General features: G+C 49.3%; 29 protein-coding genes and 2 pseudogenes (1 of these 31 only partly in view). All 31 read right to left on the reverse strand.

Annotated elements, in window-relative coordinates:
* Positions 1–23722, reverse strand: partial view of a non-ribosomal peptide synthase/polyketide synthase gene (locus tag ASL14_RS11720; RefSeq protein ID WP_134911708.1) — the 5' portion only. Its footprint begins 8 nt before the window's first position; the window shows 23722 of its 23730 coding nt (coding positions 1–23722); it begins with the start codon at positions 23720–23722; the stop codon falls past the left edge of the window.
* Between the two features lie 93 nt (positions 23723–23815).
* The gene (locus ASL14_RS11725; RefSeq protein WP_134911709.1) at positions 23816–24223 is read right to left on the reverse strand and encodes a 3-hydroxyacyl-ACP dehydratase FabZ family protein; all 408 of its coding nucleotides are present in this window, start codon (positions 24221–24223) and stop codon (positions 23816–23818) included.
* Positions 24224–24227: 4 nt separating this feature from the next.
* On the reverse strand, positions 24228–25469 hold the full coding sequence (gene fabF, locus ASL14_RS11730) for a beta-ketoacyl-ACP synthase II (protein ID WP_134911710.1): 1242 nt from the start codon (positions 25467–25469) through the stop codon (positions 24228–24230).
* A gap of 23 nt (positions 25470–25492) precedes the next feature.
* Positions 25493–27193: a thiamine pyrophosphate-binding protein gene (locus ASL14_RS11735; protein WP_134911711.1), complete on the reverse strand. Its 1701-nt coding sequence runs from the start codon at positions 27191–27193 to the stop codon at positions 25493–25495.
* Positions 27190–28413 (reverse strand): aldehyde dehydrogenase family protein, encoded by a 1224-nt coding sequence (locus ASL14_RS11740; protein WP_134911712.1) that lies wholly within the window; start codon positions 28411–28413, stop codon positions 27190–27192. The genes ASL14_RS11735 and ASL14_RS11740 overlap by 4 nt, the downstream gene beginning before the upstream one ends.
* 98 nt (positions 28414–28511) lie before the next feature.
* Positions 28512–29972 (reverse strand): class I adenylate-forming enzyme family protein, encoded by a 1461-nt coding sequence (locus ASL14_RS11745; protein ID WP_134911713.1) that lies wholly within the window; start codon positions 29970–29972, stop codon positions 28512–28514.
* A gap of 12 nt (positions 29973–29984) precedes the next feature.
* Positions 29985–30755 (reverse strand): enoyl-ACP reductase FabI, encoded by a 771-nt coding sequence (locus tag ASL14_RS11750; RefSeq protein WP_044646065.1) that lies wholly within the window; start codon positions 30753–30755, stop codon positions 29985–29987.
* A gap of 505 nt (positions 30756–31260) precedes the next feature.
* A complete protein-coding gene (locus ASL14_RS11755; protein ID WP_134911714.1) occupies positions 31261–31788 on the reverse strand; it encodes a hypothetical protein in 528 nt (175 codons plus the stop codon).
* A gap of 299 nt (positions 31789–32087) precedes the next feature.
* Complete coding sequence (locus ASL14_RS11760) at positions 32088–33425, reverse strand: TrkH family potassium uptake protein (protein ID WP_134911715.1); 1338 nt, start codon at positions 33423–33425, stop codon at positions 32088–32090.
* 85 nt (positions 33426–33510) lie between these two features.
* Positions 33511–35037 (reverse strand): lysine--tRNA ligase, encoded by a 1527-nt coding sequence (gene lysS, locus ASL14_RS11765; RefSeq protein ID WP_134911716.1) that lies wholly within the window; start codon positions 35035–35037, stop codon positions 33511–33513.
* A 109-nt stretch (positions 35038–35146) separates the two neighbouring features.
* The gene (greA, locus tag ASL14_RS11770) at positions 35147–35623 is read right to left on the reverse strand and encodes a transcription elongation factor GreA (RefSeq protein ID WP_134911717.1); all 477 of its coding nucleotides are present in this window, start codon (positions 35621–35623) and stop codon (positions 35147–35149) included.
* Between the two features lie 214 nt (positions 35624–35837).
* Positions 35838–36866: a tRNA dihydrouridine synthase DusB gene (gene dusB, locus ASL14_RS11775; RefSeq protein ID WP_134911718.1), complete on the reverse strand. Its 1029-nt coding sequence runs from the start codon at positions 36864–36866 to the stop codon at positions 35838–35840.
* A 46-nt stretch (positions 36867–36912) separates the two neighbouring features.
* A complete protein-coding gene (locus ASL14_RS11780; RefSeq protein WP_187644971.1) occupies positions 36913–37113 on the reverse strand; it encodes a helix-turn-helix domain-containing protein in 201 nt (66 codons plus the stop codon).
* Positions 37065–37613: a 2-amino-4-hydroxy-6-hydroxymethyldihydropteridine diphosphokinase gene (folK, locus tag ASL14_RS11785; RefSeq protein ID WP_134911719.1), complete on the reverse strand. Its 549-nt coding sequence runs from the start codon at positions 37611–37613 to the stop codon at positions 37065–37067. The genes ASL14_RS11780 and folK overlap by 49 nt, the downstream gene beginning before the upstream one ends.
* A 9-nt stretch (positions 37614–37622) precedes the next feature.
* Positions 37623–37985, reverse strand: coding sequence for a dihydroneopterin aldolase (folB, locus tag ASL14_RS11790; RefSeq protein ID WP_007428051.1), 363 nt, complete (start codon positions 37983–37985; stop codon positions 37623–37625).
* A 218-nt stretch (positions 37986–38203) separates the two neighbouring features.
* Complete coding sequence (gene folP, locus ASL14_RS11795; RefSeq protein WP_134911720.1) at positions 38204–39070, reverse strand: dihydropteroate synthase; 867 nt, start codon at positions 39068–39070, stop codon at positions 38204–38206.
* A complete protein-coding gene (locus tag ASL14_RS11800) occupies positions 39067–39963 on the reverse strand; it encodes an aminotransferase class IV (protein ID WP_134911721.1) in 897 nt (298 codons plus the stop codon). Before ASL14_RS11800 ends, folP begins: the two co-directional genes overlap by 4 nt.
* Before the next feature lie 3 nt (positions 39964–39966).
* Complete coding sequence (gene pabA / locus ASL14_RS11805; RefSeq protein WP_134911722.1) at positions 39967–40542, reverse strand: aminodeoxychorismate/anthranilate synthase component II; 576 nt, start codon at positions 40540–40542, stop codon at positions 39967–39969.
* Positions 40543–40547: 5 nt separating this feature from the next.
* Positions 40548–42170, reverse strand: a complete 1623-nt coding sequence (locus ASL14_RS11810) for an anthranilate synthase component I family protein (RefSeq protein WP_134911723.1) — start codon at positions 42168–42170, stop codon at positions 40548–40550.
* Between the two features lie 128 nt (positions 42171–42298).
* On the reverse strand, positions 42299–43237 hold the full coding sequence (gene cysK / locus ASL14_RS11815) for a cysteine synthase A (protein WP_134911724.1): 939 nt from the start codon (positions 43235–43237) through the stop codon (positions 42299–42301).
* Between the two features lie 217 nt (positions 43238–43454).
* On the reverse strand, positions 43455–44399 hold the full coding sequence (locus tag ASL14_RS11820) for a peptidyl-prolyl cis-trans isomerase (RefSeq protein ID WP_134911725.1): 945 nt from the start codon (positions 44397–44399) through the stop codon (positions 43455–43457).
* A 20-nt stretch (positions 44400–44419) separates the two neighbouring features.
* Positions 44420–45304 carry an Hsp33 family molecular chaperone HslO gene (gene hslO, locus ASL14_RS11825; RefSeq protein ID WP_134911726.1) on the reverse strand — a complete coding sequence of 295 codons (885 nt, stop codon included), beginning with the start codon at positions 45302–45304 and terminating at the stop codon, positions 44420–44422.
* A gap of 224 nt (positions 45305–45528) precedes the next feature.
* Positions 45529–46296, reverse strand: a complete 768-nt coding sequence (locus ASL14_RS11830; RefSeq protein WP_134911727.1) for a type III pantothenate kinase — start codon at positions 46294–46296, stop codon at positions 45529–45531.
* A 6-nt stretch (positions 46297–46302) separates the two neighbouring features.
* On the reverse strand, positions 46303–47193 hold the full coding sequence (nadC, locus tag ASL14_RS11835; RefSeq protein WP_134911728.1) for a carboxylating nicotinate-nucleotide diphosphorylase: 891 nt from the start codon (positions 47191–47193) through the stop codon (positions 46303–46305).
* The gene (gene nadB / locus ASL14_RS11840; RefSeq protein WP_134911729.1) at positions 47183–48796 is read right to left on the reverse strand and encodes an L-aspartate oxidase; all 1614 of its coding nucleotides are present in this window, start codon (positions 48794–48796) and stop codon (positions 47183–47185) included. The genes nadC and nadB overlap by 11 nt, the downstream gene beginning before the upstream one ends.
* A 277-nt stretch (positions 48797–49073) precedes the next feature.
* Positions 49074–51112: pseudogene (gene ftsH, locus ASL14_RS11845) on the reverse strand (ATP-dependent zinc metalloprotease FtsH).
* A 97-nt stretch (positions 51113–51209) separates the two neighbouring features.
* Positions 51210–51749, reverse strand: a complete 540-nt coding sequence (gene hpt, locus ASL14_RS11850; protein WP_014279057.1) for a hypoxanthine phosphoribosyltransferase — start codon at positions 51747–51749, stop codon at positions 51210–51212.
* A 47-nt stretch (positions 51750–51796) separates the two neighbouring features.
* Positions 51797–53243 (reverse strand): annotated as a pseudogene (tilS, locus tag ASL14_RS11855) (tRNA lysidine(34) synthetase TilS).
* Between the two features lie 66 nt (positions 53244–53309).
* The gene (locus ASL14_RS11860; RefSeq protein WP_134914524.1) at positions 53310–54251 is read right to left on the reverse strand and encodes a protein kinase domain-containing protein; all 942 of its coding nucleotides are present in this window, start codon (positions 54249–54251) and stop codon (positions 53310–53312) included.
* Positions 54235–54984 carry a vWA domain-containing protein gene (locus tag ASL14_RS11865; protein ID WP_134911730.1) on the reverse strand — a complete coding sequence of 250 codons (750 nt, stop codon included), beginning with the start codon at positions 54982–54984 and terminating at the stop codon, positions 54235–54237. Before ASL14_RS11865 ends, ASL14_RS11860 begins: the two co-directional genes overlap by 17 nt.
* Before the next feature lie 125 nt (positions 54985–55109).
* Positions 55110–57617, reverse strand: a complete 2508-nt coding sequence (spoIIE, locus tag ASL14_RS11870) for a stage II sporulation protein E (RefSeq protein ID WP_134911731.1) — start codon at positions 57615–57617, stop codon at positions 55110–55112.
* Positions 57618–57671 lie beyond the last annotated feature (54 nt).

Below are 57671 nucleotides of genomic sequence, written 5' to 3' on the forward strand. Positions count from 1 at the left end.
AAATGGGCTTGTTTTTAGATGAGGTCTCTGCGACCTTGCCAAGTATCTGTCTCAGCACTTTAGCATTTTCCCCGATATAACCGGAATCAAGCAGCACATCGTGCGTACCGATGACTCCATACTCTTCGTATTGACCAAGCGTTGCCTGTTGCCATAGCAGTTTATCTGATGATGTCACCGGACCAATACTATCGTCCTCTGCAACCAAGGCGTGGATATTCGCCTGAACTCCACCTGCGTTAATAAGCTCATTGCGGTAGATGGAGTAAATCAACATTTTGTCTTTGACTCGCGCTCTGTCAGCTGGATCGGCGAGGAATGATTTGTACTGGTCCCCAATGCTGTCCAGCACCGTCTCGACAATCTCCTCAAGCTGCTCTGGTGTCGATTCATCCTTGGACATCTTTCTCATAGCATCCACCATAATAAGGTCGCTAACATGGTGGCCTCGGCTTTCCATGGCTTTAGCTACCTCGAAGGCGAGATTTCCTCCAAGTGAGTATCCCAGGAATACATATGGGCCCTCTGCTTGAATATCCACGATGGCATCGATGTATCGATCCAGCATATCTTGACCCTGGAAACGATCGCCGATAAATTCTAGCCCGAACACCTCGCAATGTCCTTCCAGCTCCTTGGCCATCTCATAGTACCCCAGAGAGTAGCCTACCCGAGGAGGGAAGCAAAACACTTTAAGCGTTCCTTTCCCTGGGAAGTGGATAATTTCCATTTCTTCTTCATCAGGAGCGGCTGTTGCCCGCAGCTTGGATATTTCATGGGCCATTTGCTCAACAGTCGGAAGATTAAACACGAGTTGGAGCGGAAGCTGAACACCCATGCCGGTTGAGATCTTCTGGATCAATCCCAATACTTTCAGGGAATGGCCCCCAAGCTCGAAGAAATGATCCTTGACCCCGATTTCCTGCACGCCGAGTACCTCGGACCAGATCTGCGCTAGCTCTACTTCTGTCTGCGTACGCGGCGGGATATACTCCGCTGTGCTCCGCAGAAGTGCTTCCGGTGCCGGCAGCGCTTTGCGATCCAATTTGCCATTCGGATTCAGCGGCATTTGTGCAAGCTGTACGAAGGCCGTCGGAATCATGTAGCTTGGCAGCTCGCTGGCCAGTGCCTCGCGTAGTACGCCCGCTGCAAGCCCCTCTTCGGCCACAAAGTATGCACAAAGCTGAGTACTTCCAGTGGAATCAGCCAGTGCAAGAACAACCGCTTCCTGCACAGATGGCACTTTCAAAATTTGCGCTTCCACTTCTCCCAGCTCAATGCGGTAACCCCGGACTTTTACCTGGTGATCGATCCGCCCTAAATACTCAATATTCCCGTCTGGCAGCCACCGGGCCAAATCGCCCGTTCGGTAAATCCGTTCTCCCGGCTTGTACGGATGAGGGATGAACTTCTCTGCCGTCAGATCCGGCTGGTTGAAGTACCCTCTCGCTACCCCCTCGCCTGCAATGCAGAGTTCTCCCGGTACACCTACTGGTGATACCTGAGAAGCGCTGTCCATCATCCATACTTGGACGTTAGCGTACGGTTTGCCGATAGGCACATGCGTTAGAGCCGCAGTCTCAAGACTCGTTGTATACCGAGTCGCATATACGGCTGCTTCCGTAGGACCGTAGATGTTTTCCAGTACTGCGTTAGGAGATACTTTATAATACTCTTCCACAAGTTTGGCAGGCAGCGTCTCGCCGCAGGCAAACAGGTATTTCAGAGTAAGGAATCCTTGGGTGCCGCTTTCTTTCAAGTATTGAACGAGCACACTGAGCATCGACGGCACCAAATTGAGATGCGTGATACGGTTCGTATCCACGGCCTCTAGCAGTACCATCGGGTCTTTGTCCACGCCTTGCGGCAGGATCACGAGAGTCCCCTGTCCAAAGAACCAGCAGAACAGCTCTGGCACGGAGAAGTCAAAGGTGAATGTCGTTTTGAGCAGGAAACGGTCGCCTGCCAACATCGGATATTCAGCTTCCAACTGACTCAGCGTATGGACGGCAGCGCGATGTTCAATCATTACACCTTTCGGCTTGCCGGTTGAACCTGACGTGTAAATGATATACGCCAGATGCTCCGGCCCCGCAATTGGCTCCAGATTCGAGCTATCCGCATGATACGCCTGCGGATCATCAAGTGCCAGGATCGTGTCGGTGAACGGGAAACGATCTTTGAGATGGTTCTTCGTCAGCAGAAGCTTCGCCCCCGAATCCTCCAGCATGTGGCGAATACGATCTTCCGGGAACTCCGGATCAATTGGTACATAGGCCCCGCCAGCTTTGAGAATGGCATGAATACCAATGATCATCTCAAGCGAGCGCTCGACCATGATGCCGACTGGCTGGTCCGGTCTGACCCCTTGGGCACGCAGCGTACGTGCAAGGCGGTTCGCTTGCTGATGAAGTTCTCCATAGGTAAACTCCGTTTCTCCGTAAACAAGTGCTGTACGATCCGGTGTGAGCGCTGCTTTTTCCTCAAATATACCGTGAAGGGTCTGCTCACGCGGATAAGGAGCTGCTGTATCGCCCCACACCTCTATAATCTGCGATTTCTCTTCTGGCGTGATCAGCTCCAGCTCATCAATACGGATAGCAGGTTGAACAGAAACGCTTGTCAGAATTCTCGTCAAGTGTCCTTGAATTCGTTCCACGCTCTCCCGATCATAGACGCGGGCATTGTAACGGTACAAGAACTCCAGATTACGGCCCGGCAGCACAATGAGGTTAAAATCATAATTCGTCTGTTCAAACATCTGAACATCCGTAATTTTGTATTCAGCCTCTTCACTGGCAATTTTCTCTTCCAGATGCTCTTCTACCGGGTAATTTTCGAACACCATAATATGAGAAATCAAATCTTGCTTTTGTTCGCTCTGTGCTTGAATCTCATAGAGCGGATAGGAATCATAAGCATGTCCTGCCAAATATAATTCCTGCTGTCTTTTCATCACATGGGAGAACGTATCGCTTCCCTCAGCCTGTACCCGAACCGGAACTGTATTAATGAAGAGACCGATCATGCTTTCGATGCCCGGAATCTCGGCAGGTCTTCCCGATACTACACTTCCGAAGACGATATCCTGGCTTCTATTGTAGCGCTGCAACACGATTCCCCAGGCTGCTTGCATCAACGTATTCATCGTCACCTGATGCTGTTTGGCCACCTGTTCCAGGCGATCGGTCAATTCCGCATCCAACGTGAATACCAGCTTCTCCGACACGTAGGCTTCTGCTTTTGCCGATGGCTGTGTGATGGCCTGTGGCAGCTTCGTCTGCTGCTCGTAGCCTTCCAGGTACCCTCTCCAGTAAGAGGATGCCTCTTCCTCGCCTTGCTTCTCCAACCATTGAATATACTGGCTGTACGATACAGCTGCAGGAAGCTCAGGCTCCCTTTGCTCACGCAGAACCCCATACGTCTCAAACACTTCCTGGAGCACAAGCGGCATACACCAGCCATCCAAAATGATGTGATGAGAGCTCCACAGCAGATGGTAAGCCTCTTCTGCTGTACGTAGAATAGCAACACGCAGCAACGCTTCTTCAGCAAGATTAAAACCTCTTGCTTTGTCCTGAGCAGTATAAGCTGCAAGGCGCGCTTGAATTTCATCGGCTTCCAACTCGTGCAGATCCTCGTATACGAAGTCACACGCTCTTTCTTTGAACACAATCTGAATAGGGAAATCGCCCCACCCGGCATGGAAATTCGTTCTCAATATGGCATGCCGTTTCATCAGATATTTTAAGCTGCGTTTGAAATCCTCTGGATAGAATACTCCCTGAATTTCAAATTTGGCCTGCTCAAAGTAGACTTCTGAATGAGGCTCCAGCAAGCTGTGGAACAACATTCCTTTTTGCATCGGTGTCAGTTTATACATATTTTCAATACTGCCGATATGCCGTGTCTGCTCTTCTAACTCCTCGATTTTTTCCAAGCTGATATCTTTGAGGAGTACATCGCTTGGTGTAAGTTCTGTTCTTTCCTTACTTACGCAATGTCCAATGACTTCGCTGAGACGGTTCTTCAGAATGCCAACAAACTTAGCCACGGACTCCCCGTGGAACTGATGACGGTTATAGCTGACCGAAAGTTGAAGCTGTCCTTCGGCAATCAGTCCATTAATGTTCAATGCCTGATGCTGCACCATCTGCTCACTGACCTCAGGTCCTACTGAGTAAGGCGATACTTCCATCGTCCCTCCTGCAAGATCCTGGTCGAACTGTCCCAAGTAGTTGAAGGTAATCTCCGGTTCAGCCGAGAAGGAGGAGACATCGGAACCGTTGCTTAAATATTTCAAAATACCATATCCGACACCTTTGTTCGGGATACGACGCAAGCCTTCCTTGACGTGCTTGATTCTGGCGCCGATCTCCAATTCCCCTCCCATCTCAAGGGCGACAGGGTATTGACTTGTAAACCAGCCTATTGTGCGAGTAATATCCAGTTCTGGCACAACAGGCTCCCGTCCATGTCCCTCCAGAAGGATGCCTACACGTTCGATTCCCGTCCACTCGTGAACAGCCATACCCAGAGCCGTCAGGAGCAGATCGTTGACCTCCGTATTGTAAGTACGGTTCGCTTCTTTCAGGAACTGCTCTGTCTCTTCTGGTGACCATCTCACCGTGACAGCCTCGCTGTCTTTGATGAGAAGAGCGCCGTCTACCTTGTCTTTTGGAAGAGGGACAAAGCCATCTCCTTCTACTTCTGTCCAATAGCTGCGTTCTTGTTCAGCCGCCGGACTATTCGCATATTGTGTGATTCCCTCAACCCATGCACGATACGAATCCGTCTTCTGTGGAAGCTTGACTGCTTCTCCACGTGCTGCCTGCTCGTAGCCTTCCTGCAGGTCCTCAAAGAGGATACGCCAGGATACGCCATCCACAGCCAGATGATGAATAACGATCAATAGATGTTCGCCTTCCGCACAGCGGAACAGACCCAGTCTAAGGAGAGGTCCATTCTCCAGAGAGATGCTTCGCTGAATGGCTTCCGAACCTGCTTCTATTGCTGAATCCGGGTCTGTTTCATCCCGCAGATCGTGGATTTGGAGACTATAGAGCTCACCCTCACCCACGCTCCGGTTCCAGGCCTCCAATCCCTGCTCTCCTTGGCGGAGCACCAGTCGTAATGCATCGTGATGCTCTGCAATTCTCCGAACAACCTCGGCGAGCGCATCGGTATTGAAGCCATCCCGTCGGTACAACATGACCGACTGATTAAAGTGATGCAGATCCATCGACTGTTCATCGAAGAATCTGTGCTGGGCAGGTCCCAGTCTTACCGCTCCGTGTACCTCGCTTTGGTCGGCAATTCGGCTGACCACACTAACGCGCTGTGCCAGCTCTGCAATTGTCGGATAACCGAACAAATCCTTCATTTCAAGCTTATAGCCTGCTTGGAGAAGCCTTGAAGATACTTGGATGGATTTGATCGAGTCCCCTCCAAGCTCAAAGAAATTATCATGTATGCCGACAAGCGGCACGCCGAGTACACCTTGCCAGATTGAAGCCAAAATGTTCTCCACATCCGTGCGCGGAGCGGTAAAGTCTGCTCCCGCCTTTATACCCGAGTTCGGTTCAGGCAGTGCCTTGCGATCCAGCTTACCATTCGGTGTCAGAGGCATCACGTCCAGTTGGACGAAGTAAGACGGAATCATATATGCAGGCAGTCCGGCAGACAGTTCGTCTCTCAGTTCGCTGACAGACATTTCGCGATCAGCTACGAAGTAAGCACACAGCGATTTCTGCCCATGAGCATCTGCCCACGCAACAACGAGAGCTTCCTCGACAAGTGGAATGTCCAGCAGCTTGGCCTCAATCTCACCAAGCTCAATACGATAGCCCCGTATTTTAACTTGATGGTCAATGCGCCCAATGTACTCAATGTCTCCATTAGGAAGGCGACGAGCCAAATCCCCAGTGCGATACATATTTCCTTCCGAGGCGAACGGATTTCTAATGAATTTATCTGCGGTAAGCTCAGGACGGTTCAGATATCCACGGGCTACCCCATCCCCGGCGATGTACATTTCGCCCTCCACGCCTAACGGTACGAGACGAAGATGATCATCTAGAATATGGATGTATATATTATCTGCCGACAATCCAATCGGTACGGATTCACGCGTATCCTTCACCGGATCGTACAGGTGAATCATGCAGCCGACGACCGTTTCAGTTGGACCATATTCATTGTAGATTTTGATGTTGCCGCCAAAGAGATCTGTGATGGTTTTTGACAAATGTGTGGTCAGATTCTCTCCGCCCACAATGAGTTGCTGAATGCGACTTTCCGCCGGGATGGTCATATCTTTAATCAGACTGAGATGAGTCGGCGTCAGCTTGAGAATGTCCACTGCATTTTCGCGCAAAATATGCTGTACAACCTCCGCTTTATCTATACCATCATAAATCCGCACTACTCCTCCGTTAATTAATGGAGTAAAGATCGACGTTAGCGTCAAATCAAAGGAAATGGATGAATACAACGGGAAATCCGTTGGTTTTCCAGCACAATAGACCTTATTGGCCCACCAGATGTAGTTTACGATCCCTTTGTGGTTAATCATGGTTCCCTTCGGATTTCCGGTTGTACCCGAGGTGTAGATTAAGTACACCAGATCGTTTCCTCCAACAGGAATATTGGGATTATCCACCCCAGTTCCGTAGATGTGCGGCGAATCCAATTCCATAACCGTTCCCTCAAAAGAAGCCAGCTCCGTCAAGTGGCTCTGTGTGAGCAGAATCTCAGCGCCGGAATCCTTCAGAATATACTGAATCCGCTCCTGCGGATATTCAGGATCAATTGGCACATAGGCTCCGCCCGCTTTGAGCACACCCATGATAGCGACAAGCAGCTCTACAGACCGATCTGCCAACAGACCTACCACTTGTTCACTCCGTAGTCCCTGGGCTATCAAGGTGGAGGCCAGCCTGTTCGCCTGCTCGTTCAGCTCCCGATACGTGATCTGGATGTCCCCGTTTACAGCCGCAATCTTATCAGGCGTACGGACAACCTGTTCTTCAAACAAGGTATGCAGACCCTGATCACTTGGATAGGTATGGGCCTTGCCGCCCCAGTCAAGCAGGTTCATCCGTTCCTCAGATGTTACAATCTCCAGTTCCTGTATCGTCGCTTGCGGACGAGCAGCCACCTGATCGAGCATCTGCAACAAATGCCCTCCGATTCGTGCAATGCTTTCTTGCTCGTAAACCGAGGCATTGTAGCGAATGCAGACCTTGATGTCCTCGCTTGGAATCACAACCAGGTTAAAGTCATAGTTGGTTTGTTCAAACATGGTGAAGTTGGCGACTTCGAGATTGTCCTCCGTTTGATTACCCGATTGCTCCACCTGCTCGTCGAGCGGGTAATTTTCAAAGATCATAATATGAGAAATCAGGTCCTGCTTTTGGGTTGTTTTCCCCTGAATCTCATACAGTGGATAGGTGTCGTAGGCACGACCAGCCAATGACTGTGCCTGTGTACGTTTCATCACCTCGACAAAGGCTTCGTCTTTGGATGACTGCACACGGATAGGTACTGTATTAATGAACAGACCCACCATATTTTCGATCCCTGCAATCTCAGCAGGTCTACCCGACACAACGCCGCCAAAAACCACATCCGAGCTGGCATTATAACGTTGAAGAATCAGTCCCCAGGCTGTCTGCATGAGTGTGTTGACGGTCACGTGATTTCGCTTCGCGACAACATCCATTTTACCGGTCAAGGCTGCACCCAGATGGAGAACATGCTCATTCAGAACATAGCCCGCTTCTTTGGCTTGTGATTTCGTTTTGCCTTCCGGCAATACGGTGTTCCCGTCATAGCCTTCGAGGTATTGGCTCCAATACGTTGAAGCTTCTTGATCATCCTGTGCGTCAAGCCACTCGATATAACGGCTATAGGGCTGAGCTGGCGGCAGCACAGGCTGTAATTGCTGTTTCTTGGCAGAATAATAATCGAACAGCTCCTGTGTAATGATCGGGATACACCAGCCATCCATGACAATATGGTGGAAGCTCCACAATACAAGACAGCTTTGATCCTTCTGCAAGACGGTCACTCGCATCAGCGGATCTTCTGACAAGCTGAATCCCTTAACCATATCTTCAGCCGTGTAAGCCTTGATCCGGGCTTCTTGTTCCTGCATAGATGCGTCGCGCAAATCTACGTAGTGCAGAGGGATTAACCGCTGCTTATAGACAACTTGCAGCGGTACATCAGCAATGTTGTTGTAAAAGCCGGTACGTAGTATGGCATGTCGTTGCACCAAAGCCTGGAAGCTCTCGAAGAAGATATCTACATCGAATCTGCCACGCAGCTCAAACGTTGCCTGTTCGAAGTATGAAGAGGAGTCCGGCTCCAGCAAGCTGTGAAACAGCATTCCCTTCTGCATTGGCGTCAGCTTGTACACATCCTCAATCTCTCCGATGTGGGCCGTCTGCGCCGTGAGTCGATCAAGCTGCTCCAATGTTAATCCCTGGAACAGAACATCACTTGGCGTAAGCTGTGAACGCTCCTGAGCCACACAATGCCGGATGACCTCACTAAGGCTTGACTGTAATAATTCAGCAAAATGACTCACCGTCTCCTTACGATACTGCCTGCTGCTGTACGTAATCGTCAGTGATAGCTGGCCTTCGGCAATCATGCCATTCACATCCAGAGCATATTGCTGTGGTGTGAGATCGCTGAGCGCCTTACCAACTGAATATGTGGATAGGCTAAGGGCATTACCCTCCAAATCCTGATCAAACTGCCCAAGATAATTGAAGGAAATCTCCGGCTCTGCGCCGAATCCGACACTTTTCTCCGGTGCCATATACTTCAGAAGACCGTAGCCGATTCCTTTGTGCGGAACCTCTCGCAAATTTTCTTTGATGCGCTTGATTCGCGCAGATACTTCCTGTCCGCCTTGCAGGTTCAGCAGAACCGGATACTGGGTTGTGAACCAGCCCACGGTACGGGTAATATCCAGGTCTGATACGATCATTTCCCGTCCATGCCCTTCAAGATTGACCAAAATCCGCTCCATGCCTGTCCAGCGCTGAACGGCTGCCCCCAGAGCAGTCAAGAGCAAATCATTCGTCTCCGTATGATACGCCCGGTTCGCTTGTCGCAACAGCAGGTCTGTTTCCTGCGCAGACCACGTTACCGTAACCGATTCAGTATCCCGAATGGTGCCCGGCTTCTGATCCTCATCCTTCGGCAGTGGGGCCAAAATCGCCTCCTCGATCAGCTGCCAGTATGCACGCTCCTTGTCCAGAGCAGGCCCTGCTGCATACTTCGTCGCTTGCTCAGACCATACAAGATACGAATCGGTCTTTTGTGGAAGGACGATTGCTTGTCCATTCAATGCTTGCTCGTACCCCGCTGCAATGTCTTCAAACAGGATGCGCCAGGATACGCCGTCAACCAAGAGGTGATGAATGACAATCAACAAATGATCGCCATCGTCACAATGGAACAGGCCTAGCTTGAACAGTGGGCCACCTTCCAAGTCAAAGCTTGCCTGAATGGCATCAGCTTGGGCTTGAACCGCAGCTGTCTGGTCTTCCGCCTGCCGCATATCGGCAATGTCCAATGTGTAGAGCTCGCCTTCGTCCGTTCCCCGATTCCAAGCTGCGTATCCAGCTTCTGTAGGCCGGAAAACCATGCGCAGCGCGTCATGATGAATCGCAATTTGGTCCATTGTCAACCGGAGTGCAGCCTCATCAAAGCCATCCTTCCGATAGAGCATGACGGCATGATTATAATGGTGCGGCTCCGCTGTATGGCGTTCAAAGAACCAACGCTGAATTGGCATTAACTCTGCTGCACCTTTAATTTCACCCTGTTCCGCTATACGTCCAGCTGCCTGAAGATACGGGCTTAGCTCGGCAATTGTCGGATATTTGAAGAGATCCTTCATCTCTAATTTATATCCAGCTTGGAACAATCTCGAGGACACTTGGATCGCCTTGATGGAGTCACCACCCAGATCGAAGAAATGATCATGGATGCCGACCTGCTGCGCTCCCAGCACACCTTGCCATACGGAAGCCAAAGCTTCCTCAGCCTTCGTCCTTGGCGGTTCATAAACCGCTCCTGTCTGCACATTGGCCTCCGGAGCGGGAAGCGCCTTGCGATCCAGCTTGCCATTTGGCGTCAATGGCATCTGTTCCAATTGCATGAAGTAAGACGGAATCATATAAGCTGGCAGTTCAGCAGCCAAGGCTTTTCTCAACTCGCCTACCGTCAGCATCTGATCGGCAGTGAAATAGCCGACTAGCACTTTTTGTCCACTTCCATCCTCCCGGGCGAGCACAACGGCCTCCCTTACAGACGGAGCATGGAGCAGCTTCGCTTCCACCTCGCCCAGCTCGATGCGGTAACCACGGATTTTAACCTGATGGTCAATCCGTCCCAAATACTCCATGCTGCCATCCGGCAACCAGCGTGCCAAGTCACCTGAGCGGTACATGCGCTCGCCCGCTTCAAACGGATGAGCGACAAACTTCTCTTCCGTCAATTCCGGTCGGTTCAGATAGCCTCGCGCCAGGCCTACGCCCGCCACATAGAGTTCACCCGGAATGCCAATCGGCTGTGGACGGCGTTGTTCATCCAAAATGTACGCTCGCAGCGTCGGAATCGTGGTGCCGATATTGCTGCGGCCCTGTTCAATTTCCAGCTCTGTAATTTCCTTGTATGTTACATGTACGGTCGTTTCGGTAATGCCGTACATGTTGATGAGCTGCACTTGTGGATACTTCGTTCTCCAGTCCTTGAGCAAGGCCGGGCTTAATGCCTCTCCACCGAAGATAATCATACGGAGGCTCAGTTCTGCCGCCTGATGACCGAGCTCTTCCTGTAGCAACTGATAGAAGTACGTCGGTGTCTGGTTCAAAACGGTAACCTTCTGATCCTTAAGCAATTGCAAGAAACGATCTGGACTCTTCGCGGTAAGCGATGGAACGATGACCAACCGTCCTCCGTTCAGCAATGCTCCGTACATTTCCCATACAGAGAAGTCAAAACAGAATGAATGGAACAGTGTCCACGTATCCTGAGGACCGAAATCAAACATATTTTTATCATTAAAGAGCAAGCGAACTACATTTTTGTGCTCGATCAGCGTTCCCTTTGGCTTGCCTGTCGTACCCGATGTGTAGATGACGTAGGCAAGATGCTCCGGTCCGGCTGCAGGCTTCAGGTTTGAGATATCTTCCTTGTAGGAAGCCGTCTCGTCCAGATTGATGATGTCCCCGGCGAAGGAGACGCGTTTCTCCAGATGCGCTTGTGTCAGCAGTAGCTTGGCTCCTGAATCCTCCAGCATAAAGCGAATGCGGTCCTCTGGATACTCAGGGTCTACAGGGACATAGGCCCCGCCTGCCTTCAAGATGGCTAAAATCCCGACCACCATTTCAAGGGAACGATCCGCCATGATTCCAGCCAAACCATCTGGTTGGAGCCCACGCTCGCGGAGCGTTCTGGCAAGTCTGTTTGCCCGTTCGTTCAGCTCGCTGTAGGACAGGGTTGCCTCTTCACATACGACTGCTACTGCATTCGGAGTACGAGCAGCTTGTTCCTCGAACAACGCATGAATCGTCTTGTCACGAGGATAATCTGCTCTGGCTTCGGCCGACTCCTGCATCAGCTTTGATTTTTCCTGAGGTGTCACGATATCAAGGGATGACAACGGCATCGCCAGATTGGCGGTTGCTTCCCGAATAAGCTGTACAAAGTGGCCTGCCATCCGTTCAGCAGTCTCTTGCTTGTAGATCGCAGTCGCGTACTCAAGCGTGCAGTTCAATGCCCCGTCTGCTTCACTCACGGTCAGCGTGAGATCGAACTTGGCAGCCGGATGTACATTATCGTAAGGGGTGAAGCGCAATCCCTCTATTTCTTGTTCTCCCTGCTCGATATTTTGCAGGACAAACATGGTATCAAATAGCGGATTACGGCTCAAATCACGCTGAAGCTCCAGCTTTTCTACCAGCTCCTCGAACGGGTAATCTTGGTTTTCATAGGCCCGTAGCGCTGTTTCCTTCACTTCCTGCAGATAAGCCTCGAAAGGCTTTTCTCCTTCCGGATAAGTACGCAGCGCCACTGTGCCGACGAACATACCGATGAGGCCTTCGAGTGTCGCATGGGATCTTCCTGCCACAGGTGAACCGACAATGACATCTTCCTGACCTGTGTACTTGTGCAAGAGCGCTGTATAGGCTGCCAGCAGTACCATGAACAGAGTAGAACCCGTCCGGGTAGCCAGCTCCTGAAGTGAAGCACTCAGAGAAGAATCAATTTGGAAGTCGATTCGATCGCCCGCAAAGCTTCGCACCGCAGGACGAACTTCATCTCCCGGCAAATCCAGCACTGGCAAGCTTCCGCGGAAAGCATCCAGCCAGTAAGCTTCCTGGGCCTTAAGACGCTCGCTTCCGAGCTGCTCTTGCTGCCATACAGCATAGTCTGTGTACTGGATCTGTAGCGCAGGGAATACGTCCTCCTCTTGGTAGAAGCGGAGAAACTCTTCTATGAGAATATTCATAGAAACCCCATCTGAGACAATATGATGCATGTCAAACAATAGTAAATGGCGCTCATGTGCAATTCGAATAAGGCCGACCCGCAGCAATGGAGCTACACCTAAATCAAAAGGACGGACAAACTGCTGAAGGGTAGCTCCTGCCTCTTCCTCGCTCAACTCCGCATATTCCACAGTAAACGGAACATCCGTCAGGAGCTGCTGTACAGGTTCACCGTTCACGGTCACAAAACGAGTACGCAGCGAACCATGACGATGAATCAGACGACGGAATGCCTGCTCCAGCCGTTCCCGATCCAAGGCTCCCTCAACCGTAAGGATACCCGGCATATTGTAGCTCAGCTCTCCACCTTCCAGCTGACTTAGAATAAACAGTCGTTTTTGGGCCGAGGACAATGGATAATGCTCTCTCGCTCCCGCTGTAGGAATTTCTTCGAAATTCAGCGGTGTATAGCCCTCAATGGCACGAGCCAATCCTTCAATAGTAGGAGACTCGAACACTGCTCTCAGACTAATCTCGCGATTCATTTCCTTGCGAATTCGTGAGACTAGCAGGGCTGCACGCAGTGAGTGACCTCCAAAATGGAAGAAATTATCCTTCACTCCCGCGTTCTCTACACCCAGCACCTCTTGCCAGATTTCGGCTAATTGGATTTCCACAGGTGTATTTGGAGCCTCAGATGAAGCAGCTGCCCATCCACGCTCGCCCTGCAGCGCTTTTCGATCGATTTTTCCGTTCGACGTCAGAGGCATGTCCTCCAGTTGCATAAAGCGGGAAGGAATCATATATCCAGGTAACATCTCCGACAGAACAGCCCGAAGCTCGGATACCTCAAGTTTCTGAGCGGCTACGAAATAAGCGACTAGATCTTTGTAGCCGTCATCGCCCTCTACAGCCATGGCTACGACTTCCTGAACGGACGGCACTCTGAGCATTTGTGCTTCGACCTCACCCAACTCGATTCGATAGCCGCGAATTTTGACTTGGTGATCTATTCGACCTAAGTACTCGATGGTTCCATTCGGTAACCAGCGAACCAGGTCACCCGTCCGATACATACGCTCTCCTGGAGCAAACGGGTTGTCCACGAACTTCTCATCCATTAACTCAGGCCGGTTATGATACCCCCGTGCTAATCCGATACTCGAAATGCATAGCTCTCCAGCTACACCGACAGGCTGCAATCTAAAATGGTCATCCAAGATGTACACACTATGGTTAGCAATAGGTCGTCCAATAGATACAATATCCGTTGCTTCCTCACTGTCCGGGACAGACCAGATTGTGGTGCATACGGAGTCCTCCGTTGGGCCATAGCCATTAGAGTAACGTACATGCTTCCTCCACTCTTCGATCATCTCGACCGATGCGGCCGATCCAGCGGTTAGCAGGCACCGCAGTGTTGGCAGACGCTCCGGGTCAAGGTGGATAGCGTAAGCGGGTGGCAAAGTCGCTACCGTAATTCCCTTATCGTTCATGAACTGCTCGAACAGGGCATGATCTAAAATATCTTGTGTAGAAGGGATGCACAGAACACCCCCGTGGCTCAGCGCCGTTAAAATTTCCGAAACCGATGCATCAAACGACAGACTTGCAAACTGGACGATCCGATCCTGCGGTGTAAACTCGAAGTGTGCCCCATATACGTCTGAAAGATTTGATAGTCCCCGATGCTCGACTAATACGCCCTTAGGCTGACCCGTCGTACCTGAAGTGTAGATCACGTAAGCCAGATCATCCGGGCCAGCAATATCCTCCAAATTCGAGGTGTCGGCATCATAGGACGATGATTCATCCAGCATCAAAATATTTTCCGTCCATCCGAGATGCTCCAAGAGATGGGCCTGTGTAAGAATCAGCTTCGCCCCGGAATCTTCAAGCATGTAACTGATTCGTTCTTTCGGATACTCTGGATCGATTGGAACATAGGCACCCCCGGCTTTCATAATGCCGTAGATTCCAACGATCATTTCGAGCGATCGTTCAGCAATCAGTCCCACCAGATCTCCCGTCTTGATTCCCTGAGTACGGAGTCTTCTCGCCAGTCCATTGGCTTTTGCATTGAGCTCGGCATAGGTCAGACTCTTGTCTTCGAACCAAATGGCAGTCGCATCCGGCGTTCGTCCCGCCTGTTCCTCCAACAGCCCGTGGAACGTGTTACAGTGCTCGTCGTAAATGGCTTTCGTATTTCCCCATACGTTCAGAATCTGTTCTCTCTCCTGCGGCGTGACCAATTCTAGAGCATCCACGGAAATGGCAGGATTCTCTACAATTTGTTCCATGAGGTGAACCAGATGTCCCTTGATTTGCTCAATCGTCACTTGATCATAAACAAGTGCATTGTACTGGAACAGCAATCTCATCTCTTCGCCAGGGAGGACAATTAAATTAAAATCGTAATTCGTTTGCTCAAGAAGCTCCGCCTCCTCAATCTCAAAGGCAGCCTCGCCACCACCCAGACGCTCTACCTCCTCCTCAACAGGATAGTTCTCAAATACCATAATATGTGAGATTAGATCCTGCTTCTGATCGGTCTGAGCCTGAATCTCAAACAGCGGGTAGGTGTCATACATATGAGAAGCCATATATTGTTCCTGCTGCTGCTTCATCAGAACTGTGAAGGGGAGATTTTCTTCCGTCTTCACACGAACGGGAATTGTATTGATGAACAAACCGATCATCCGATCAATGCCCGGAATTTCTGCTGGTCTGCCTGATACTACACTTCCGTACACGACATCCCGGCTACCGTTATAGCGTTGAAGCGCAATACCCCAGATAGACTGCAGCAATATATTCACCGTGACATGAGCATCCCTGGCCACCTTTTCAAGGCGCTCAGTCAATACCCTACTGAGAGGATAATTCAGCTTTTCTGCTACATAGCCTTCTCCCTTACTTGCTCCACCGACTTGAGGTAGAAGCGTCTGCTGCTCGTAACCGGCCAGATATCGGTTCCAATAGTTGGACGCAACTGCTTCATCCTGCTGTTCCAGCCATTCGATATATCGACTGTACGGATGAACCTCTGCCAGCTGCGGCTCTCTTCCTTCCAGGAGGGCAAAATAGTGTTCAAATACCTCCTGCGTAATTAACGGAACACACCACCCATCCATGACGATGTGGTGAAAGCTCCATAAGAGACGGAAGCTCTCTTCATCGGTTTGTAAAATCGATACACGGAGAAGCTCGTCTTCAGCCAGGTTGAAGCCCAGTGCTTTGTCCTTAGCACCAAATGTCTTCAGGTAAGCTTCGCGCTGCGATGCATTCATCTCCCGCAGGTCTTCATACACCAATTTAGCGCCTCTGTGCCGAAATACAACCTGCAACGGCTCGCTGCCCCATCCGCTATAAAAGTTCGTGCGCAGGATGGCATGACGCTCCACCACTGCATCCAGACTGTGTCCGAAGGCATTCGGATCAAAGCTACCCTTAAAGTCAAAGGCAGCCTGCTCAAAATAGGCACCTGTATGCGGCTCAAACATATCATGGAACAGCATGCCCTTCTGCATCGGTGTCAGACTGTATACATTCTCAATATCGCCTATGTGGCTGGTTTGCTTAGAAAGCTCTTCCAAATCGGCAATACTCAGCCCTTTCGCAAGCACGTCGCTTGGTGTCAATACCGCTCTCTCTTGAGTTACGCAATGATGGAGAAGCTCTCGCAGGCTTTCTTCAATATATCCAGCGAGCTGTTCCATCGTAGATGACTTATACTGTTTTCCGTTATAAGTAATCGTCAGAGAAAGTGCCCCGTCCGTCACCATGCCATTGATATCTAGCGTATAGGCCGGTTCCTCCAACGAGCTTTGCGCGCTTCCAGTTGGATAAGGCGAAATCTGCAACGAGCTTCCTTGCAAATCCTGATCAAATTGCCCTAGATAGTTAAAAGAAATCTCAGGCTGCAAGCTGAAGCTGTCTACATTCAACTGACTTGCCATCGTTTTGAGCAACCCATAGCCAATACCTTTGTTCGGAATTCGGCGCAGCCCTTCTTTCACAGACTTGATCAAGGAGGCCACTTCCGGGTTATCCCCCAGGTCTAAAATCACCGGATATTGACTTGTAAACCACCCAACGGTACGGGTGATGTCGATATTCGGTATAATCGGCTCACGACCGTGTCCTTCCAGATTCACAGCAACCTTTCCGATGCCAGACCATTTGGATACCGCCATGCCCAGAGCGGTCAATAGCAGATCGTTCGTCTCTGTTTGATAAGCACGATGGGCTTTTCTCAACAATTGGTCGGTTTCTTCTATAGTCCATTGTGCTGTTACCACTTTGCTATCCTGTAATAGAAGGCTTTCCACAGTCTCATCCTTCGGCAACTGTTCGAGTGGCTGATCCTCCAGCTCTCTCCAATACGCCCGATGAGTCTCCATTTCAGGACCTTCCGAATAACGAGCAAGGGCGTCTCCCCAGTCACGGAAGGAATCCGTCTTCTGCGGGAATACCAGCGCTTGTCCTTGAATCACCTGCTCATAGCCTGCTGCAATATCCTCGAACAAAATCCGCCAGGATACTCCGTCCACCACCAAATGGTGGATCACGATCAGAAGGTGGTCTCCATCCTGACAATGGAAAAGTCCTAACTTCAGCAGCGGACCTTCTGCCAGATTGATACTGCGCTGAATGTCATCCGACAGCGTTGCAATGGCTGCAACCGGATCGGATTCATTCCGTAAATCAGCGGTGAACAGGCTATATAGCTCTCCTTCTTCAAGATCACGATTCCAAGCCTCGTAGCCATGCTCTGTCTGACGAAAAACCATGCGAAGGGCGTCATGATGCTCAGCGAGTTTTCTCAGCACCCGATGCAAGGCCTTTTCCTCAAATCCCTGTTCACGATACAGCATAACCGCTTGATTGAAGTGATGAGGCTCTGCCTGCTTCCGTCCAAAGAACCACTGTTGGACTGGAGTCAAGCGAGTCGCTCCACGCACAACTCCCTGTTCAGCCATATGCACAGCCATTTGTATTTCCGCGCCTAGCTCGGCAATGGTTGGCGATTTGAACAGCTGCTTCATCTCTAACCGATAGCCGGCCTGCAATAACCGTGACGACACCTGAATGGCCTTTATGGAGTCTCCGCCCAATTCAAAGAAATTGTCATGGATACCCACCTGTTCGGCACCCAGCACACCTTGCCAAACAGACGCCAAGGCTTCTTCCGCCGGTGTACGGGGAGCCGTATACTTCCGTCCCGTATGCGCACCCACTTGAGGAGCCGGCAGAGATCTGCGGTCCACTTTTCCGTTCGACGTTAATGGCATACGATCCAACTGCACAAAATAGGACGGGATCATATAACTCGGAAGTACCTGCGATAGAGCAAGACGCACTTCTCCTGCGGTGAGCATGCGATCCGCCACATAATAAGCGCAAAGCTGCTTCTCTCCAAGCTCATCCGCGCGAACGACCACTACGGCGTCGATTACTGACTCCACCTTGGCCAGTTGGGCCTCGATTTCAGGGAGTTCGATGCGGTAACCGCGTATTTTAACCTGTTCATCGATTCTTCCTTTAAATTCCAGATTACCATCTGGAAGCCAGCGTACCAAATCCCCAGTTCGGTAGCAGGGTTCTCCGTCCTTCACAGGACTAGGAACAAATTTCTCTGCTGTGAGATCAGGACGATTGAGATATCCGCGCGCTACACCTTCACCGCCGACAATGAGTTCACCCCAAGCACCAATAGGCTGTAATTGCAGCGATCCATTGACCACATAAGCGGTCGAATTACTAATTGGGCGACCAATCGGCACACCCCCTTCGGCACGACCCGGAATCTTGTAGGTGGTGGAGAAGGTCGTATTCTCTGTCGGACCATAGCAATTGATAGGGACAAGATCAGGATTAGCCTCGATTACACGGTTCATATGAGATAGGGACAGTACGTCACCACCGACTAACAATGCTTTTAGCCCTCTGAACAGGTACTCATCCTGCAGGGAAAGCTGATTGAAAAGCGGTGAAGTAAGCCACAATGTCGTAATCCCGTACTTGGCAATAGCCGCTTTGAGCCTATCAGCAATCAGAATGTCGTCATTCTCTACAAAATAGAGCTGCCCACCGTTAAGCAACGCTCCCCATATCTCAAATGTAGAAGCATCAAAGGCCACGGCTCCTGTTTGCAAAATTCGTGTGGATTCATTCAGCTCCACATAGTTGGTCTCTTTGACCAGACGGACCACGTTCCGGTGTTCAACCATAACGCCCTTCGGTCTACCCGTCGTACCCGATGTATAGATGACATAAGCAAGCCCCTGCGATCCCTGAGCCGTCTCCGGCTGGGCAGGTTCAGCAGCATAAGCCTCTTCACTGCTAAGATCGACAATTGGTATACCGTAGTCTACACTTATAAGCTCGCCCTTTTGCACCAATAATAGCTTGGCGTCGGAATCATCAAGCATATAACGAACCCGATCTTCCGGGTAATCAGGATCGATCGGCACATAGGCTCCACCTGCCTGAAGCACCGCGAGCATACCAATGACCATCTCGATGCTTCGTCCGCCCATTACGGCCACAGGTTGCTCCCTCAACGTTCCCAAACGACGCAGTGTTTGGGCCAGTCGGCTCGCCTTATCTTCCAATTCAAGGTACGTTAGCTGGACATCGCCGAATACAAGCGCCGTCTGCTCCGGTGTACGCTTGACTTGTTCTGCGAACAGCTCATGAATGGTCTTGTCCCTTGGATAAGGAGCCGATGTCGCGTTAAACACTTCAACGATCTGTACTTTCTCCTCCGGTGTGATCATTTCTATCTCGGCCAGTTGCAACTGAGGATTGGCTGAGACTGCGTGCAGAACCCGAAGCAAGTGCGTTGCAAGTCGCTCTACACTTTCACGTCGATATAAAGCCGTACTATACTCGAGGCCAAAGGCTAATTTTGACTCCTTCTCCTCTACATTGAGGGACAGGTCAAATTTGGCTGTGACGGTGTCCATCAAGTAAGGAGTAAAGTGCACTCCGTCCATTTCCTGCTCTTCCTGCTCGGTATTTTGTAATACCAATAGGGTGTCAAAGAGCGGATTGCGGCTGACATCACGTCCTACGCCCAGCTTTTCGACCAATTTTTCAAAAGGGTAATCCTGATGCTCAAACGCCTTGAGCGCTGTTTCCTTGATTTCCAGAAGATAATCCTGAAAGGTTTTATCTCCTGCCGGGTAGCTGCGCAAGGCCAGTGTGTTGACAAACATTCCGATAATGCCCTCAAGCTCAGCCTGCGGTCTTCCGGCCACTGGAGAACCTACGACGATGTCCTCCTGTCCTGTATATTTGTGCAGTAGTACCGAATAAGCGGCCAGCAATACCATATACAGTGTAGTACCTGTACGGGATGCAAGCTCTTGTATCGCCTTATTTCCAGACTCATCCAATGTAAAATCAATTCGGCTACCCTCGAAGCTCCGAACCGAAGGTCGTTGGAAGTCTGTAGGCAAATCCAATATCGGCAACTCCCCTTCAAAGGCTTGCAGCCAATATTCCTCAAGATCTTGCCATTGGTTCTCTGACTGTTCCCGTTGCCATACGGCATAATCCTTGTACTGGATGTGCAGCTCTGGTAGCTGTTCTCCTTGATACAAATGAGTAAGTTCCTCTATCAATATTTGAATAGAAACCCCATCTGAAATGATGTGATGCATATCAAACAGCAACAGATGACGCTCCTCCTGGAGCTTCACCAAGCTAACACGCAGTAATGGAGCCTGGCTCAGATCAAAGGCACGAATAAAGCTGTGAATGAGCGTATCCGTCTCCTCCACAGAAGCCTCTGTGTAGTTCAACGCGAACGGCACATTCCTATGCACACGCTGAACAAGCTCTCCATCCTGCATATAAAAGCCGGTTCTCAGGGATTCATGACGCTGGATCAGTGCCTGGAACGCGGACTCCAGCCGAGTGCGATCCAATGGTCCATCCACTGTGAAGGCCCCTGGCATATTGTAGCTGAGCTCTCCCCCGTCCATCTGTCTCAGCACGTATAACCGCTTTTGCGCTGAGGACACTGGGTAAGCTTCGCTTTCCGCTGCCCTTGGGATGGATTCGTACAGGGTCGGAATGTGTTTTTTCACAAGTTGCGCCAAGGATTCGACCGTAGGTGACTGAAACACCTCACGCAGCGAAATGCTACATCCCAATTCTTTGTGAATCCGTGAAACGAGCACTGTTGCCCGCAAAGAGTGACCCCCAATTTCAAAGAAATTATCTCTGACACCGACGCGGGCAACTCCCAAGATATCTTGCCAGATGAGTACCATCTGAGCTTCCACAGCAGTTCTCGGAGCCAAATAAGCCTCGCCGGATTGTACGCTGCTTTCAGGAGCCGGCAACGCACGGCGATCCAGTTTGCCATTTGGCGTAAGCGGCATTTGCTCCAGCCGGACAAAATAAGAAGGAATCATGTAAGCGGGGAGTTCCGCCGCCAGCTGAGACCGCAATTCCCCCGGCGAAAGATCACTGGAGGCTACATAGTAGGCGCACAGCAATTTTTGGCCCTGTTCGTCTTCCCGTGCGAGGACAATCGTTTCCCGTACGTTCGGAGCCTTGAGAATTTGGGCTTCTACCTCGCCAAGCTCAATTCGGTAGCCGCGAATTTTGACCTGATGGTCGATCCGCCCCAAATATTCAATATTGCCATCAGGCAACCAACGAGCAAGATCCCCAGTTCGGTACAGCCGCTCTCCCGCCCGATACGGATGCTCAACGAATTTCTCAGACGTCAAATCCGGCCGATTCAAATACCCACGGGCAAGACCGTCCCCCGCAATGTATAGCTCTCCCGGAACCCCAACAGGCTGCAGGCGTCTTTGCTCATCGAGAATGTAAGCGCTAAGTGTGGGGATTGTTGTGCCAATATTGCTTTTCCCCGCTTCAATCTCACGTTCCGTGATTTCCTTGTAGGTGACATGGACCGTTGTTTCCGTAATTCCGTACATATTAATCAGCTGCACATCAGGATACTTGACCCGCCAGTTTCTCAGAAGAGACGGACTTAAGGCCTCTCCACCAAAAATGATTTTTCTAAGGCCAAGCTCTGTCGAAGAGTGCGTTAATTCTTCCTGTAGCACCTGATAAAAATACGTCGGCGTCTGATTTAAAATGGTGACTTGGTTGTCTTTCAACAACTCCAGGAAAGCTGCTGGGCTCTTGGCTGTGAGAGATGGAACAATCACCAATTTCCCTCCGTAAAGAAGCGCTCCGTACATCTCCCAAACAGAGAAATCGAAGCAGAACGAATGGAACAGCGTCCACGTATCCTGAGAGTTGAAATCAAATAAATTTTTATCGTTAAAGAGCAGTCGAACTACATTTTTGTGTTCAATCAGTGTGCCCTTCGGCTTGCCGGTCGTACCCGACGTGTAGATAACATAGGCTAGATGGCTTGGTCCCGAAATGCTCTCCAGATTGGAAGCATCTCCTGTATACGTTGCAGCTTCGTCCAGACTCACAAGCTTTCCGTCAAAAGTGTTGCTCTCCCATAGATGACTTTGGGTGAGCAACAGACGGACACCTGAATCCTCCAGCATATAATGGATACGTTCTTCGGGATAATCGGGGTCAATCGGTACATAGGCACCACCTGCTTTCAAAATGGCCAACATGCCGATGACCATCTCCAAGGAACGGTCAGCCATAATCCCTACGAGCGTATCTGCTCCTACTCCCTCGGAGCGCAAATATCTCGCAAGTTGGTTAGCCCGCTCGTTTAGAGCTAGGTATGTAATGCTCTGCTCGTCCATCTGAACGGCTACGTGATCTGGCGTGCGCTCGGCTTGTTCCTCGAATAAGCCATGTATGGTCTTCTCACGTGGATAATCGACTGCAGCGCCTTCCGAAAGAGCCAAAATGGATTGCTCTTCTGGTTCGCCCAATAAGTTTACCTCTGCGATAGAAAGCTGAGGTGAATGAATGATCTGCTCGGCGATCGTAAGCAACTGGGAAACCATGTCCTTAACTTCACTGCGTTCAAACAGCTCCGTCCGATAATCGACATCCAGTACCAGTTCGCCTTCATCCAGGATCTCCACGATATGAAGCACGAAATCGTTCACTTCGTCCCCGCAGAAATCATAATCCGTCAAAATACGCACATCATCCAAATCAACCCAATTGATAAGACGATATTCCATTGAAACGCCAAAAAGCCGCTGAATATCCTTGTTACCATGCATTTCTCTAAGATCCTGAATTAACTGATTGTATGGATATTTCTGATGCCGCAGGACTGACATCTGATCTCTGGCTACATCCTGCAGGAAGCTCAACACATCCATATCCTTTTTGATGTATGTTCTGGCAGCAGCGGTGCTGACGAACATACCTATCTTTTGCTTCTCTTTTTTGTTCCCCCGGTTAGCGAACGAAGTTCCAATCACCACATCCGGCTGATTCGTCATTTTGTGTATGTAGATATACATCGCACCCATGAAGAACTGGAACAAAGAAATCCTGTTCTGTTGGCAAAACGCTTGCAGCTCGTGATATAGCACTTCTGGTACGGTAAAATGCTCCCGAACGGCGTGGGTGCTTAAAGATAACGGATTATATGACTTCCAACCCGTAAGCTCAGGCAAATCAGAAAATTTATCCAGCCAGTATGCCTTATCCTTTTGGTATCTGTCAGAAAGCTCATATGCATTCTCATCTGCAATATATTGAATATACGAGCAATCGTCATTCAGCGTCGGTTCATTTCCTTGAATGATCTGCATGTAAAACGCTGTCAGCTGATTGCCATAGACCACCATTGATATTCCGTCAGAAATAATATGGTGCATCTTGGTATTAATCCAATACTCTTCCTCGCTAATCTTCACAATTAAAAACTGGAAGAGCTCAGAATCCAGCAGGGGCAAGGGTTTGTTTTTATGTTGCTCAAGTAAGGCTTCCACCTCAGATGCACTTTCATAGTGGGTAAGATCCAGGCACTCCAACTGTCTCTCTTCATAAGGAACGACGTACTGCTGAGGCACTCCATCCACTGAGGTAATACGAATGCGGAACGCATCATACTGTTTGATAATCAAATTAATGGACTGCATGAAGGCAGCGATATGGATATGCCCCTTCATCTTAGCTGTACCGGAAAGCTGTGACACTGACGTATCTGGGTAGAGTAATTCGGTATACCATATACGCTTCTGCGCATTTGTTAAATCATATAACTGCATGTCATTCATCTCATTCACTCCTATTCCATGATGTGAATATCCTCCCGCTGCACCTGGCAGTCAGGAGGACAAAAGGACCATATAACGTGCGCTTCCACCCCGTCATTGATCCAGTGAAACAATTTCTTCCGCCTCAACCACCAATCGATCCCCTACGGAGGCCCGACCGCTTCCGAGAATATAGCCCCGCCGACGCTTGATCACTTCAAAATAGAGATCAATTCGGTCTCCAGGCTTCGCCAAGCTGTGGAATCGAATTCCATTGAGGTTAGTCAGGTATGAAATACCTTTTTTATCAATCGCAGCGAATGCTGCCAATTGTGCAAGCGACTCCACAATCAACATAGGAGGCATGTATGGGTTAATGTCCGTAATGAACCACTCACTCCAGGTGACAAGCTTGTATCCCTTCGCCCATTGCGACGTTTCGTACCCGGTCACGCCATCCAACAGAAGAAATGGGTACCGGTGCGGAAGCACATCCGGGATATGGATTAGCTCTTCGCTCAAAGGCTTATACCCCTTCCCACTTGCGAACAGCAAGACAGACGTTGTGCCCCCCGAAACCAAAGGAATTGCTAATCGCCGCGCGGACCTCGCGTTCCTGATATACATGCGGCACAAAATTCAATTCAGGAGCTTCAGGATTGTCGCAATTGAGTGTCGGTGGTACTTTGCTGTGAATCATGCTCTGCACAGTCGCAATTAATTCGACTGCCCCTGCACCGCCCATTAAATGGCCAGTCATGGATTTAATAGACGATATCGCCAAACGGGGGGCATGCTCCCCGAATACTTTTTGAATAGCATTAATCTCCATACGATCATTAAACGGCGTACTTGTACCATGGGCATTGACATAGTCGATTTCCTGCGGTGTCAAGCCGCCATCCTGCAGTGCGATGCTGATCGCTTCTGCCGGACCGGAGCCTGAGGGATCTGGAGCCGTGATATGATACGCATCGGTTGTACATCCGTAACCTGCAACTTCGGCCAAAATGGTGGCCCCTCGGTTCAAGGCATGCTCCAACTCCTCCAGCACCAAGACCCCTGCTCCTCCACCGATGACGAATCCATCGCGGTCCACATCAAATGGGCGACTGGCCTTCTGCGGCTCCTCATTTCGTCTGGAAAGAGCATGAATATTCGCAAAAGATGCCAAATCAAGCTGACTAAAATTGGCTTCTGCTCCTCCAGCGACCACAACATCTGCCGTGCCATACTGGATCGTACGTAATGCCTCACCGATGGCATTACTTCCAGTAGCACAAGCCGTAACCACGGCAAACGAAGGTCCCTTGGCTCCGATAGCAATGGAGATTTCACCAGGCGCAGAATTAATCATCATCGAGGAAACAAAATAAGGAGAAACCCTTTTGGGGCCAAGCTCTGTTAATTTCCTGTAGTTCTCCTCTATGACGTCGAGGCCTCCTGCTCCAGAGCCGACAATAACACCCACGCGGCCTGCATTCCGCTCGTCAATCACTAATTTCGATTGCTCGACTGCCTGACGGGCAGCCGCCAAGGCAAATTGGGTAAACTGTGCTACTTTATTAGCTTCCTTCTTGCTCATATATTGCAACGGATCAAAGCCCGTAACCTGTGCGCCAATCTTCGTCGGAATGTCCGCTGTATCAAAAGCAGTGACAGGTCCGATTCCGCTCTTTCCTTCCAACAGTGAATTCCAGAAATCTGAAAGATTAAGCCCAACCGGCGTTACGACTCCCTGTCCTGTCACCACAACACGTCTTCTCACTTTACCCACGTCCTTCGCTGAAATTAATTCTTGGAAGCCTGTTGCTCGTAGAGAGGAAAGTCGCCATACACATGACTGATTTTCTCATGCACATCCGCAAGATCAACATATACCTCGACGACCACAAGCTTGTTCTCCTGATACTTTTGCCAAGCAAGCTGAAGCTGTTCCCGGGCCTCCCCCTTGCTCCGGATCGCAAGACTTTCCACAAACTCATACTGTGGAATTTGGATTCCTGTCTTGGCCGCCTCGGAGACAAATGGGAGGGACTGCCCTGAAAGGTGCTTATAATTCATCTGATTTTGCAACCAGCCATACCCGCCATTATTGAGTACGAGATAGATCAGCGGTATTTGATACTGCACAGCCGTCATAAAATCCGAACAGAAGAGATTAAACGCACCGTCCCCTACCAGTGCCACTACTGGACGTTCTGTTGCCACGCTTGCTCCCAGAGCAGCCGCCGCACCGAATCCAAGACTCGTTTGATCACTAGGAACAATTGAAAGAGAACCGTGGGCAAAGCGAAAATATGGATAAAAATAGGACCACATATCCTGCAATCCATTCTCTTGAAGAAGCACCAGATTCTCAGGGAACTCTGTCTGAATCATGTCCAACAGCTCAGGAACGTGGATTCCAGAGGTCTTTTTCAGCTCTTCCAGATAAATAGCCCTTTGAGAAAAAGCCTCCTGTTTACAACTCCTAATCGTTTCAAGCCACACTCCATCAGGCTCCTGTCCGCGCCGTTCAAGCCACTGCTCCACCGCTGCATATCCATCACCAAGCACCTTGATACCCCTGTATTCGTGTGCAAAATCCTCCAGATTTACATTGACTTGAATTAAAGGTGTATCCTGTAGCAAAATATCCCACTCGAAAGTAGCCGTTTCCTCCAATCGACTGCCCAATGTGATCACCACATCAGATTCCTTCCAGATTTGTCTTAGACTGAGATCCGTATAGAGTCCCGCAACACCACAGAAGAGTTCGTGGTCTTCATTAACTACACTTCGTCCCGAGGCGGTTGCGAACAAGGCCGCTCCATGTTGGTTAGCGAACCGCTCAATCACATCACCTGTACCTGACTTCATTCCGCCTCCGACCAGAATGAGTGGCCTGCGGGCAGTCTCAATAATCCCCCACGCCGCATCCAACTCCCGACGAGACGGAGAGCACGACAGCTTTTCTGGTGGGGTAAACTGAAGCCCTGTCGGCACAGGCTGGTCCATCAGGTTTTCGGGTAGTTCAATATAGACCGGACCTGGAGCCCCATTGATCGCCAAAAAGGCAGCCCGCTCCATCGCCCATACAAGCCGATCTACATGTTCGACACGATAAGCCCATTTTACGAGCGGCTTCACGAGTGAGATTTGATCGGCTTCCTGAAAGGATCGGGTACCCAGCTTGTCCCCTCCGGTGCCAAGCGCCAAAAGTAAAAGCGGAGCACCCAGGTTCTTCGCTTCCAGCAGCCCTGTAAGTGTATTACTAAGCGCAGGGCCTTTACCTACAACACATACGGACATCTGGTTGGTTGTGAGTGCATAGCCTGCTGCCATGAACACAGCATTACGTTGATCTTTGCACAGAATAAAATCCATACCGGATGAGGGGAGTGACGATACGATTTTGAGATCATCACTTGGTAATCCAAAGAGATGCTGAACCCCAGCCGATTTTAAGTAGCCAATGATGGCATCCCAGGGGAATAAGCTCGCAGTCATACCAAACTCCTCTTTTCCGACAAATATTCTGCGACAATTTTTGAAATCAAAATGGGCTTCGAAACGAGCTTGAAATCGTAAAAAATATAGTTCGACATCGTGCCATAGCCACCAAAGGGCTTATTGCCCTGATCCACATCCTCAAGCGTCTCATTAATGGTCAGCGTGTGCTTCTTTCGCAGGACGTCCGTCAGGTGATCAGACCCGTATAAGCTGCAGCCCATCGCACGTTCACTGAAATAGCTGGAGGAAATACGCTTGATTAGCTGCTCGTCGTCTCGGTAGCTAACCACGTTGAAGACCGGTGAAAAATACTCAATAATCTCCAAACCCTGATCTAGCTCGCTATATACAATCGTCGGCTCCATCTTTTTCGTACGGAAATCAATGCCACCGCCGTAAATAATAAACTTATCGTTCGTATTAAAATATTCCGAAACCGAATACAGCGTGTCTTTATAGAAAATAGGGGAATAGCTCGCGTTCGGATCATTGTTGGCTCCAAACACCAGTTGGTCAAGCCGCTCAATTAGCAAGTTTTTAAAATTCTCCGTCACATCTTGATGCACCAGAATGATGTCGGGCCCCAGGCAGTCCTGTCCAGAATTGAACAATCTCATTCGGATCACATCGGTAACCGCCAGCTCCAGATCGGCATCAGGTCCAATGATGAAAGGATTTATCCCTTGTCCGTAAAAGATGTAGAGCTGTTCTTTTCGAATCTGTTTTTTGATTTTCTCCGCATTGGTATAGCTACCCGTGAACACCACAATATCAGCTGGCAAAACGGAATTTTCCATGAAAACTCTCTGGCTAACCTTACGAATATAGATGGGTAATCCATGTACAGCCTGGAGCTTTTCATGCAGCATGTTGACGTACTCGTTTACGTGAGAAGAAGGACGAAAGTCTATATTCTCAACGTACAGGGACGGAATCAAGAGGTATAATGCATAGGAATACAAAACGACGTTGGAAGGCATAAATACAGCCATAGATCGTTGCAGGCTTGGTTGATAGGTCTGCACTTCTTGTAAAGCACCTTGAAGTGTGAGGATCGTGGAATCAATTTCTGCATCGGCGGCCCGATAAGATGAAAATTGGGTGAGAATATCCATCACTTCCTGCCGATGCTCAATCAAATAATTAAGGCACTTCAGAATTGCTTCATGCCTTTCCAAAAAAAGCGTGTTTTTTGCCAGTTCCGGATTCATACTCATGGTGCAATCTCCCTTTCCTATATGCAGTTTTTGTTAGACATCTTTTCTTTCTGCCAGGATACTTTATAAACCAGATAGGGCCTCCGTTTACTCAACACTTACACTTTGCGAGAAGCAGCTTTCTCCAGGGCAATGTGCTCCATCTCCAGCCGATCTACTTTTCCATTGCGATTTAAAGGAAAATGGGCGAGCGGAAGCAAAAGATCGGGAAACATGTATGAAGGAAGTACCCGATTCATCTCTTTGCGGAGTACAGACAAAGCCTGCGGGGATTCGCCTTCGATGAATGCAACAAGCAATGTCCCTTTCGCCTCGTCCTCCAAGGTGATCACGCAGGATCGGTAACCTAGCGAACCAATCCGGTCCTCGATATAGACCGGAGATACCATATAGCCCATCCGGTTGACCGTCTTACCGCTGCGACCAATGACATACAGCATTTCGTCATCCAGGTAGCCCAGATCGCCCGTCTTGAACCAGCCGTCCTGAAGAACCGACTGCGTCAGGTCTGGACGATTCAGGTAGCCTTCCATGCATCCCGCACTGCGTATCCACACTTCGCCTACGATGCCGTCCGCCTGCTGCTCGCCAGCAGCATCTAGTATTTTCAGATCCACACCCGGCAACGGCTTGCCACAACCTTGTGGACACTCCAGCGTCCCCAGCGTAACGTTGCCCAATTCAGAAAGGCCGTAACCATTCAGCAAGGGCTGTCCAAATATGTTGTTAAATTTCTCTTCGAGGTCTTGGGTAAGTGGAGAACCGCCTACGCACCACATGCGCACCGGAGCTTCCTTGACCATTTCCAGTTGTTCGGGTTTTCGGTTTAGCATACGCAACAAGGTGTAAAAAGCCGAGGGGTTAGCGTCTACGACCGTCGCCCGGTCCTTCGTAATACTTGCAATGACGCTCCAGAGGTTTTTAGGATTGCAAATGATGAGAGAACATGAGGTTAACCACCAGGAGAAGATAAGTGAGATTCCATAAAAATGAGAGAAAGGCACAACGGGGAGCATATGGTCAGACGGCAGGTAGTTCATGGCGTGTATGGAATGCCTGATATTCTCCATAAAAGCTGAACCAGCTTTCACGATTCCCTTGGGTTTTCCCGTCGTACCTGAAGAATACAGAATGAGGGCATCCGATCTCTCGCACCACTTGTTAAAGTCGATGCCATGGATCTCCGGCTCTCCAACCCAATGTAGGTGTACTGCTTCTTCTTGGATTAGATCTTGAATCAGAATAACTGAAGCATGAGAAAGTCCTGGATCGCAATCGGTCAGGATACAGCAGGCACCCGCTTCGTCGTAAATTTGAGCTATTTCATCAAGCACGGTCTGCTCGTCCACTACAGTCACCGAAACAGCTATGTTGCACAGGGAGAACAGAGAAACAACAAAATAATAAGAATTGGCCGCTTTCAGAATCACTCTGCCTTCTTCAGGAATTCCCCGGAGAGCCAACATACGGGAGAAGATCGTAACATCCCGCTCCAGACGCTCCCTTGTCATAATCCCTTCAGGCGAGATAATACGGCAATCCGTATGCGTAACAAGCACAGCGTTCCCTCCTCACATCCCCGTAATATGGTATCCTGCATCAACATGGATAACTTCTCCCGTAATGCCTCTCGATAAATGGGAAAATAGGAATAACGCGGTATCTCCAACTTCGGACGTGTCGACCGTCTTGCGTAGGGGCGTCGTCTCTTCGATATGCTTTAGCATCGTGCTAAAATCCTTAATCCCATATGCGGCCAAAGTCCGTATGGGACCAGCCGAAATCGCATTGACACGAATACCATAAGTACCCAGATCGTTCGACAGATAGCGCATGCTTGCTTCCAGTGAAGCCTTCGCCACACCCATAACGTTGTAATTCTTGATCGCTCGTTCTGCGCCAATATACGTCATGGTGACGATACTTCCACCCTCCGTCATCAGCGGGTAAATTCGTCGGGAAACAGCAGCCAAAGAATAGGCACTGATTTCTTGAGCAATGGCGAATCCCTCGCGAGAAGTGTCGACGAACAGGCCGTCCAAATCCTCAGCCTTAGCATAGGCAACACTGTGAAAATAACCATGCAGGACGCCTACTTTCTCCTTTAGAAAATCCGCCAGTGCATCCAATTCTTCATTGCTTTGTACATTACAGGGACAGACAATGGACCCCGGAATCGTTTCAACGAGCTTTAGCACCCGATCTGCGACCCTCTCATTTTCGTAAGTAAAAATGAGCCTTGCTCCTTCAGCAGCTAAAGATTGGGCTGTCCCCCAGGCAATACTCCTGTTATTAGCCACGCCCATAATCAAAATGTTCTTACCACTCAGCAGTGCTGCCACAGAAACCACCTTTCTCATTTACATTTTTCGACAAAAAAACAACTTAATTTCGTATGTCTACATATATAGACATATGTAATCTTTTCTGGAATATTATCATGTTAGTTGCCAAAGTTAAACAATCGACGTTTTACGCAGATTCAAGAATTCATCTAAAATTCATAAATATTTGCAAGACATAAAATCATCTTATTACTCTCCTTCTTAAAAAGGTCAGGAGAACACATGATGCGTGCTGTCTGTCAGCTCACGAAAAAATAATCTGAACTGCTTCTGTTGGTCTGTGTTCAAATCGGAAGGAATCCATACGAGTGAAAAGGTAGAGAGGCAAAAATGAGGTTACTGTCAAAGCGAGAGTAGTGTAAAAATATTATTTTATGCTCCCCACAATAGCGACGGACTCAGCAAACTACCGGAAGTGACAACTTCATTTTTTACCATCAATGTCCCTTCCGATTTGAACATCCTGATTGATCGGTCTTATTTCATCCGAGTGTGCTGAGGGCTACGCCTTATTTTTCTTTGGAGCCAAAGTATAGCTAAAGGAAACAATAAAGTCGATTACCAGAACGATTGCCCATGTACTCATAATGCCATCCAAGGAAACCGTACGCTGTGGATCATCTACATACACAATGATGGCGAGCAGTAGAGCGTTGCCAATGACCCAGCCCAACAGGTGAAGCAACCACCCCGTCCGTTCCTCTTTTGCATGAGCAGCCCCATATTTGCGTTCGGGCTTCGGTCCCTTGCCAAACCAATGAGAGAACCGCACATCTGCCCATTTAATTAACCTATGACCAAATGCCACCGTAATGCCAAGATAGCAAGCCGCCAGGCCAGTAGCAGTCGTAATCTCCATGCCGCTGCTCACCGTGATGAACACCGCAATCAGTAACAGGACATCAATAATAGGAGTACACAGTAAAAGAAGACCGCCTAATTTCTTTAAGCCAAACATATATCTTGCGATCAACCCTAAAACAACAAAAACCCAGAATAAAACTTCAGCACTAATAATAAATAAATACATAATAGATAATTCCTTTCAAATTGAAATTGGTAAACCCCTCAGCTATCCCCCTTCCATGCCCACTATCATACAATATTATACATAATATTCCTAGTATCTTGTCTATAATTACATAAAAGGAAACAAATAGCCTTTTTTCTACAAAAAAATAGTCTCTGTCAAGTCCATGGTGCCTCATTTTCTCAAATTGGATACTTTTCATGATATGCTGCACATTAGACGATGATGATGCAAAATGAAAAAAGATGCACCCGTGTCAATCAGCACGGGTGCATCTTTTATCTTTTTACACTATTGAGCTATCCAATCACGATATGTCCTTCGGGACGGCGGTACAGCGTTTTGGTAGAGCGTGGACGAATGGCATAAGCAATCGTAAGCGGCCCAATTCTGCCTATGAACATGGTCACACAAATAATCAGCTTTCCCGCATCAGACAGTCCCGGGGTCACACCTACCGACATGCCCACCGTTCCGATCGCAGAGGCAGCCTCAAACGCAAGTGAGAGAAAAGCCGCATCCTCTGTCATTAAGAGCAGCATGACCACAATGGAGAAGATGAATAGCGCCAATACAATAATGGTCAGCGCACGCATCATAATATCTTTAGGAACCCGGTGGCGAAAGAACACAATTTCCTTCTGTCCCCGCATGACGGCAATTAGGGCGCCAACCATCAGCAGGAACGTAGTCGTTTTGATTCCTCCCCCGGTGGAGCCCGGAGAAGCACCGATAATCATCAACAACATAATAAAAAACTGGCTGGCCTGCCTTAACCCGCTGATATCTACTGTGCTGGTACCCGATGATCGAGTGGAAACGGACTGAAAGACAGATGCGTACACTTTTTCTTCCCAGTTCATTGAGCCCAAGGTTCGTGCATTGCTAAACTCAAAAATAAATATGACCAGCGCACCAATCACAATAAGCCCACCCGACACACTTAACACCATTTTGGAGTGAAGACTCAGTCTCCGGGTGCGGCGAAAATCGAACAGATCACTTAGTACAAGAAAGCCCAATCCCCCTGAAATGACAAGCACAGATGCAATCATATTGAATACAAAATCTCCGGCATACCGTTGGAAGCTGCTTCCGAACAGGTCAAATCCCCCGTTATTAAAAAGAGATACCGAATGGAATATTCCGTAGTATATCGCTTGTCCGACGGGCATCTCCCTCATCCACCGCAAAGCCATGACTACGGCAGCTATTGCCTCAATGGTAAAAGAGAAGATCAGCACCTTGCGGATAATACGCACGATTCCTTCCATGCTGTCGGCACTAATAGCTTCTTTGAGCAGCAGTCGGTCCTTCAGCGACAATCGACGCCCGAACAGCAACGCAAACAATGTCGCCAAGGTCATAAAACCAAGTCCGCCCAGTTGCATCAGCACCATAATAACGGTCTCTCCAAACATCGTATAGGTTGAATCAACGTCAACCACGACTAATCCTGTGACACAGGCAGCGGAGACGGACGTAAAAAGCGAATCAATCCAATGTGGAGCATGCCCGCTATGATTGGATATAGGAAGCATCAGCAGTAAAGTGCCTAATGCAATAATCAGCAAATATCCGATGACCAATATAAAAGGAGGGGATGCAAACCGGGTTAGCTTGACGCTGCGTTTCATTAGAAGTTTTCTCTCCATCCGTTCTTATGAAAAAGAGGAACAAGACACGGGAAGCCCGGCTGATCCTCTATATTCATAATTTATGTTATTCTACCGTACGGTTACGCATATGCGGGAAAAGCAGCACATCGCGAATGGAAGGAGCATCTGTCAGCAACATAACCAAGCGATCGATGCCGATGCCCAGTCCGCCTGTTGGCGGCATGCCGTATTCCAAGGCACGGATAAAATCATCATCCATTTCATGAGCCTCGTCATTGCCGTGCTCACGTTCCAGCAATTGTGCTTCAAAACGTTGACGTTGGTCAATCGGATCATTCAGCTCAGTGAATGCGTTAGCATGCTCACGAGCTACAACAAACAACTCGAAGCGATCCGTAAAGCGTGGATCTTGTTCATTTCTCTTCGCCAATGGCGAGATTTCAACCGGATGCCCGGTAATAAAGGTCGGTTGAATAAGTGTTTCCTCTACAAATTGTTCGAAGAAGGCATTCAGAATATGTCCAAAGGTCATATGCGGCTCTACCGGCACTTTATGCTCTTTCGCAAGGCGATGAGCTTCTTCATTGCTCAATTGTGCGCCAAAATCCACGCCTGTTACTTCTTTAACCGCATCAACCATAGATACTCTGCGCCATTGCGGCGTCAGGTCCACTTCCTGGCCCTGATAATGAATATGCTGTGTGCCAAGCACTTCTTGCGCAATGTGAGCCACCATGTTTTCCGTCAATTGCATGATGTCCTGGTAGTCAGCATACGCTTCATACAGCTCAATCATCGTAAACTCAGGGTTATGGCGAGTGGATATACCTTCATTACGGTAAACGCGACCGATCTCATATACTTTCTCCAATCCGCCGACAATCAGTCGTTTCAGATGAAGTTCAATGGCAATACGCATATATAGCTGCATGTCCAGTGCATTATGATGTGTAATAAACGGCTTGGCCGCCGCCCCACCTGCGATGGAATGCAGTGTTGGCGTTTCAACCTCCAAATAACCGAGCGAGTCCAGATAACGGCGCATGGATTGAATAATACGGGAACGTGTAATGAACGTTTTTTGTACTTCCGGATTCATAACCAGATCGACATAGCGCTGACGGTAGCGCAGCTCAACATCCTTCAGACCATGATATTTTTCCGGCAATGGGTACAACGATTTGGACAATACCTCAAGGTCCAGCACCTTAATGGTGGTCTCGCCTGTTTTGGTCTTGAACAGTACGCCTTTAATCCCCACAATGTCGCCCAGATCCAAAATACCGAATGCTTTGTATTTGGCTTCCGGCACGGTATCTTGACGAACATAGATTTGAATACGTCCACTGAGATCCTGTACATGGGCAAAGCTAGCTTTCCCCATAACCCGTTTGGCCATAATACGGCCTGCAATGCTAATTTCAATATTCTTTTCTTCCAGTTCTTCCTTAGTCAGACTGTCATACTTGCTTAGCAGTACACCCGCCTCAGCTGTGCGTATGTATTTACGACCAAAAGGGTCAATGCCCAACGAGCGAAGCTCGTCCAATTTGGCGCGGCGAATTTGCAGCAGTTCGCTTAGTTCCTCACGATTTTCTTGAGGTTCCTGGTTAGTAGTTTCATCCGACATGGTGCTAAATCAGCTCCTTCAATATGAATAGACGGGCCGGGGTCCGTCCGGGTGTGAGAAAAAAAGCTTCCCCAAGGAAGCTTTTACATTCAATTCCAAAGTCCGTGTCTTATTTTTTGATATCCACGATTTTATATTGTATAACGCCTGCTGGAACGGTAACATCTACAACAGTTCCTTTTTTCTTACCAAGCATTGCCTTGCCAAGCGGACTTTCATTGGAGATTTTATTCTGTAGTGGGTCCGATTCAGCTGAACCTACGATCGCATACTCTGTAACATCTCCGAATTCCATATCCTCAACGGTCACGGTTGCGCCTACTCCCACAACATCAGTTTCAATTTCATCACTATTGATAATGCGGGCATTGCGTAGCATTTTTTCCAGTGTAATTACACGGCCTTCAATGAAAGCCTGCTCATTCTTCGCATCCTCATACTCGGAGTTTTCACTGATATCCCCGTATCCGATAGCTACCTTAATCCGTTCCGCCACTTCACGGCGTTTGACAGACTTCAGGTTCTCAAGCTCATCTTCGAGCTTTCTAAGACCTTCCTGTGTCAGAATGACTGCTTTATCGCTCATCTTAACCGATTCTCCTGTCATGGGAAAAGTTTAAAAGTGCATCGGAATGCACGCTTTCAAAACATAATATGCCACTCTGAGGGAATGAGAACATTTCCTGCTGTTGTCTTGAGAGCTGCATACAATTTGTAGCATACATCAAGATTTTATACTGAACGATTATAGGGCAAGTAATTGGAAAAGTCAATCACATACAAAGGCAGAAACAGCTTCCTTATTGCGCAACGGCGGCAGGAGAAACAGCCTCTGTGGAATGTTCATCATTTTCTACCGTGTGTAGTCCGGATACAAAACCATCCAAAATACGTACCATATCATCACGTCTCGTTTCTTCCATAACAACGTCCTTAATGCGTGCAGAGCCTCTAAGTCCTTTGAGGTACCAGGCCAGATGCTTACGCATTTCGCGTACAGCCACGGCTTCGCCCTTCAATGCCACCAGACGATCCATATGCAGAATGGCAATGCGGATTTTTTCTTCCGGTGAAGGATCAGGCAAAAGCTTCCCTGTCTGCAAATACTCAATCGTACGGTACAGCATCCAAGGATTACCCAGAGCGCCGCGTCCGATCATAACACCGTCACAGTTGGTCAAATCCAGCATCCGGCGGGCATCTTCCGGTGTTGCCACGTCCCCGTTTCCGATTACAGGAATGGAAACTGCTTCTTTAACTTCTTTTATAATATCCCAGTTCGCATGTCCCGTATACAATTGCTCCCGTGTACGACCATGTACGCTGACAGCCTGACCTCCGGCACGTTCTACGGCGCGGGCGTTCTCTACGGCATAAATATGCTCGCTGTCCCATCCAATACGCATTTTCACGGTAACAGGTTTGCTAACGGATTCCACGACTGCGGATACCATTTCATAAATTTTATTCGGATCAAGCAGCCAGCGGGCACCCGCATCACATTTGGTTACCTTCGGAACCGGGCAGCCCATATTGATGTCAATAATATCTGCGTTCGTCTCCTGATCCACAACCTTCGCCGCTTCCACCAAGGATTCACGGTCTCCCCCAAAAATTTGCAGACTGAGCGGCTTCTCGCGCTCATCTACGAACAACATCTCACGGGTGCGCTTGTTACCGTGAATGATTGCCTTGTCACTAACCATTTCTGCACATACCAAGCCTGTGCCAAATTCCTTGGCAATCAGACGGAAAGCAGGGTTACACACGCCCGCCATCGGAGCCAGGACGACCTGATTTTTCATTTCAACACCGCCGATTTTCAACATTCTCTGTTCACTCCTTTATTCATACTTGTATATGGTGTACTTATCGTCATTCCGTCAGTTCCCGGACTTGTATTTCTAGGGTTTGGGCAATAAGGTTCAGCATGTCAGGCTCTATTGTTCGGTTGCCCCGTTCCACAGCACCCAGTATGGCCAACGATATGCCAGTTCGCTCAGCCAACTCCTGCTGCGTAAATCCTTTTAGCTTCCGAAAGGCGCGAAGCCGTTGTGCCAACTGCATGTTTTCCAAAACTGTATGCCGTCCTTTCCATCCAATGATTTCAATGCGGTATGCACGATACTGTACAGGCCGGATGGATCTTGGTTCGGAACGATATCAGCCAATGGGACAAGCACAAAAGCACGCTCCAGCATGCGGGGATGAGGAAGCTCCAAATCCGATGTAGCGAGCTCCACCGCTTCCATCCATAACAAATCCAAATCAATGGTGCGCGGACCGTTAGGAATATGTCTTACTCGACCCAGACGGCTCTCTACTTCTAACATGAAGGTCAGAAGCTCTTCTGGAGCAAGTGTTGTGGATACGGCTGCTGTCATGTTTAGAAAAGAAGGCTGATTCAGGTACCCGACAGGCTCTGTTTCGTACAGGCTGGAGCAACGCAGCACCCGTATACCCGGATGTTCGTCCAGCGCCGTGATGGCTTCATACAGGGTATGCTCACGATCCCCCAAATTAGCCCCTAAAGCAATATAAGCCTCTGATGCCTCAGAGGTCGAATGTGCGTTCATGTACCGTTCCTACTTTCTTGCGCGATAAAGCTCAACCGTCACGCCCTCAAAATGAATATCGAACGGCGGATGCGGCTTTGTGACTTTGACAGTCAGTGCATTGACACTAGTATAAGTGTCCAGTAAGGAAGATGCAATACGTTCGCCCAAAGCTTCAATCAATTGGTAAGATTCCTTTTCTACAATATCTTTAACGGTGTAATGCACCTCAGCGTAATTAACCGTTTTGTCCAATGCATCCTGCTCGCCTGCCTCACGCAGATCAAGCTCCAGTTCCAAATCAATGTAGAAACGCTGTCCCAGCTTGCGCTCTTCAGGAAAAACGCCATGATATCCATAATACTCCATGCGATGCAAAACCATTTTATCCACCGGTAATAAGCCCCTCTTTTTTAATTGAATTTTTTTATAATAAATTTTTTTCTGAAAATGCAGTGACTTTATGCGGGCAGTAGCGTAGCGAATTATTTGAATCCGAAGAAGCGTAGCGCTCGCCTTTGCAATGGGATTTTTACCTCTACATGTTTTACCAATTCAAAAAATCCCGTTGCAACAGCGATCGCAGGATCAAATGATTCGTGAAGCGGGCTTTACCCGCCATAACTCAGTGCGTTTTTAGACCCGTACACCATCGCATCACACATCCGTACCGTGCGTTTGATTTGCGCAACATCATGTACACGCACTATCTGACAGCCTTGGGCAATGCCAAAGGCGACAGTAGCTGCTGTACCCTCAACTACATCATCTACAGGCAAATCCAGCGCTGTACGGATAAATCTTTTGCGTGACGTCGCTAATAACAGCGGATAACCCAACTGACTTAGCGTATCCAGAGAGGTCATAGCATGAATATTTTCGTCGTAATCTTTGGCAAACCCGATGCCGGGATCTAAAATGATCTGTTCCGCACGTACACCCGCATCCAGCGCCAATCCGATACTTCCTTTTAAATCATCAATCATATCAGGTATAAAATCGCTATAGTTACGGTCATGACGATTATGCATTAAAATGACTGGACAATCGAATTGTGAAGCTACACGTGCCATGTCAGGATCTGCCTTAAATCCCCACACATCATTGATGATATGCGCACCCGCTTCAAGGGCCTGCCGGGCTACTTCAGCTTTGTAAGTATCCACAGACAATGGAATGTGAGGAGCAATACGGTGAATAGCCTGTACTACCGGAATGACACGGGCCAGCTCTTCTTCCACACCTACCGGATCATGCCCCGGCCGGGTAGACTCCCCGCCAATATCAATAATATCGGCTCCATCCTCCACCAGCTTCAAGGCATGTAAAACAGCAATCTCCAGACTATTGTGCAATCCGCCATCGGAAAATGAATCCGGGGTCACGTTCAGTATACCCATCACCTGAGTGGCATTTCCGAGCGTAAGCTCGGCATCGCCCATCTGATAGCTTCGTCGGTAAATGGTCGGTATATTCAATTTATCCCTGCTTTCTCTCTGTAATCGTGTAACAGCAGAGCGGTTATGGAACCGGTCTGTGTCCAGGCATCGGATAACCGGTACGTCGTTCCATCCGGCTCCAGCAACAGGTTCACAGGCCGGATTTCCTGTATGGAATTCGTCATAAATATTTCATCAGCCAGTCGCAGCTCGTCCCAACGGTATAGACCCTGCTCACAGTGGACACCTCTCGCTTGCGCCAGTTCTAGAATGAGTCCACGTGTAATCCCTGACAGGATACCTGTGGACAGGTCTGGGGTGTACAGCGTACCGTTTCGGACAAAAAACAGGTTGCTGACCATTCCTTCTGCCAGGAAACCGTCTGCCGTAAGCATCATGCCTTCAGCCTTATGCTGGACGGCAGTGACGTACTGCTGAAGCTCTCGCTTGGCGAGAATGTTATTCATATAATGGAGCGACTTTAAACGAATCTCGCCCTCGGGCGTGTTTCTCGGAGTTCGCAACAACTGAAGCGCCGATACGGCAGTCGTTCCCACGGCTTCTATATGCGTAGCGGGTAACGGCTTGGCGAACAAAATATGGTTAGGGCGCGTATAGTCACCAGACGGCAAGCCGAGTATCTCTTCGCCCGCAGACACTGTGTAGCGGATATATGCTTCGTTCAGACCATTCGCGACCATCAGACTGTGGATATGCTCGGTAAGCTGGTTCTTGTCCGGTTGAAAAGGAATGCCCAGCATCTGGCAGCCCTCTGCCAGTCTGTGCAAATGGCGATCAAGCAGGAACGGAACTCCCTTGTAGGTACGGAAGGTCTCAAACAGGCCCATTCCGTACAAAAAGCCGTGATCACTTACGTGAATCACGGCATCTGCGGCTTCCGTGAGGGCGCCATTGACTCCGATGTATTTCATCAATCAGACGCCTACCTTGCGTTTTAGGAAATTGCGTAACAGTTGATGTCCGTGGTCCGTAATGATGGACTCCGGATGGAACTGAACTCCTTCCACGGCAAACTCTATATGCCGCAAGCCCATAATTTCACCTTCCGCAGTTTCAGCGGTAATTTCCAGACATTCAGGCAGGCTCTCGCGCTCCACCAGCAAAGAATGATACCGGGTCGCTGTGAACGGGGAAGGCAAGCCTTCAAATACCGATGTATTATGGTGGAGAATCGGTGATGTTTTGCCGTGCATGAGTCGTTCAGCCCGGATGACATGGCCGCCAAACGCCTGTCCGATGGCCTGGTGACCGAGACAAACGCCGAAGATCGGAATCCGTCCTTTAAAGTGGCTAATCACGTCCAGCGATATTCCCGCCTCATTCGGCGTGCATGGACCTGGCGAAATCAGAATATGCTCTGGCGCCAACTCTTCTATGCCTTTCAGATCAATCTCATCGTTCCGTCTTACGGTTACTTCCTCGCCAAGCTCACCCAAGTACTGAACAAGATTGTACGTAAACGAATCATAGTTATCAATCACCAAAATCATACGACTCACCCTCCTGTGATACCGCTCTTGCTCAAAGCGGCTTCTTCTTCACCACATTGTACTGCCTTCATGACGGCTCTTGCCTTATTTCGGCACTCGCGATATTCCCTGTACGGGTCTGAGTCAATGACAATGCCTGCACCTGCCTGTAAATAGGCCGTGCTGCCTCTGACAGCTAGTGTTCTTATTATAATATTTAATTCCATATTGCCGTTATAGTCAATCCATCCCATGGACCCTGTATAAGGACCACGCCGGACAGGCTCTAATTCTTCAATAATTTCCATAGTACGCACCTTGGGCGCTCCGGTAATGGTTCCCCCCGGAAAGGTAGCAGCAATCACATCTAAAGCGGTACGACCCGCGGCCAGCTTGCCCTCTACTTGAGAAACGAGATGCATCACGTGCGAATAGTACTCGACAGTCAGCAACTCCGGCACATGCACCGTTCCGTATTCAGCAATCCGGCCGATATCATTACGTTCCAGATCGACGAGCATAATATGCTCGGCACGCTCTTTTTCGCTCGATAGCAGCTCAGCAGCCATGGCGCTATCCTCTTCCGGTGTCAGTCCTCGCCTTCTCGTACCTGCAATGGGACGTGCGCTGACGCGTCCATCTTCCAGCTTAACCAACAATTCCGGCGAACCGCTGACGATTCGTAAATCCGGCATACGCAGCAGGCCCATGTAAGGGGAAGGGTTCAGCAGGCGAAGCCACTCATAGATATCCTCAGGTTGGGCTACCAGCGTACGTTGCTGACGAATCGACAGGTTTACCTGAAACACGTCACCTTGTGCAATGTATTCCTGCACGCGCTTTACGGCGTGTTCAAAGTCCTCTTGGTTGAAAGCTGCTTTCCAGCCTTCTGCTTCATGATGAGTAGCGAACAGCTCTTCTTCAGCAAGCCTTGTGCAACGGCGAATATAGGCAGGGTCAGATGCTCCGGCTTGTATGATGTTTTCCCACTGGGTCAGCATACGTTCTGCACGCTGGACAGCTTCTGCGTAATATTCGGAAAGTATGGCTTTCTGCCGATCCAAAGCGACATCATCGACATTGACGGTGTTACTACTGACGGTATCCAAGTGAACAGGTGTGGGCGTATGAACAGCGCAATAAATACGGCCTTCCTCATGATCATAGATCCATAGCTCGTTCACTTGCATCCATACATAGTCCGGTATGCCTGTATCGTCTGCTGCCTGCATCGGTAGGCGCTCCAGTGAGCGAGCTACATCGTAGCCAAGATAACCAGCAAAGCCCCCAGTGAAAAAAGGAATACCCGGTACGCGCGGCGCACGGTAGGGAGCGATCCAGTCGTTCATGACTGTCAGGGGCTGACCTTGTATGAGATCACGCTTGCCGCTTTTTAGATCGGTCCAGACTGCCTGTTCCCCTTTACCTTCCAATAAAGCAACCGGATTTAAGCCCAGATAGGTGTATCTCCCGCCTTTAGCGCTCTCCAGTAAAAAGGCATAGGGTGACGAATTCTCCCATGCCTTCTGCCATGATAACGGTAAACCGTCCGCAGGTAACTGATACTCAGCAATATATGGGATTATACTCCATCCTTCCTTCTGCCAGGCCTGCCACTGTGCCTCCGTTACTCTAGCTGTCGATTTCATGCGTGTGCTTCCCCTTCCCTTACTTTGCGCAAAGTTCTGTATGCTAATTTTTAAAAAGAATCCCCCACCCCCCTGACAACAGGGAAATGAGGGACTCCTTACATATAGTATACACAATTACAACGTAATTACAGTTCGAAATTATACAGTGGCGTACTCAGGTAACGTTCACCATTACTTGGAACGATGACAACAATGCGCTTGCCTTTGCCCAATTCTTTAGCCAGTTTCAAAGCTGCATGAACAGCCGCACCGGAGGAAATACCTGACAAGATACCCTCTTCCTTGGCTACTGTACGCGCAACTTCGAAAGCTTCATCGTTTTCTACATGAATAATTTCATCATAGATGTCACGGTTCAAAATTTCAGGAATGAAGTTGGCACCAATTCCCTGAATTTTGTGGGGTCCTGGCTTACCACCAGCCAAGATTGGAGAAGCAGCCGGCTCTACAGCAACGATTTTGATTTCAGGGAATTCTTTCTTAAGCACTTCCCCTGCACCAGAAATAGTACCGCCTGTACCAATCCCTGCTACAAAACCGTCCAAGCTGCCGCCGATGGAGCGAATGGCTTCCACGATCTCAGGACCTGTCGTTTCACGGTGAATTTTGATATTGGCTTTGTTCTTGAACTGCTCGGCAGCAAAATACTCCGGATTCTCACTCAGCAGCTCTTCCATTTTCTTAACAGATCCGTTCATGCCTTCCGATCCGGGTGTCAGCACAAGTTCTGCTCCGTAAGCACGCAACAAGTTGCGACGCTCCAAACTCATTGTTTCTGGCATAACGATTACTGCCTTGTAGCCCTTCGCGGCTGCAACCATGGCCAAGCCGATTCCTGTATTACCGCTGGTAGCTTCAATAATCGTACCGCCTGGTTTGAGCAGTCCTTCACGTTCGGCCTCTTCCACCATACTAATCGCGATGCGGTCTTTTACACTGGACCCCGGGTTCTGGTATTCCAGTTTCAAATAAATTTCTGCGCTATCTTCCGGTACGATCCGGTTAAGACGGACGAGAGGGGTCTCCCCGATAAGTTCGGTAACGTTATTGACGACTTTAGCCATGATAAGTTCCTCCCTGACATTGAATGTTATATTAATTTTTTGCAGAATCACATTGTTAATCAATCCTGATTTTAATTTCCGATAAAAAAGGTGGGTTTTCCACGATAATCATAACAATCTTCAAATCCATTGTCAATACGAGCCATAAAATACACGACTCCTCCAGCTCTGATTTTCAGCATCGCGCTTCCTTCAATCCAAGAATCGCTCACTCTGTTTATAGAGAAATGGATGGCATATCTTTTCCAGGCAAAATCCGTACCCCGTATTTATCACGCAGACTTTTCTCTACCTCTTCCAGAGGAGCAGCTTGAGCGAGTGCAAGCGAGCGACGAATTTGCTGTCGAATCTGTTGTTCGTTCGTGGGAGCTTCCAGGCGGATATCCTGTACAAAAATGACGGCATAACCCTCGTTAACTGCAATGGGACCAGCAACATCACCGGAACTTAGCTCTCTCGCTGCCTCCATAATCTCTTGCGGCTGAAAAGGATCATACTCGTCCACCCATCCCAGCTGTCCACTTTTGTCTCTGCCGAAAAGATGACTGGAATGTTCTTGAAGCAGTGTATCAAAGCTTTCTCCCTGCTTGACCCGTTCCAGCAGCATCTCAGCTTCCTCCGCTTGGGTCGCGTATATAGCTGCCAGCTTGATCTGCTTGCCGACTGCAAATTCCTCCGGGTGCTGCTTCCAGTACTGGTCAATATCAGCTTCCTGAACCTGAATACCCTGTGTGGCTATTTTCTCCAACCCAATCCGGTATTCCGCCTCACTCCGCAAATCATCCGGATTTAAGCCAAACTGTTGCTGCATTTCCTCAAAATAGGCGCGATCCGAAGCATACCCTTTACTATCTTGCTCCAAAACCTGCTGCAAATCCTCTTGGGTAACCTTGATACCGAGACGCCCAGCCTCCGCCTCCACAACTTTGCGGTTTAGCATTTGTAACAGTGTAGTGGCTCCATAGCGTTTTTTCAGCTCCGCAATCCACTGCTCCTCCGATATGCCTTCCTGACCCATTTCCGCCACAGCATGATCGCCGTCGCCCTTGGTTACATCACCCGGCTTTAACAGCCCGCGAAGCATGATAAGACCACCCAAGGCGGCGACACTGACGGTCAGGATAATGACAGCCGTCCATAATCCTTTCTCCCGTGTAGTCATCGCTCGCACCGCCCATCCGGTTAGGCTTTGGCTTGATCTAACAGATTTTGCAATTCGTCTTTATTAAACTGATAAGCCTCATTACAGAAATGGCACACCACCTCGGCCTGTCCCTCTTCCTCAATCAGCTGCTCCAATTCGCTTTCTCCCAAGCTGATCAATGTTTTTTCCACACGCTCTCGCGAGCATTCACATTGGAAATGAATATCCATTTCGTCGAGAACCCGAACGTCCGGCAGCATCCAGCGCAGCATTTCATCAAGCTCTAAACCCTGATCCAACAGAGCTGTAACTGGCGGAATGGAGCCGACTGCATTTTCGATGGCCGTAATCTCATCATCATCCAAGCCCGGAAGCAATTGAATAATAAATCCGCCTGCCACGATAACCGAATTATCGGTATCCACCAGCACGCCTAAACCCACTGCTGAAGGTGTCTGCTCCGATTTAGCAAAATAGTAGGTGAAGTCCTCACCCAGCTCGCCGGAAATAATTGGGGTACTACCCCGATAGGGTTCTTTTAACCCCAAATCCTTGATGATATGAATAAAGCCCTCTGTTCCGACAGCACCTGCTACATCCAGTTTGCCCATACTATTACTCGGCAAATGTACATGCGGCTCGGACACATAGCCCCGCACCTCACCTACAGCGTTAGCATCAACGACGATTTGTCCAATTGGACCGTCACCTTTAACTTGAATGGTCAGTCGCTCTTTGCCTTTTAACATAGAACCCATAATGGCACCCGCTGTAAGCGTTCGTCCCAAAGCAGCGGTGGCGGTAGGATACGTATCATGTCTTCTCCGCAGTTCCTCCACCAGTTCTGTTGTCCGAACCGCAAAGGCTCTGACCCTTCCATCCATAGCTGTACCACGAATAAGTCGATCCTGTTTCTTTTCCATATTGAGTTCCTCCCCTATTCTCAGAGCAGCTATATGCTGTTATTTTCGTTAGTAAGTGTTCCCGCATAACTACAAAGCATGATTTTCTGCTATATAAATAACCTGTATCTACAGATCACGCGAATCGTTCAAAAACGTAACATATTTCAGTATAGACGAAAAACGCCGCCAATCCAAACCGGTTTCATCTCCGGCTGGCCTCGGCGGCAGCTTATATCTATTTTTTATTCAGCGTTACGTTGGTAAATGATGCGCAATCCTTCCAGCGTCAACATCGGCAACACTTTCTGAATGCTCCGTGTCTCCGAGGCAATTAACTCGGCAAGACCTCCGGTAGCAATAACCGTAGGCTCTGCCTGCATTTCCTCCTTGATGCGCTCCACAATACCGTCCACTTGCCCTGCATAACCGAAAATGATCCCCGCTTGCATAGCATGAACCGTATTGCGGCCGATGACCTTCTTGGGTTTTTCCAGCTCAATGCGAGGCAGCTTGGAAGCTCGTTGATACAGCGCCTCCGTCGATATCCCGATACCCGGCACAATGACCCCACCCAGGTAGTTTCCCTTGGCATCAATACAATCAAACGTCGTCGCCGTTCCAAAATCGACCACAACCAGAGGACCGCCATACCGCTCGACAGCAGCAACCGCGTTCACGATCCGGTCAGCCCCTACTTCCCGCGGATTTTCATAACGCAGATTAAGACCGGTCTTGATTCCCGGTCCGACGATGAGGGGTGTTCTGCCTATGTATTTGTCGCACATTTCCTCCAACACATGAACCAGCGGTGGAACGACTGAGGAGATAATGACCCCTTTAATATCATCCTTCAATACACCGCCCATACTAAAAAGATTATGTATGAGCACGCCATATTCATCTGCGGTAGCCTGTCTGGAGGTGCTGATCCGGTAATGATGCAGCAGCTCTCGCCCCTGATACATCCCCAGCACAATATTGGTATTGCCCACATCCACTACAAGAATCAATCGGTGTCACCTATCTTTCTTTGCGTTAAGGTCAAGGCTGATATCCAGATTATGAAAAGAGTACGTCAGCCTGCCTACAGAAATCACATCTACGCCACTCTCAGCCATCGCACGCACCGTATCCAGCGATACATTGCCTGAGGCTTCCGTTTTGACATGTGGAGCTTGTTCCCGAATGAAACGAACTGCTTCCTTCATGTCCTGAACGGACATGTTATCCAGCATAATAATATCCGCTCCGGCATTCAGCGCTTCTTGAACTTGTTCCATATTTTCCGTCTCTACTTCAATCGTCATCGTGTGCGGAATATGAGTACGTGCCCGGGTCACCGCCTGCATAATCCCACCCGCACCCTTGATATGATTATCCTTAATCATAACGGCATCGTACAAGCCAAACCGATGGTTGGAACCGCCACCCACACGAACAGCGTACTTTTCAAGCAACCGATGCCCTGGTGTTGTTTTCCGTGTGTCCACCAAGCGCGTCGAGAGTCCATGAAGCTGATCAACAAAGGATTTGGTTCGCGTCGCAATGCCCGACATCCGCTGAATCAAGTTTAGAGCCAAACGTTCTCCCGTCAGAATCGCATGGGTACTCCCTGTCACTTCTGCCAGAACAGTTCCCTGCTCAATCCACTGCCCATCAGTCACCAGTGGAGTGAAGGACAGCGAGGGGTCTACGACCCGAAATACGAGTTCTGCCACGGGCAAGCCCGCAACAACGCCAGGCTCCTTGGCATGGATTACCGCCTTGGATTGGTGATTCGGCTCGATGGTCCAGCGCGTGGTCACATCACCCGATCCTGTATCTTCTCGCAGCCAGCTGCGAATTTGTGCTGTCAGTTCCTCCTGATACCCGCTAAATTCTCCATAATGCTCGCTGTTAGATGTCATGAATGTACTCCTCCGTTATCCCTTGCTCACGTCGCTGCTGGACATGCTTGCGCCATATGCCATCTTCTGCTACAGGGAAATCCTCACGGTAATGTGCTCCCCTGCTTTCCTCACGCAGCAGCGCCCCATCCGTGACCAGCAGACCACAAGTGAGCAAATTGGCAAATTCGATCTCTTCCCGGCTGGTCAGGGCAGCGCTGAAAACGGACAACTGCCCTCGTAGCTGATCCAGTGCTGCTTGTAACCCCTCCCCATTCCGACGGACTCCGGCATAATGAACCATTGTTTCTTGCAGCTTGAGCTGCTGCTCTATGATAGACGAAGCCAGAGAGTCCCCGCGGTTGTCATCGTAGGATATCAGCGTATGACCGGCCAGCGGCGGTAAAGAATGTAACCGCTCGACAATCCTGCTGCCGAATACGACCGCCTCAGATAACGAATTACTCGCCAAACGATTAGCCCCGTGTACACCAGTGGAAGACACCTCACCACATGCGAACAGGCGTGCAAGGGTGGTTTCTCCATGCAAATTGGTCTGGACGCCGCCCATCATATAATGCGCAGCGGGCGCTATGGGAATCCAGTCCGCCGTTATATCCAGACCATAGGAAAGGCATGTCCGATAAATGGTTGGAAACCGTTGCTTGATCCGTTCGGACGGTTCATGTTTAATATCAAGGTATACAAACGCAGCCTGCGTACGTTCCATCTCATGAACGATTGCACGAGCTACAATATCCCTTGGTGCGAGTTCCTGTCGGGAATCATACTGCTCCATGAAACGCTCTCCATGAATATTGCGCAACACAGCCCCTTCACCCCGCACGGCTTCAGAAATCAGAAATCTTGGAGCACCCGGATGGCACAACGCTGTCGGATGAAACTGTATAAATTCCATATCCCGCACAGCTGCCCCGGCGCGATATGCCATAGCAACCCCGTCCCCGGTCGCGATATCCGGATTGGTCGTATATCGAAATAATTGTCCGCCGCCCCCGGAGCATAAAATCGTTGCATTCGCAGTGACATATAATCGTTCGCCATTCGGCTTTTGAACGAGAGCGCCGATGCACTCGCCATGCTCGGTTATCAGGTCGATCACCATATGCTCGTTCCACACCTCGATAGCGGGATGATCAGCGACCTTCTCTGACAATGCACGAACAATTTCATAGCCAGTGGCATCCCCATTTGCGTGCAAGATGCGCCGATGGCTATGTGCGCCTTCCTGTGTCAGCGCAAGCTCGCCATTCTCTCGGTCAAAGGCAGTCCCTAAACGTATTAATTCCTGCACACCGCCTGGCCCCTCATGGACAAGCGCCCTGACCGCTTCCGGTTCACACAGACCTGCACCTGCAATCAGGGTATCTTGAATATGATAAACTGGTGCATCCTCATCCGAAGTGACAGCGGCGATGCCGCCTTGTGCATACCGGGTGTTGCTTTCCAACAATGTCTTCTTGGTAATTAGCAACACCCGCCGATTCTCCGCAGCCTTAATGGCCGTGTATAAACCCGCAATGCCGGAGCCGATAATCATCACGTCGGCTTCAAATTTGGGCAATTCCGCTATGTCAAAATCAACCAGATATCTTGGAATCATGCCTTCACCTGTTTCACAGAGAATAGCGCACACCATAGGTTGTACAGTATGCGCTCACGGTATATGTTCAAAAGAATTGAAAGTCGATTACAGCGGCAGAAAGCATTTATAGTCAAGCACACAAACAGCCGTTTATTTATCAATAAATGTACACAACGTTCCTCCGTCTGTCAAATCGCCTCAGCTATTTCTCCAGTATTTAAAAAGCTCCGGAAAACCAATAGTTACTGGTTTTCCGGAGCTTTCATATACGCTTATTCAACTGTCAACCTGATAATCAGGTTGTTGTCGGTGGAGTGCCACCAGAGTTGCCCGAATTATTACCGTCCTCTGGCTTTTGCAGATTAGGAATATCATTCGGTTGATCCGTTGTATTCTTTGGCTCGTCATCCTTGCCTTGAATACGTACACGAACGTCTCCGATGTTATCGATCACAGGCTCACCATTTTCCGGTGTACCTTCTCCCTCATTCGTGCTGCCGTCCAAAGAACCTGTCTCGATCAAACGTTTAATTTGCTCAAGTTCCAGAGTTTCTTCAACCAGCAAGGTTTGGGCGATCAAATGAACCTCTTTGGAATATTTGGTCAGGAGTTCTCTGGCACGCTCATAAGACTCGGTGATGAAACGGTTCATCTCCTGGTCAATCTGATAAGCGATCTGATCACTGTAGTTCTGCTCATGACCGATATCCCGTCCAAGGAATACCTGGCCTTGCGAAGTACCGAACTGCATTGGACCGAGTTTCTCACTCATACCGTATTCCACGATCATGCTGCGTGCGATGCTTGTTGCTTGTTGGAAGTCACTGTAGGCACCTGTTCCGATTTCACCAATAAACAGTTCCTCGGATACGCGTCCACCCAGCAAACCAGTGATTTTGTCCAGCAATTCCTGCTTGGTCGTCAGCATGCGATCTTCCTTCGGAAGCATGATGACATATCCGCCTGCGCGTCCACGTGGAATAATCGTTACCTTGTGAACCATGTCGGCATTTTCCAGGAAGAAGCCGATAATCGTATGGCCTGCTTCGTGATAAGCTACAATCCGTTTCTCGCGGTCACTGATTACGCGGCTGCGTTTTTCTGTACCTACGATAACACGGTCGATCGCTTCATCCACTTCTCGCATCGAAATATCTTTACGGTCACGACGGGCTGCCAACAACGCAGCTTCGTTCAACAGGTTTTCCAGATCAGCGCCTGTAAAGCCTGTTGTACGCTTCGCAATAACATCCATTTTAACATCTTTAGTTAATGGCTTGTTGCGTGCGTGTACAAACAATACAGCTTCGCGGCCTTTAACGTCTGGGCGATCAACTGTAATTTGACGGTCAAAACGTCCCGGACGAAGCAATGCCGGATCCAGAATATCCGGACGGTTCGTTGCAGCTACGATGATAATACCTTCGTTCGCTCCGAATCCATCCATCTCAACGAGCAATTGGTTAAGCGTCTGCTCACGTTCATCATGTCCGCCACCCAATCCAGCGCCACGTTGACGTCCGACAGCATCAATTTCATCAATGAAAATGATGCATGGTGCATTCTTTTTCGCGTTTTCGAACAGATCCCGTACACGGGAAGCGCCGACACCGACGAACATTTCTACAAAATCAGAACCCGAAATGCTGAAAAACGGTACTCCGGCTTCGCCAGCAACAGCTCTTGCCAAGAGTGTTTTACCAGTACCCGGAGGGCCCACTAACAGGACACCTTTTGGAATACGGGCGCCCACAGCTGCGAACTTACGCGGGTCCTTCAAGAATTCTACGACTTCAATAAGCTCTTGCTTCTCTTCGTCGGCTCCTGCCACGTCTTCGAAGGTAACTTTCTTCTTCTCTTCGTTATAAAGACGGGCTTTGCTCTTGCCGAAGTTCATAACTTTGCCGCCACCGCCCTGCGCCTGATTGAACAGGAAGAAGAACAACAGGAACATGATCACCAAAGGAACAATAGAAGTCAAGAACGTTAGCCAAATGCTTTCGCCTTCCATTTTCTTCTGTACGTATTCAAACCCGTTCGTTTCACTAGCGGTAACCAATTCGGTTAAAGCAGAGTCCGTTGGCGGAACATACACAGAAAAATTGGTGGATTTGGCATTAGCCGGCTGCTTCTTATATGCACCGGTTACAAGATAGGCGTAACCGTCAAATTGGACCGTTACTTTAGAGATATTATTAGCTTTAACCTCTTGCCGTAATTGGTCATATCTAGGGAGATCGGAGGCTTCGTTACTGTTGCTGACAAACTGAACGATACCCACCACAACTAAAAAAGAATCAAATAAAAACCAGAATTCCGGATGAACCGATTCATCCCCTACCTCCTCTCGAAACACTTAAGTTATTTTACCATAGCCTATAAGCCCTTCTCAACAAAGGACCCTATTTAGTCCTAGGACTGGAGGCTGAGATTAGCTGGTGTAGATTTCCGGCTTCAAAATCCCTATGTATGGGAGGTTCCGGTAGTGCTCGGCATAATCCAGACCATAACCGACAACAAACGCATCCGGAAGAGTAAAGCCGGTATAATCAGCTTCAAGATTAACCGTCCGGCGGGCAGGTTTGTCAAACAAGGTTACGACACATACCGAATTGGCATTACGGTTCTTAAGCAATTCAATCAAATGAGTCAACGTCAGGCCACTGTCGATAATATCTTCGACGATCAGAACGTCGCGTCCTTCAACCGAAGCGTCCAAATCCTTAATAATTTTAACGACGCCCGATGATTTGGTGGACACACCGTAACTGGATACAGCCATGAAATCAAGCTCCAATGGTACTGTAATAGCTTTAACCAAATCCGCCATAAAGATAAACGCACCCTTCAGCACGCAGATCACCAACGGATTCTTTCCTTCGTATTGCACGCTGAGCTGTGCGCCCAATTCCTTGATTTTACTCTGAATTTCTTCTTCGCTGATTAATACTTCCTGAATATCATTCTGCAACGGTGTAAACCTCCTAAGTTTATACTATGAAAGCCGTTCCTGCGCAATTACCGATGCCCTGGACTCTCCTGTCTTTGCCATGACATATATATAACCGAAGACGTGTGCTTTTGCACCGCGGCATGTACAGAACGCCGCACGCCCGGAATCCAGAGAATAGCTCCGGAGTGGTCGCAGACGACGGGAATAATGGGACGCAGCGAAGGAGGTATTTTTTCATCAATGAAAATATCTTTAACCTTTTTTCTTCCGTTTAATCCCATTACATACATGGTATCTCCAGGTAATCGCGAGCGTATTGTCAAAGGCAGGGCTAATTCATCCGCGTCGAAGCACGCTTCCTCCTCATTCGGCGGATTGGGTCCATCCGAATAGGAAGTTCTTCGCCACCGAAGTACACCACCCGCCTCAGGCAATTCAAGCTCACCGGAAATAGGCAATACGTCCAGTCCATAGCACCATTCGCCCATAACGCCTTGCGCACGGTTAAACAAAACCGCTTGGTCATATTCGCGGATTCCAACCGCACCGCCGCCCAAGTCCAAACTCCACGTGGACGGCCGTTCCTGGAGAAGCCTCAGTCGAACGGTCTCAATTTACGAAATCTAAATTTTCACTGTCCGAAGGCAGATAATTTAATATTAGTTTAATCAACCTCCGTTGTAAAGCAACGGATAACTTGCGGTAGGAAGCAATGGAAAACATATGCCTGCCATTATCCAAGTGTACTAATTCCTCGTACACCGCCAGCGTGGATGTCTCCATAAAATCATTTTCCTCAGCCATCGTTTCGGCCAGCCGGTTCAGGGACGGTGTCAGTTGCTCATTATATTGCCCCAAAAAAGGAAGCACATCCATACGAATGGCGTTACGGCGGTATTTCGATAATAAATTGGTGCTGTCCGTTACATAGGAAAGGTCATGAAACTTGCAGAACTCGATCAGGTCAGCCTTGTACATACGTAGCAACGGGCGAATGAGTTGCACATTTTTTTCCTTGCGTGTCAGCCGCATACCCGCCAGACCCGCCGGGCCGCTACCGCGCAGCAAGTGCAGAAGAACGGTTTCGGCCTGATCATCCCCGTGATGAGCCATCGCAATATGCTGCGCCGCCCACTTTGCAGCCGTATCATGCAAAAAGGCATAGCGCAGCTCGCGAGCCGCTTCCTGCGGCCCCTTGCCGCTCTCCTTCATATAAACGGGCACATCAACCCGAATCATTTCAAACGGAACATCAAGTTTCCGAGCCATGTGGCGTACCTCCTCAGCCTCCGCATCCGATTCCTCCGGCCTGAAGCCATGATGGACGTGAGCACAGACCAGCTGCAAAGGCATATGTACGACGGATATCTCATGTAAAATATGCAAAAGGGCCACCGAATCCGGCCCTCCGGATACAGCAACCACGATGCGGTCTCCGGGGCTCCACAGCGAATGATCTCGCGCGAGGGCGAGCACTTCCTGTACAACACCGGTCGGTTTTGTTGTTCCCATTCACGACCCTCTTTTCTGCCGACCGTAAAAATGATGATCATCTGTTATCTTATGTAAGTCCTGCCGCTACCTTAGCGCAATCCAGAGCGCTCCGGCAAGCAGCAAAAGCGAGAGCGTGAAAGCATATCCCAGCCAGCGCGGATTTCCTCTTTTCACGGACGATTGCCTGACATGCGCAGAAGCCAGACGCGACCAGGAACGAGCCGCCACACGGGTATCGGGATATTCTCCACGCACTGCACCCACCAGCCATTCGGCATAGGGTCGTAATACACGGCTACGGCGAATGATGATGGTCAATTCCGCCGTATTACGTAGCTGTGGCAGCCTGCCCGCAGCTACTTTTAACGATTCGCCCTCCAATATATGAATAGTTAGAAGGGCAAAGGCAAACAGATCATACTGGGAATCGGCATTTCGACTGCCCGCATTCCAGAATCCCCTGTCATACCATTCTGTAAATTGCTTAACGCTCCGTCCCGCAAGGGACACCCCGCCATAATCAATCAACTCGGCTTCTCCATAGGCATTGACCAAAATATTTTGAGGCTTCAAATCGCCAAATACCCATCCTGCCTGATGCAGATCAGCCAAACGATTAAGTATGCCAGTTCCAGCCACACCATACCATTCCGCTCCCTTGAGCGCCACAAAACGATGAAGCGGATCTCCCTTGACGTATCGCATGACATAAAAGGGTATTTCCCCACCGCTACGCAAGGATACATCGTCCACCTCGAACAAAAAGGATGGATGTCCGTTTTGCTGGAGAGCGGATTGGGTTCCCTGCGACTGCAATGTGGTCAGCACGTTAATCTCTGATTGCAGATCAAGCGTGTTCTTCCCCATTTTCAGAGCAAATTGTCGATCTGCCTGTGCCTCTTTTACCAAATATACAGTTCCGTTCGCCCCCCGGCCCAGCAGACGCTGAATGACATAGCTGCTCCGCTTCCACTTGCCCTTGATGACCGTTCCGGGTGCAAGAACGGGATCAGACGACGTAGTCACCGAGCATCCCTTCTCCTTTGCCATAGGATTCTTCCATATCTTTCTGTTCCCCTAGTGTAACATATCGGTAATAATCAATCACTTGTAAAATGGCTGGACCCGTTGGAGTCGCCCCCTTCATCCGCAAACGGCCGAATATCGACTTGACCTGGCTAAGTTCAGAGGTCCAACCCATATCCATGACCGCGTCTTCACCCATCCGTCCCCCCGGAAAATGAAAGACAGAAATACGACTAGGCCCACTTCTGGACTGTAAACTGAGCAGCAAATCCCGAATGCTGTCTTCTACAGCAGGCAGCTTGGGCTTCATGCTCGCACTGGCATCAATGAGCAAAGCAATTTCCAAAGCGCTGGTTTCTGTCAGTTCATCCATCACCTCAACCACCTGTGCCCGTTTGGCCGGCGGCAGTTCACCGATATGTCGGGCGCCCCCCTCACCCAAAATATGCGTTAACTCTCTATTAACCGCCTGCTGAATCGTTTGAACCACTGTTTTGCGCGTCATCATCTGCATGGTCTGCGCCAATTGCTTCGTGCCTACAATTTGGCTAAAACCTCCTCCCGCTTTAGCGATTTCCTGAATCTCCGTACTTCCAAGCTCACCAATCGTCCCGTAATCTATGACTCCGGCTACGTTCACCGTAATGCCTTCCTGTAAAGCCTGAGCCGCCGCCATGACCGGACTGACACCCACATTAGAGCATCCGTCTGTAATGATCAAAATTTGCTTCATAGCTTTTTGACCTCCCGCTTCCTCGTAATCTATTCCGATAGATTCTATCTTTGCCGAATCTGGAACGATTCAAACGAAGAATACGGATTTTTAAAATGGAGGCAAATTTCCCGGGCAATGTCTATTCAGCTAACCGTACGCGGGCGCTCCATCCAGCTCATACCCGGTACATGAAGCGTGGCCCATTCTGGGCGGAAATGATCTATTTTGCTAACAACTACCGTCATGTCATCATAGATTTGATTTTGCTGGTAGCGAATAACTCGTTCCAATAGACAGTCGGCCAACTGCTGCGGGTCATCGCTTTCAATTTCCTGAATCATGCGCTTCATCCATATTTCCTTGTTTACCGCATAACCCGGCGAGTCGTATATGCCATCTGTGATCATGATCAAAATATCACCCGGCTGTAATTGAAGCGACACCAGATCAATTTCAATATCCTGTATAATGCCAATCGGCAAATTACTGGCAGATACAGGAATGACCTCCTCCCCTCTTTTAATAAAGCTCGGCGTTGACCCAATTTTCATGAATGTCGTCCGGGCCGTATACTGATCAATCAGCGCCATATCGACCGTAGCATACATTTCCTCGGGTGATCTCAGCATCAGGACAGAGTTGACCGACTTGATCGCCAGTTTCTCATCCATGCCGGATTGCAGTAATTCCTCCAAAATATTAAGCGCCGCACTGCTCTCTTGCTGCGCCCGCTCTCCGTTGCCCATGCCATCGCTCAAAGAGACCGCAAAGGTTCCGTTCCCCAGCTCCATCATGCTGTAGCTGTCTCCCGAGAAGAAATCCCCTCCTTTGGCAGCACTTGCTACTCCCGTGGCAATTTCATACGTTTTGGCGGAGCCAAACATGACCGTGGCCAATCCCTGGCGGCGATCTGCCGCCGTTTCGCGCATCACAGCAATATGCTCGTCCAATATGTCCGACAGCAGTGGAGCAATGATCTTCCGGCATTCGTCAAATCCCCTTGTATAGGCATGGACAATCTCAATTTCTACTTGGCCTGCATCCAGATTAATAATTTCAATGGATTGTATGGACAAGCCCAGCCGATCAAGCGCCTCTCGTATTTGTTCCTCCTGCCGATGCATCGTTTGCCCTTCACGCTGAATTTCCCGCGCCAAATCCTCCATAATCTGTGACACGCCAGATAGCTGGTCAGCAACAAGCTGACGACTGTCGTATACTTGGCGTTTCCACTGCATATTATGCTGGTAGAGGCTATACTGTTGCTTCATCACTTGCAGCACCGCGCCCGTCTTGGCGCACGCCTTGCTCCACTGTGGCGGCATCTGCTCCGGCTCCAAATCCGGATTCTCCTCAATCGCACTCATCATTTCCGTCATATACTGGTGAGTTTGCATAAACTTTCCGTCCCAGCACTGCTCGCACTTAAAGCAGGAGGCACATGTTCCCTCCGCCACAGCGTTCATAAAATGCTCGATTTCACCATCCGACTTCGCGCTCTCACTCGCAGATATCTGGTGAAAGCTGCGGGATAGCTGACTGAATACGCGGGAAAATTTCGTTACCCGCTCGGCAGTGAGATCACGGACCCTTTTGGCATACTCATGCTGGGATTTGGCGTGGTCCTGCGTACCAGGAACATAGGTAGAAACCGCTTTAAAGAAACTTTTTGGGGTCATTAAGAATAATAGAATCGCCGCGCAGCTCTCCCAGGTTGATGTCAGCACGTCCCCGGTCCCGTCCAAATAGATCGTCAGAATTGAGGAACCTAGCAACATCCCTAGCGCCACTGCGCCTTTTCGCCCTTCTCGCAGCATCCCTGCTAGCAAACCGGCAAATGCGAGCAAGCTCATCTGCACAATCGCAGACATATTGGCCAAGCTTAAAATTAAACCGGTAATCACACCGACCGAAGCACCTAGCGAAGCGCCCCCCACCAAGGCGAACACCAAGACCAAATAGCGAGATAGCACATGATCGACAGACAGTGAGTGAATCGTCCATCCTACCGCTCCCGTCATCACAGAGGCCAGTAAAATAATCAGACACAAAATTTCCTCATTTTTGAGCTGGCTTGTCTTTTTGCGATACGTAAACAATGGAATGGCCTGCGTAAAAACGAGTGTCAGCATAAAGCTGAGAACCGCATCCGTTCCCACGATGATAAGGTCATACCATGTGAAGGACGGGGCCATCACGGCGTAAAATAAATTGACCATAAATACAGACAGGAAAACCATAAGCGGGGCATAAGATAATTCCAGCCGATCAAAGGTTCGTAACCCGCGATACAGGAGATAGAATACAAGCAGCTCGCCGCCAATCATGAACAACGATGGATAAGGGGCAAGCAGACTGCCCAACACGACCGATACAGCCACAGGCAGCATCAGATCACGCCGCAGGAACATGATGACTGCAAAATAAGCGAGGGCAAAAGGGGATAGCTCGTCCAAAATGGTGGCGCGTCCCAGTAAAAATCCCATAGCAGACAATAGCAGCATCCATCTTTGCGCCGTTACCCATTGCACTGCTTTATGTGAATCCAGCCGCTTCTTGAGTCTGGAAGACCAACCTTCCGTACGTTCTTTAGATTTGGACTTTCTGGATTTCAACCCTGGAAAATGTACCACGTTCCATTTCTCCATCATGCGTCAGGCACCCCATTCATCAATTTGATGTTCCCATCTTAAACCGGAACGATT

It is taken from the genome of Paenibacillus sp. IHB B 3084, assembly GCF_001447315.1.
Classification (GTDB): domain Bacteria; phylum Bacillota; class Bacilli; order Paenibacillales; family Paenibacillaceae; genus Paenibacillus.

Excerpts from the sequence above, each read along its gene's own strand:
- ASL14_RS11755 (WP_134911714.1), bottom strand. The coding sequence starts at position 31,788 with ATGTATTTATTTATTATTAGTGCTGAAGTTTTATTCTGGGTTTTTGTT.
- hslO (WP_134911726.1), bottom strand. The coding sequence starts at position 45,304 with ATGGAAAAGAAACAGGATCGACTTATTCGTGGTACAGCTATGGATGGA.
- nadC (WP_134911728.1), bottom strand. The coding sequence starts at position 47,193 with ATGACATCTAACAGCGAGCATTATGGAGAATTTAGCGGGTATCAGGAG.
- ASL14_RS11735 (WP_134911711.1), bottom strand. The coding sequence starts at position 27,193 with ATGACTGCGAGCTTATTCCCCTGGGATGCCATCATTGGCTACTTAAAA.
- lysS (WP_134911716.1), bottom strand. The coding sequence starts at position 35,037 with ATGTCGGATGAAACTACTAACCAGGAACCTCAAGAAAATCGTGAGGAA.
- ASL14_RS11800 (WP_134911721.1), bottom strand. The coding sequence starts at position 39,963 with ATGAAATACATCGGAGTCAATGGCGCCCTCACGGAAGCCGCAGATGCC.
- pabA (WP_134911722.1), bottom strand. The coding sequence starts at position 40,542 with ATGATTTTGGTGATTGATAACTATGATTCGTTTACGTACAATCTTGTT.
- ASL14_RS11865 (WP_134911730.1), bottom strand. The coding sequence starts at position 54,984 with ATGAAGCAAATTTTGATCATTACAGACGGATGCTCTAATGTGGGTGTC.
- ASL14_RS11740 (WP_134911712.1), bottom strand. The coding sequence starts at position 28,413 with ATGAGTATGAATCCGGAACTGGCAAAAAACACGCTTTTTTTGGAAAGG.
- ASL14_RS11760 (WP_134911715.1), bottom strand. The coding sequence starts at position 33,425 with ATGAAACGCAGCGTCAAGCTAACCCGGTTTGCATCCCCTCCTTTTATA.
- dusB (WP_134911718.1), bottom strand. The coding sequence starts at position 36,866 with ATGTTGAAAATCGGCGGTGTTGAAATGAAAAATCAGGTCGTCCTGGCT.
- cysK (WP_134911724.1), bottom strand. The coding sequence starts at position 43,237 with ATGGCTAAAGTCGTCAATAACGTTACCGAACTTATCGGGGAGACCCCT.
- ASL14_RS11810 (WP_134911723.1), bottom strand. The coding sequence starts at position 42,170 with ATGAAATCGACAGCTAGAGTAACGGAGGCACAGTGGCAGGCCTGGCAG.
- greA (WP_134911717.1), bottom strand. The coding sequence starts at position 35,623 with ATGAGCGATAAAGCAGTCATTCTGACACAGGAAGGTCTTAGAAAGCTC.
- nadB (WP_134911729.1), bottom strand. The coding sequence starts at position 48,796 with ATGATTCCAAGATATCTGGTTGATTTTGACATAGCGGAATTGCCCAAA.
- spoIIE (WP_134911731.1), bottom strand. The coding sequence starts at position 57,617 with ATGATGGAGAAATGGAACGTGGTACATTTTCCAGGGTTGAAATCCAGA.
- folK (WP_134911719.1), bottom strand. The coding sequence starts at position 37,613 with ATGAACGCACATTCGACCTCTGAGGCATCAGAGGCTTATATTGCTTTA.
- ASL14_RS11820 (WP_134911725.1), bottom strand. The coding sequence starts at position 44,399 with ATGACTACACGGGAGAAAGGATTATGGACGGCTGTCATTATCCTGACC.